This is a genomic window from Neorhizobium sp. 05N33, from assembly GCF_056397445.1.
Map to the genome: position 1 here is coordinate 56,834 of NZ_JBFTNK010000005.1, position 57,671 is coordinate 114,504.

At 62.6% G+C, this 57,671-nt stretch carries 48 protein-coding genes and 1 pseudogene (2 of these 49 running past the window's edge); 39 read left to right on the forward strand and 10 right to left on the reverse strand.

All coding sequences use genetic code 11. From position 1 onward, the window contains the following. A protein-coding gene (locus AC1DLT_RS15165; RefSeq protein ID WP_477487288.1) for an ABC transporter substrate-binding protein crosses the window boundary here: on the reverse strand, positions 1–973 show its 5' portion. 563 nt of this gene lie to the left of the window's left edge; 973 of the gene's 1,536 nt are visible here — the first part of the coding sequence; its start codon is at positions 971–973; its stop codon lies beyond the left edge, outside the window. A gap of 401 nt (positions 974–1,374) precedes the next feature. Here AC1DLT_RS15165 and AC1DLT_RS15170 point away from each other — a divergent pair, with 401 nt between their 5' ends. The 6 genes from AC1DLT_RS15170 to AC1DLT_RS15195 all read left to right on the forward strand — a co-directional run bounded on the left by AC1DLT_RS15170 (position 1,375) and on the right by AC1DLT_RS15195 (position 7,131). Further along, positions 1,375–1,803 (forward strand): hypothetical protein, encoded by a 429-nt coding sequence (locus AC1DLT_RS15170; RefSeq protein WP_477487289.1) that lies wholly within the window; start codon positions 1,375–1,377, stop codon positions 1,801–1,803. A 10-nt stretch (positions 1,804–1,813) separates the two neighbouring features. Further along, positions 1,814–3,427: an AMP-binding protein gene (locus AC1DLT_RS15175; RefSeq protein ID WP_477487290.1), complete on the forward strand. Its 1,614-nt coding sequence runs from the start codon at positions 1,814–1,816 to the stop codon at positions 3,425–3,427. Positions 3,428–3,498: 71 nt separating this feature from the next. After that, on the forward strand, positions 3,499–3,924 hold the full coding sequence (locus tag AC1DLT_RS15180) for an organic hydroperoxide resistance protein (RefSeq protein ID WP_105423096.1): 426 nt from the start codon (positions 3,499–3,501) through the stop codon (positions 3,922–3,924). Beyond that, complete coding sequence (locus AC1DLT_RS15185; RefSeq protein WP_477487291.1) at positions 3,924–5,099, forward strand: thiolase family protein; 1,176 nt, start codon at positions 3,924–3,926, stop codon at positions 5,097–5,099. The genes AC1DLT_RS15180 and AC1DLT_RS15185 overlap by 1 nt, the downstream gene beginning before the upstream one ends. Further along, positions 5,099–6,343 (forward strand): SDR family NAD(P)-dependent oxidoreductase, encoded by a 1,245-nt coding sequence (locus AC1DLT_RS15190; protein ID WP_477487292.1) that lies wholly within the window; start codon positions 5,099–5,101, stop codon positions 6,341–6,343. The genes AC1DLT_RS15185 and AC1DLT_RS15190 overlap by 1 nt, the downstream gene beginning before the upstream one ends. After that, positions 6,340–7,131: a cyclase family protein gene (locus AC1DLT_RS15195; protein WP_477487293.1), complete on the forward strand. Its 792-nt coding sequence runs from the start codon at positions 6,340–6,342 to the stop codon at positions 7,129–7,131. The genes AC1DLT_RS15190 and AC1DLT_RS15195 overlap by 4 nt, the downstream gene beginning before the upstream one ends. On the opposite strand, the gene AC1DLT_RS15200 is transcribed toward AC1DLT_RS15195, so the two are convergent. Beyond that, complete coding sequence (locus tag AC1DLT_RS15200) at positions 7,110–7,652, reverse strand: winged helix DNA-binding protein (RefSeq protein WP_051899885.1); 543 nt, start codon at positions 7,650–7,652, stop codon at positions 7,110–7,112. The genes AC1DLT_RS15195 and AC1DLT_RS15200 overlap by 22 nt on opposite strands. Positions 7,653–7,750: 98 nt before the next feature. On the opposite strand from AC1DLT_RS15200, the gene AC1DLT_RS15205 reads away from it, so the two are divergent. Continuing rightward, positions 7,751–8,557 (forward strand): aspartate/glutamate racemase family protein, encoded by an 807-nt coding sequence (locus tag AC1DLT_RS15205; protein WP_477487294.1) that lies wholly within the window; start codon positions 7,751–7,753, stop codon positions 8,555–8,557. Positions 8,558–8,563: 6 nt separating this feature from the next. Here the strand turns inward: AC1DLT_RS15205 and AC1DLT_RS15210 are convergent, their stop codons facing one another. Together AC1DLT_RS15210 and AC1DLT_RS15215 are read right to left on the reverse strand one after the other, a co-directional pair. Continuing rightward, positions 8,564–9,490, reverse strand: a complete 927-nt coding sequence (locus AC1DLT_RS15210; RefSeq protein ID WP_477487295.1) for an NADP-dependent oxidoreductase — start codon at positions 9,488–9,490, stop codon at positions 8,564–8,566. Between the two features lie 27 nt (positions 9,491–9,517). Continuing rightward, on the reverse strand, positions 9,518–10,273 hold the full coding sequence (locus tag AC1DLT_RS15215; protein ID WP_477487296.1) for an HpcH/HpaI aldolase family protein: 756 nt from the start codon (positions 10,271–10,273) through the stop codon (positions 9,518–9,520). 196 nt (positions 10,274–10,469) lie between these two features. Here AC1DLT_RS15215 and AC1DLT_RS15220 point away from each other — a divergent pair, with 196 nt between their 5' ends. The 3 genes from AC1DLT_RS15220 to AC1DLT_RS15230 are packed head-to-tail and all read left to right on the forward strand — an operon-like array spanning position 10,470 to position 12,774. Continuing rightward, entirely contained in the window at positions 10,470–11,177 is a 708-nt protein-coding gene (locus AC1DLT_RS15220; protein WP_051899878.1) for a GntR family transcriptional regulator, read from the forward strand. Beyond that, positions 11,174–12,268 (forward strand): LLM class flavin-dependent oxidoreductase, encoded by a 1,095-nt coding sequence (locus AC1DLT_RS15225; RefSeq protein WP_477487297.1) that lies wholly within the window; start codon positions 11,174–11,176, stop codon positions 12,266–12,268. Before AC1DLT_RS15220 ends, AC1DLT_RS15225 begins: the two co-directional genes overlap by 4 nt. Next, positions 12,265–12,774, forward strand: a complete 510-nt coding sequence (locus tag AC1DLT_RS15230; RefSeq protein WP_051899875.1) for a flavin reductase — start codon at positions 12,265–12,267, stop codon at positions 12,772–12,774. Before AC1DLT_RS15225 ends, AC1DLT_RS15230 begins: the two co-directional genes overlap by 4 nt. A gap of 43 nt (positions 12,775–12,817) precedes the next feature. On the opposite strand, the gene AC1DLT_RS15235 is transcribed toward AC1DLT_RS15230, so the two are convergent. Beyond that, positions 12,818–14,095, reverse strand: a complete 1,278-nt coding sequence (locus tag AC1DLT_RS15235; protein ID WP_477487298.1) for a cysteine desulfurase-like protein — start codon at positions 14,093–14,095, stop codon at positions 12,818–12,820. Positions 14,096–14,342: 247 nt separating this feature from the next. Here AC1DLT_RS15235 and AC1DLT_RS15240 point away from each other — a divergent pair, with 247 nt between their 5' ends. After that, complete coding sequence (locus AC1DLT_RS15240; RefSeq protein ID WP_038546917.1) at positions 14,343–15,035, forward strand: GntR family transcriptional regulator; 693 nt, start codon at positions 14,343–14,345, stop codon at positions 15,033–15,035. A 41-nt stretch (positions 15,036–15,076) separates the two neighbouring features. On the opposite strand, the gene AC1DLT_RS15245 is transcribed toward AC1DLT_RS15240, so the two are convergent. After that, positions 15,077–15,895, reverse strand: coding sequence for a sugar phosphate isomerase/epimerase family protein (locus tag AC1DLT_RS15245; protein WP_477487299.1), 819 nt, complete (start codon positions 15,893–15,895; stop codon positions 15,077–15,079). A 400-nt stretch (positions 15,896–16,295) separates the two neighbouring features. Between AC1DLT_RS15245 and AC1DLT_RS15250 the strand changes: the two genes are divergently transcribed. From AC1DLT_RS15250 to AC1DLT_RS15330, 17 genes are all read left to right on the forward strand, one after another. Next, on the forward strand, positions 16,296–17,927 hold the full coding sequence (locus AC1DLT_RS15250) for an ABC transporter substrate-binding protein (RefSeq protein ID WP_477487300.1): 1,632 nt from the start codon (positions 16,296–16,298) through the stop codon (positions 17,925–17,927). A gap of 110 nt (positions 17,928–18,037) precedes the next feature. After that, positions 18,038–19,051, forward strand: a complete 1,014-nt coding sequence (locus AC1DLT_RS15255) for an ABC transporter ATP-binding protein (protein ID WP_477487301.1) — start codon at positions 18,038–18,040, stop codon at positions 19,049–19,051. Next, a complete protein-coding gene (locus AC1DLT_RS15260; RefSeq protein WP_477487302.1) occupies positions 19,048–20,031 on the forward strand; it encodes an ABC transporter ATP-binding protein in 984 nt (327 codons plus the stop codon). The genes AC1DLT_RS15255 and AC1DLT_RS15260 overlap by 4 nt, the downstream gene beginning before the upstream one ends. Before the next feature lie 12 nt (positions 20,032–20,043). After that, on the forward strand, positions 20,044–20,970 hold the full coding sequence (locus AC1DLT_RS15265) for an ABC transporter permease (RefSeq protein WP_477487303.1): 927 nt from the start codon (positions 20,044–20,046) through the stop codon (positions 20,968–20,970). Between the two features lie 12 nt (positions 20,971–20,982). Beyond that, positions 20,983–21,864 (forward strand): ABC transporter permease, encoded by an 882-nt coding sequence (locus AC1DLT_RS15270; protein ID WP_477487304.1) that lies wholly within the window; start codon positions 20,983–20,985, stop codon positions 21,862–21,864. Between the two features lie 380 nt (positions 21,865–22,244). Continuing rightward, positions 22,245–22,898 carry a TerC family protein gene (locus tag AC1DLT_RS15275; RefSeq protein WP_038546898.1) on the forward strand — a complete coding sequence of 218 codons (654 nt, stop codon included), beginning with the start codon at positions 22,245–22,247 and terminating at the stop codon, positions 22,896–22,898. Positions 22,899–23,179: 281 nt separating this feature from the next. After that, on the forward strand, positions 23,180–24,136 hold the full coding sequence (locus AC1DLT_RS15280; protein WP_477487305.1) for a VOC family protein: 957 nt from the start codon (positions 23,180–23,182) through the stop codon (positions 24,134–24,136). A 15-nt stretch (positions 24,137–24,151) separates the two neighbouring features. Beyond that, complete coding sequence (locus AC1DLT_RS15285) at positions 24,152–24,880, forward strand: PIG-L deacetylase family protein (protein ID WP_477487306.1); 729 nt, start codon at positions 24,152–24,154, stop codon at positions 24,878–24,880. A gap of 16 nt (positions 24,881–24,896) precedes the next feature. Beyond that, positions 24,897–25,568 carry a 4-carboxy-4-hydroxy-2-oxoadipate aldolase/oxaloacetate decarboxylase gene (locus AC1DLT_RS15290; RefSeq protein ID WP_477487307.1) on the forward strand — a complete coding sequence of 224 codons (672 nt, stop codon included), beginning with the start codon at positions 24,897–24,899 and terminating at the stop codon, positions 25,566–25,568. 53 nt (positions 25,569–25,621) lie between these two features. Beyond that, complete coding sequence (locus AC1DLT_RS15295; protein WP_477487308.1) at positions 25,622–26,677, forward strand: 4-oxalomesaconate tautomerase; 1,056 nt, start codon at positions 25,622–25,624, stop codon at positions 26,675–26,677. Between the two features lie 15 nt (positions 26,678–26,692). Further along, positions 26,693–27,565: an NAD(P)-dependent oxidoreductase gene (locus AC1DLT_RS15300; protein ID WP_477487309.1), complete on the forward strand. Its 873-nt coding sequence runs from the start codon at positions 26,693–26,695 to the stop codon at positions 27,563–27,565. A 183-nt stretch (positions 27,566–27,748) separates the two neighbouring features. Then, the gene (locus AC1DLT_RS15305; RefSeq protein WP_105423027.1) at positions 27,749–28,483 is read left to right on the forward strand and encodes a GntR family transcriptional regulator; all 735 of its coding nucleotides are present in this window, start codon (positions 27,749–27,751) and stop codon (positions 28,481–28,483) included. Positions 28,484–28,645: 162 nt separating this feature from the next. Next, entirely contained in the window at positions 28,646–30,058 is a 1,413-nt protein-coding gene (ligM, locus tag AC1DLT_RS15310; protein WP_477487310.1) for a vanillate/3-O-methylgallate O-demethylase, read from the forward strand. A 92-nt stretch (positions 30,059–30,150) separates the two neighbouring features. Further along, on the forward strand, positions 30,151–31,074 hold the full coding sequence (locus tag AC1DLT_RS15315) for a methylenetetrahydrofolate reductase (RefSeq protein ID WP_477487311.1): 924 nt from the start codon (positions 30,151–30,153) through the stop codon (positions 31,072–31,074). Positions 31,075–31,155: 81 nt separating this feature from the next. Beyond that, the gene (locus tag AC1DLT_RS15320; RefSeq protein ID WP_477485302.1) at positions 31,156–32,406 is read left to right on the forward strand and encodes a LysR substrate-binding domain-containing protein; all 1,251 of its coding nucleotides are present in this window, start codon (positions 31,156–31,158) and stop codon (positions 32,404–32,406) included. Positions 32,407–32,498: 92 nt separating this feature from the next. After that, complete coding sequence (locus AC1DLT_RS15325) at positions 32,499–33,278, forward strand: IclR family transcriptional regulator (protein WP_477487312.1); 780 nt, start codon at positions 32,499–32,501, stop codon at positions 33,276–33,278. 174 nt (positions 33,279–33,452) lie between these two features. After that, on the forward strand, positions 33,453–34,466 hold the full coding sequence (locus AC1DLT_RS15330; protein WP_038546876.1) for an amidohydrolase family protein: 1,014 nt from the start codon (positions 33,453–33,455) through the stop codon (positions 34,464–34,466). A 54-nt stretch (positions 34,467–34,520) separates the two neighbouring features. Here AC1DLT_RS15330 and AC1DLT_RS15335 read toward each other — a convergent pair whose 3' ends face one another. Then, positions 34,521–35,324 carry an MBL fold metallo-hydrolase gene (locus AC1DLT_RS15335; RefSeq protein WP_477487313.1) on the reverse strand — a complete coding sequence of 268 codons (804 nt, stop codon included), beginning with the start codon at positions 35,322–35,324 and terminating at the stop codon, positions 34,521–34,523. A 198-nt stretch (positions 35,325–35,522) separates the two neighbouring features. Here AC1DLT_RS15335 and AC1DLT_RS15340 point away from each other — a divergent pair, with 198 nt between their 5' ends. The 11 genes and pseudogenes from AC1DLT_RS15340 (at position 35,523) to pbpC (ending at position 54,495) form a co-directional block, all read left to right on the forward strand. Further along, on the forward strand, positions 35,523–36,602 hold the full coding sequence (locus tag AC1DLT_RS15340; protein WP_247139040.1) for an acyltransferase family protein: 1,080 nt from the start codon (positions 35,523–35,525) through the stop codon (positions 36,600–36,602). A gap of 60 nt (positions 36,603–36,662) precedes the next feature. Further along, positions 36,663–37,244: a DUF2239 family protein gene (locus AC1DLT_RS15345; RefSeq protein WP_477487314.1), complete on the forward strand. Its 582-nt coding sequence runs from the start codon at positions 36,663–36,665 to the stop codon at positions 37,242–37,244. A 167-nt stretch (positions 37,245–37,411) separates the two neighbouring features. Then, entirely contained in the window at positions 37,412–38,215 is an 804-nt protein-coding gene (locus AC1DLT_RS15350) for an SDR family NAD(P)-dependent oxidoreductase (protein ID WP_247138171.1), read from the forward strand. Positions 38,216–38,539: 324 nt separating this feature from the next. After that, positions 38,540–40,396 carry a TRAP transporter large permease subunit gene (locus AC1DLT_RS15355; protein ID WP_477487446.1) on the forward strand — a complete coding sequence of 619 codons (1,857 nt, stop codon included), beginning with the start codon at positions 38,540–38,542 and terminating at the stop codon, positions 40,394–40,396. 46 nt (positions 40,397–40,442) lie between these two features. Beyond that, positions 40,443–41,462, forward strand: a complete 1,020-nt coding sequence (locus AC1DLT_RS15360; protein WP_477487315.1) for a TRAP transporter substrate-binding protein — start codon at positions 40,443–40,445, stop codon at positions 41,460–41,462. A gap of 35 nt (positions 41,463–41,497) precedes the next feature. Then, complete coding sequence (locus AC1DLT_RS15365; RefSeq protein WP_477487316.1) at positions 41,498–42,373, forward strand: IclR family transcriptional regulator; 876 nt, start codon at positions 41,498–41,500, stop codon at positions 42,371–42,373. Between the two features lie 16 nt (positions 42,374–42,389). After that, positions 42,390–43,559 (forward strand): acetyl-CoA acetyltransferase, encoded by a 1,170-nt coding sequence (locus tag AC1DLT_RS15370; protein WP_477487317.1) that lies wholly within the window; start codon positions 42,390–42,392, stop codon positions 43,557–43,559. Beyond that, positions 43,556–45,184, forward strand: a pseudogene (locus tag AC1DLT_RS15375) (acyl-CoA synthetase); the annotation flags it as partial. The gene AC1DLT_RS15370 and the pseudogene AC1DLT_RS15375, both read left to right, overlap by 4 nt. Positions 45,185–46,062: 878 nt before the next feature. Continuing rightward, entirely contained in the window at positions 46,063–46,812 is a 750-nt protein-coding gene (locus AC1DLT_RS15380; protein ID WP_477487318.1) for an SDR family NAD(P)-dependent oxidoreductase, read from the forward strand. Positions 46,813–46,949: 137 nt separating this feature from the next. Then, positions 46,950–52,397 carry an alpha-2-macroglobulin family protein gene (locus AC1DLT_RS15385; RefSeq protein ID WP_477487319.1) on the forward strand — a complete coding sequence of 1,816 codons (5,448 nt, stop codon included), beginning with the start codon at positions 46,950–46,952 and terminating at the stop codon, positions 52,395–52,397. A 16-nt stretch (positions 52,398–52,413) separates the two neighbouring features. Continuing rightward, entirely contained in the window at positions 52,414–54,495 is a 2,082-nt protein-coding gene (pbpC, locus tag AC1DLT_RS15390; protein WP_477487447.1) for a penicillin-binding protein 1C, read from the forward strand. Between the two features lie 884 nt (positions 54,496–55,379). On the opposite strand, the gene AC1DLT_RS15395 is transcribed toward pbpC, so the two are convergent. The 3 genes in view from AC1DLT_RS15395 to AC1DLT_RS15405 are tightly spaced (at most 2 nt apart) and all read right to left on the reverse strand, a layout consistent with a single transcriptional unit that may run on beyond the window. Then, entirely contained in the window at positions 55,380–56,234 is an 855-nt protein-coding gene (locus AC1DLT_RS15395) for a dipeptide ABC transporter ATP-binding protein (protein WP_477487320.1), read from the reverse strand. After that, a complete protein-coding gene (locus AC1DLT_RS15400) occupies positions 56,231–57,088 on the reverse strand; it encodes an ABC transporter ATP-binding protein (protein ID WP_477487321.1) in 858 nt (285 codons plus the stop codon). Before AC1DLT_RS15400 ends, AC1DLT_RS15395 begins: the two co-directional genes overlap by 4 nt. Before the next feature lie 2 nt (positions 57,089–57,090). Next, on the reverse strand, positions 57,091–57,671 hold the 3' portion of the coding sequence (locus tag AC1DLT_RS15405; RefSeq protein ID WP_477487448.1) for an ABC transporter permease subunit. The gene runs 286 nt beyond the window's last position; 581 of the gene's 867 nt are visible here — the last part of the coding sequence; its start codon lies beyond the right edge, outside the window; the stop codon is at positions 57,091–57,093.

Sequence of the window (57,671 nt, forward strand, 5' to 3'; positions counted from 1 at the left end):
TGCCGGGCGTGGCCGGTACGGAGAGCGGCACGGCCGCGCCGCCGTAAAAGGCCTTGGAGAGCGCTGCCTTGTCGATCGCGTGATGGGCTGCAAGACGGACGGCCATGTCCGTAAATCCCTTGTCATTGCGCATCTGCAAAAGGATCAGGCGGGTGAAGGGGTTGATTTCGGCAGTCAGGCCTTCGGTCTTGCCGAGGCGCTCGGCTTCACGCACCGGAATATTGACGGTCAAGTCCACCTGGCCGGACTGGATGGCTGCGGTACGCGCCGACGGATCCTTGATGATGTCGATCGTGACGCGCTTGATCTTCGGCTTGGTGCCGAAATAGGCGTCGTTGCGCTCCAGCACGATACGGGAATTCATCTGGTAGTCGACGAGCTTGTATGGGCCGGTGCCGACCGGCTTCTTTGCAAATTCTTCCGGGCCGACGGATTCGATATACTTCTTCGGCACCAGATAGCTGCCGAGAAAAGCCAGCCACTGCGGCGCGGTCGGCGTCGGGACCGAGAACTTCATCACGCCGGAGGTCGGCGAGAGGATTTCGATGTCTGTCAGCGTGCGCCAGGAATTGGCGATGTCGAGTTTCAGGCCGGACTTGATGCGATCGACGAAGGTATATTTGAAGTCCTCCATCGTCATCGGATCGCCGTTGTGGAACTTTACGTCGCTGCGGATCTCGAACGGCATCGAAAGGCCATCCGGCTTCAGGTCCCACTTGGTGATGAGGTTGCCGATGAGCTTCAGGTCCGGCGACTGATCGAGCGGTTGGTCGAAGACCATCTTGAAGAGCGGCTGCGCGTCCGGAACGAAGCGAAGGTTCGGGTCCCAGGACGGCACATCGGACGGCCAGCCGATGGTGACGTTATCGGTGTCTGCGGCGAAAGCGATTGTGGCCTGCGAAAGCACAGAGCCGCTGACCGCGGCAAGGCCGAGCATCTGCAGGAGATTTCTGCGGTCGATTTCAAAAGTCATGACGATCCCTCTGGTTCTGCCCGTCGATCGCGACCGACGGACCTGCGGCGGTTGGTGAACGCAAGCCTGCAATCCTGCCAGGGGCTTCTGTTGATTTTCGATGCCGCTTTTTGCGGTCGTCCCCTTAACAATTGAGGGGATCGTAGAACGAGGTATAAATTACTTCAAGCCTAAAATTTCCGTTCGTCAGAAATTGAGAATCCTGTCGACTTCTGCGTGTAGAAGGCCGGAAATGTCGGTTTTTCTCAGCCTATAAGTTGAGAACCCGATGGGCGGCGATCGCCAAAGCGGCCGCCGAAGGCCGGGCCCGCAAAAACCCGTTGACGTCCTTTCCAATTATTTTATGCTTAAAATGTCTTTTAGGAAAATGACGCCTCAACGCGACTGAAAGAGGGATGCTCATGATCGATCCGCATTGTCATTCCAGCAGCATCATGGTGGAGCGCCCGGCGGCGGTCGCGTTCGAACTGATGTCGGACGGGCTCAAACAGGGCCAGTGGGCCTGGGGCAGCCTCAACCGAACAGAGATCGAGCCCGGCCTCTTCGTCGGCACCTCGACCTTCACGGGAAAACAGACATTCGTGCGGCTCGATGTCGACCGCGACCGCTTCCAGGTGGATTACGAGGTCGGTGCGGCCAAGGAAGCCATGCAGTTCCGCAATATGTCTCGCGTCATCCCGGGGGAACTCCTGCGCATGGGGCCGGAGAGGTGCGTGGTGACGCTGCTGACGTGGCGGCTGGAGACGCAGACGGATGCGGAATGGGTCCAGTTCGGCACGATCCACGAGGCCGAGATGTTCCTGATCAAGGGTATCCTGGAACGTGCATAAGGACAGAGCCATGCATTCTCCCTATCTCCTATTCGAGAACCAGGCGCTGAAGAACCCGGATGCGCCGATGCTGATCGCGCCGGCCAGTGCCAAGCTTCCTTATGCGCCCGAGGGTTTTCGCTACAGCTACGGCGACGCTTTCGCCCGTGTCGGCCTTCTGAAGCAGAAGTTTGCGGCGGCAGGATATGGGATCGGGGCTCGCGTCGCGCTCCTCCTCGAAAACCGTCCGGAATTCTTCGACTACTGGCTGGCGCTGAACGCGATCGGCGTCTCGATCGTGCCGATCAATCCCGACCTGCGCCGCGACGAGTTGCTCTTCCAGCTCGACATGGCCGAGGCTCCGCTGATGGTCGTCATCCGCGAGCGGCTGGATGATCTGCGGGATATCTCGCCCGGCAAGGTGACAGTGATCGCTGCCGGCGGCGACATTCCGGCTTCGCCGGAAACATGCGAGGCGCGGCCCGGCGGTCCGGATGCCGAATGCGCGCTGCTGTTCACCTCCGGCAGCACCGGCAAGCCGAAGGGCTGCATCCTTTCGAACATCTATTTCATCGGTATCGCCGAATGGTACACGACACAGGGCGGCATCGCCGAAATGGGCGAGGGAACCGAAGTGGCGCTGACGCCGTTGCCGATGTTCCACATGAATGCGCTCGGCTGCACGGCCGTCGGCATGATCATGAAGGGCGGCGCGATCGTGCCGCTCGACCGGTTCCATTCGAGCAGCTGGTGGGCGTCGATCGCCGATTCCGGCGCGACGATCATCCATTGCCTCGGCGTCATCCCGGCGATCCTGCTGCAGCTCCCGGCCGTCGAAGCGGAGCAGGCACATAAGGTGAAATTCGCGCTGGGACCGGGCGTCGATGCCCGTCACAAGATCGAATTCGAGGCGCGCTACGGCATCCCGATCGTCGAAGCCTGGGCAATGACCGAAACCGGCGGCCGGGCAGTGACCACCACCGCGGCGGACGACTATACGCCAGGCCTGCGCTGCATCGGCCGGCCGCGTGCCGGCATGGATTTTCGGATCGTCGACGATGCCGGGCATGATGCGGAGATTGGCAAGCCTGGCGAACTGCTGGTGCGTGCCCAAGGCGCGAACCCGCGCGACGGTTTCTTCAGCGGCTATTTGAAGGATGAGAAGGCGACCGAGGAGGCCTGGGAGGATGGCTGGTTCCATACCGGCGACGTCGTTTATGCCGACGAAAAGGGACTTCTTTACTTCTTCGACCGCAAGAAGAGCATCGTGCGGCGCAGCGGCGAGAACATCGCGGTGCTGGAAGTGGAAGCGGCCCTTGCCAAGGATCCGGCGGTCAAGGCATCTGCGGTAACGCCAGTGCCGGACGATCTGCGCGGCGAGGAGGTTTTTGCCTTCATCGTCGAAAGCGAGACCGTCGGAGCGGGCGAGCCGGCGGAAAAGGCAAAGCGGATCATCGAGGCTGCCGGCGCCCATATCGCCTATCACAAACTTCCCGGCTACGTCGTCTTCATCGACAGGCTGCCGGTGAGTTCGACCCAGAAGCTGCAGCGCGGCGAGATCAAGACGATGGCGGCAAAGGCGGTCGAGGATGGCTCGGCCATCGACCTCAGGAAGCTGAAGGCGTCGATCCGCAAGGCCGGATGAACTCCCTTACGGTCCCCCATCAGTTCTGATATAGCATAAATCACAGCTTAAATCACGATATGGAGGCACGCATGACCCCGGAAAAGATCCTCTATGAGACGTCCGTTACCGCGCATGGTGGCCGGGAAGGAAAAGCGCAGAGCGCTGATGGCAGTTTCGCGGTCAATCTTTCGGTGCCGAAAGGGCTCGGTGGCCCTGGAGGCGAGGGAACCAATCCGGAGCAGCTTTTCGCCGCCGGTTATGCGGCCTGCTTCCTTGGTGCGGTGAAGCTCGTGGCGCGAACGAGCAAGATCGCGTTGCCGGATGACGTTTCAATCACCGCCAAGGTCGGTATCGGCCCGGTGCCGGTCGGTTACGCGCTGGCGGTGGAACTGGTGGCGTCCCTGCCCGGCATCCAGCGCGCAGTCGCGGAAGAGATCGTCGCCGGTGCGCACGAACGCTGCCCCTATTCCAATGCGACGCGTGGAAATGTCGACGTCAAACTGACGGTGGCCTGATGGTCGTCTCCCGCGCGCGGCAATCTTATGAGGGCGTGGTTCTGGCGGTACCGGTGACGGTGCCCTACCAGCGTTATTCCATCGAGACCGCGCATTGGTGGATGGGCAAGGCGCTCAGGGCATTGGCGGAAGGCGCCAGCATCAGCCATCGGGATTTCGATGGTATTTCGGTCGCGAGCTTCACCATGGGGCCGGATGCGGCGATTGCGCTCACCCAGCATTTCGGGCTGTCGCCGCGCTGGCTTGATCATTTGCCGATGGGCGGCGCCGCCGGCATCGCCTCGATCCGCCGCGCGGCGCGGGCGGTGCAGGCGGGCGACGCGGATATCGTCGCCTGCGTGGCGGCCGACACCAATCAGGTCGATACGTTCCGCAAGACACTCGCCAACTTCTCCCGCTTTGCGCAGGATGCTTCCTATCCCTATGGCGCGGGCGGCCCCAATGCGAGTTTTGCGTTGATCGCACGCCACTACATGGATCGCTACGGTGCAACTCGGGAAGACTTCGGCAAGCTTTGCGTCGCGCAGCGCGACAATGCGCTCAGAAACCCGGATGCGCTGATGAAGAAGCCACTGACGCTCGAGCAATACATGTCGGCCCGGCCGATCGCCGAGCCGTTCCACCTTTTCGATTGCGTGATGCCTTGCGCCGGTGCGGAGGCCTTTCTGGTGATGCGCGAAGAGACGGCGGTGTCGCTCGGGCTTCCCTTCGTCCGACTGCTGTCGGCGATCGAGCGGCACAACGCGTTTGCCGAGGATCCGGTGCAGGTGCGCGGCGGCTGGGTGGTCGATCACGACGAACTTTATGGCATGGCGGGTTCGAAGCCGGACGACATGGATTTTGTCCAGACCTACGACGATTACGCGGTGATCTCGATGATGCAGTTCGAGGACCTGGGTTTCTGCACAAAGGGCGAGGGACCGGATTTCGTGCGCCAACACACGTTCACGATCGACGGATCCTTTCCGCACAACACGTCCGGCGGCCAGCTTTCGGTCGGCCAGGCGGGGGCCGCCGGCGGGCATCTCGGGATTACCGAAGCGATGCGCCAGCTTTTGGGGACAGCACAAGGCAGGCAGGTCGAGGATGCGAAACTCGGGCTGGTTTCAGGTTTCGGCATGATCAACTACGACCGCGGGCTCGCCTCTGCGGCCGCCATTCTGGCGAGCGCGTGATGACCGAACCCTTCCTCAAACCGAAGCGAAAGAACCCGCTCGCCCGCACCACGCAGCCGCTGCTGCCGCCTCAAGCGCGCAGCCGCAAGGCGCACGGGCTGACGCTCGCTGCCGCGACCGGTCGCTTCATGCTGCAATGTTGCGGCGAATGCGGGCGCTACACTTATCCGGCGCGCGAAGCCTGCCCGAATTGCCTTTCGTCAGACCTGCCGTTCCGGGAAGCGCCGACAGGTGGTCTGCTGCTCTCGGAGACCCGCATTGAAGTGACCAGCGATCCTTATTTTCGCGAGCACATGCCTTGGCGCACCGGGCTGGTTCAGCTCGATTGCGGGCCGATTGCCGTCGTGCATCTGCATGGCGATTGCGGCGGGCTTGGTAGTCGGCTCAAGCTTTCCCTGCAGCTGGACCGGGCCGGACAGGCCGTGTTCTTTGCCAAGCCCGTTTCGGAGACGCCGCACATGGAAGACGATCCTCAATGGCGCGAGATGACCGCCGACCCGAAGCACCGTCGGGTCTTGATCACCGATGGGCGCAGCCCACTTGCGCTGCCGTTGGCGCAGGCTCTTGGGAAAGCGGGAGCGTCCAAGATTTTTGTCGGCGTGACAGATCGCTGGAAGCCATTTGACCAGCAGGCGTCGCTGGAGGCGATCGAGGGTGTCGAAGTCGTCGATCTCGACCTGACCAGCGAACGTTCGGTGCAGGAGTTGTCGATGGATATCGGCGCCAAGGTCGAGATCCTGGTCAACACGGCCGATCATGTGCGGCCCGCGCATCTCTTCGATGCGGGCGCGGCCAATGCGGCGCGCGAGGCGATGGATCATACCGTGATGGGACTGATGCGCCTTGCCCAGGCTTTTGGGCCGGTGATGCGCTCGCGCGGCGCCGACGGTGCGGCTGGGGCGGTTGCCTGGGTCAATGTGCTCTCGGTCCACGGGCTCAGCAATGTGCCGCAGTTCGGCGTCCATTCCGCTGCACATGCCGCGTGCCTGTCGTTGTCGCAATGGCTTCGAGCCGAGCTCAGGCCGGGCGGTATCCGGGTCGTCAACGCATTCACCGGGCCGCTCGATAGCGAATGGTTCCAGGCGGTGCCGCCGCCGAAGGTGGCGCCAAAGGCTCTGGCCGATGCCGTTCTCGACGGTTTAAAGCGCGGTCTGGAAGACATTTATGTCGGCGACGTCGCCAAGGATATCGAGGCGCGGCTGTTCGACAATCCCAAGGCCGTCGAGCGGGAGGCTGGTCAATGAGCGGCGATATTCTGGGCAAATTCGCTGGAGCATTGGCGAGCGGTGCGGTTCGCGTCGTCGACCTCACCCATACCCTGTCTCCGGATTTTCCGGTCATCGTCATGCCGCCGGAACTGGGGCAATCCGCGCCGTTCCGGATGGAGCGGATTTCGCGTTACGACGGTGGCGGGCCGGCGTGGTATTGGAACAACCTCTCTTTCGGCGAGCACACCGGCACGCATTTCGATGCGCCGATCCATTGGTATACCGGCCGCGACCTGCCGCTCAATTCCGTCGATACGCTGCCGCCGGCCGATATGATCGCGCCGGCCTGCGTGATCGATTGCTCGCAGCAGGCGGCCGGGGATGCGGATTTCCTGCTGACGGTTGCGGATGTCGTGAAGTGGGAAGAACAGCATGGCCGCATTCCGCCGCGATCCTGGGTCTTCTTGTGCACCGACTGGTCGAAAAAGTCAGGTGCCGCCTATGCCAATCTGCAAGCAGATGGCGCCCATACGCCCGGACCGGATGCGGAAGTCATGCGCTTTCTGGTCGAGGAGCGTGGCATCATCGGCTTCGGCACCGAGACGATCGGCACAGACGCCGGCCAGGCTGGGCATTTCTCGCCGCCCTATCCGGCGCATCATTTCCTGCATGGTGCTGGGCGTTACGGGCTGCAGTGCCTCACCAATCTCGACCAGCTCCCGCCCATGGGTGCGATGATCGTTGCAGCACCGCTCAAAATCCAGAACGGTTCGGGCAGCCCGCTGCGCGTGCTGGCGCTGGTTCAGGAACGCTCGACGGGATGAGAGCCGCTCGCCACCCGCCGGGCGGCAGTGTCGTAGAAGCTCGTGAGCAGTTCCAGCATTTCCGTCGCTTCGCCGAGCCCCTGTTCCGCACGTTCCATCTTCTGGATCAGCGACACGAGAAGCTGCCGCCGCAGAGCCCGGTAATCCTGGGTGAGCTTGGTGCCCTTGCGGGTCGGCGTGTAGAGCGTGTCCTTGCGGGAGCGGCCCTTGACGCGTTCGATGAGCTGCAGGGTCTGGAGCTTCTTGATCGCATACTGAATATTGGCGGTGTCGTCGCGGCCGAGCAGCCGAGAAATCTCACCAAGCCCTTTCGGCTTGTTACGGTAACGGATCGTGTGCAGGATAGCGGTATCGAGACCGCTCAGGCCGGAGCCGGCAAGTTCACTCGAGCATTCCGACTGCCAGCGCAGGAAGGCGGCGGAAATCCGCCACAGCGACCATTCGAATTCGGTGAGGGCGGCTTCCGACATTTCGAGGGCCGTATCGCTCAGCGGGTTTTCGGGCGTGGCAGGCGATATCATCTGGCTCTCCGGGTTGTAATTGCGTCGCGAGTAAAGCCTTAAATTCTAGTTTTGACGAGTGCGAAACCGCATACGAAAGCGGACCAAACGAGGGAAATATGCGCATCTTCTGGCAGAGCTTCATCGATGCCACTGCAAGCGCCGCTTATATGACGCGGCTCTCGGATTATCTGAACGGTATTGCCGAGCCTGGAACGACCGTTGACGTCTTCGGCATCAGTCCGCCGGATCGTCATTTCGGGCGGCTGGCCGAGTTCCGTTGCGCGGCGATCGCCATCGACAACGGGCTGGAGGCGGCGAGCCGCGGATATGACGCGGTCGTCATCGGCCATTTTCAGGATCCCGGCCTCTATGAGCTCAAGTCGGCACTGACCATTCCCGTGATTGGCGCCGGCGAGGTCTGCATGCATTACGCCGCGCGGCTCGGCCGACGCATGGCGCTTGTCACCCTCGACGACGTGTTCCAGGCCTGGCATTACGAGCAGGCCGATCTCTACGGCCTCGGCGGTCGCGTGAAGCACGTCGCCGGCATGAACTGCGCGCCTTCGGATTTCAGCGCTGCCTTTGCGGGCGATGACGATGCGCGGCGGCGGATGCTTGCCAATTTCACCGCCTGCGCCGAGCCGCTGGTGCGCGATGGCGCCGATGTCGTGGTGCCGGCAGGCGTTCTGCCGGGCCTCCTGGTCGGCGGCGAATACGGGTTCAAGGTGCTGCATGCCCCGGTCGTCAACACGGCGGCAGTTGCGCTGAAGAGCGCCGAGATGGACGTGCGGCTGCAGAAGATCAGCGGCATCGAGGTGAGCCGCGGTCCATTTTGCGCGCTCGCCAACGAGCATGCGATCGAGGATTTCCGGACTTTCGTCGCCAACGGCCGTCAGGCACCGCTGTTTCCGACCGGCACTTAAGAAACGTCACATCGTCAGCATCAGGCGCCCGCGCGAGATGGCGCCTTTTTCCATCAGGCGGTGGGCTTCGGCTGCCTCCGACAAGGGCATCGTGCGGGCGACCTGGGGCTTGAGTAGGCCGGCGCCGGCGAGATCCATCATCCCTTGAAGCGCTGACTTGTCGTCGGTGATCATTGCGCGGGTGACTTTGACGCCGAATTCCTCGCCGCGGTCCCGGATCGGATCGGCGACCAGCCAGACCATATGGCCGCCCTTTTTCAGCACCTTGTAGGACTTGTCGTGGACTTCGCCGCCCATCAGTTCGAAGACGATGTCCTGGCCGGTGAGGATCTCGGAAAAATCCTCCTCGTCATAAGCAACGACGCGGTCGGCGCCGAGGCCGAGGACATAATTGCGGTTCGTGGAGCGGCAGGTGGCGGCGACATGGGCGCCGAGATGGTGGCAGAACTGGACCAGCAATCCGCCGACCGCACCGGAGCCTGAATGCACGAGAACCTTGTCGCCGGATTTGACTTCCGCGGTGCGCACCGCAATCCAGGCGCTGAGGCCGGCATTAGTGAGTGCCACGGCGTCGATGGTCGAGAGGCTGTCCGGAATTTTGACAGCATGCTTTTCATCGACGGCGATCATTTCCGCATAACCGCCCTGGGCAAAGACGCCGGCCATGACTGCGACACGGTCTCCGATCTCAAATTCCGTGACGCCGTCGCTGACGGAAACCACCGTGCCGCCGCCGTCGCGGCCGGGCACGCTCGGCATCGGCAGTGTGAAATGGTTTTGCAGATGCCCTGCACGAAGCTTCCAGTCGAAAGGCGTGACGCTGGCGGCCTCGAGTTTCACCAGGATCTGGCCCGGTCCGGCGACCGGATCGGGCAGGTCGACATAGTGCATCACATCGGCCGGGCCGTGTTCGCTGTACTGGATGGCCTTCACGGCGTCACTCCTGGAAGTCGATGGGGCTTATGCGGAGCGCGCGGCGGCGACGTCGGCAGCGATGCCGGCGCCGAGAAACCTCGTATCGCTTGAGAGCAGGTAGAAGCTGATGCCGGCCTCGGTCCATTTACCGATGTCATCGGCGGAGGGGCGGAAGATGCCAACGGCCTTGCCTGCCTTGCGGGCGGCTTTGGTGATCTTGAGAATGGCCGCGTCCAGCTTCTCGGCTCCATCCGGCCCTATCGCGCCGATCGAGACGGAGAGGTCGCCAGGACCGATGAAGACCACGTCGACGCCCTCGACGGCGACGATCTCTTCGACACTGGCGAGTCCTTCGGCGGTCTCGATCTGGATTGCGAGGACGAGGCTTTCATTGGCCGATTTCAGATAATCGGGAATGCGGTAGCCGTAGCCGGCGGCGCGGCCCGGTCCGACGCCGCGTTCGCCAATCGGCGGATAGCGGGTTGCCAGTACGGCGGCCTTGGCCTGGGCGGCGGTCGAGACGCGCGGCACCAACACGCCGGCAGCTCCGGCATCCAGCACGCCGGCTATCGATTCCGGGGCGTGGCCCGGAACGCGCACCATGGCGGGCACGCGATGGACATCCGAGGCGCGGACGAGGTTTTCGATCAGTTCACGGCCGATCTGAGCATGCTCGGCGTCGATGCAGATGAAGTCGAGGCCGGCCGCAGCAGTCACCTCGATTGCGACCGGATGCGGGATCGCCGCGAATGTGCCGATAACGCGCTCGTGACCGATACATTTTCTGCGGAAGTCGCTCATCGGGGATACCTTCTGAAATCTGCTGAAACGGCTTTGAAACCTGCGCCAAAATAAAGTTTAAGCCTAAAATTCTGGACGCTGCAAGTGAATTAAACAGTATACTGCAATTAACGATATCGCGCAGAGAAAATGCAATTATTGCGAAAATTGCTTGAAATCTGCCAAAATCAGTATACGGTTTTCGGAGGGGATTTCTATGTTGAAGCCGAGCGACAATCTGGTGGATGCGATCTATGCCGATCTGCGGCTGAAGCTGCAGCGGAGCGCCGTTTCGCCGACCGACCGCCTGGTGGATACCGAAATCGCTAATGCCCACGGTATTTCCCGCATGCCGGCGCGCGAGGCGCTGCTTCGGCTGGTTTCCGAAGGGTATCTGGTCGGCACGACGCGCGGCTTTGCGGTGCGGGAATTGTCGCTGGAGGACATTTCCGGGCTTTTCGAGGTGCGCCGCCAGCTCGAGCCGCGTGCCGCAGCCTGTGCCGCCCGCGACATGACGCCGGAGATCGAGGCGGAGATCACGGCGGCAATGAACCGGGTGGAACTGGCGCTGGGTGCGAGCGATATTCCAGCCCTGCTGGCGGCCAATGTCGATTTCCGCAATGCTTGGCTCAAGGCGGTCAACAATCCGCATATGGCGGCGACGATTTCCCGCTTCATCGATTATTTCCAGTCGGTGCGGCTTGGCACGTTCGCCGACCCGGCTACGGCCTATCAGTATATCGACGGTCTTTCCCGTATTCATGCGGCCTTCCTCGCGCACGACCCGCTGATGGTTCAGGACCGCATGACGCTTTTCATGTTCGCGGCGGAGGAAGCCTACCTCTCCGTCCGGCGGCGCCAGTTGGAAGAGGCGGAGACCGCGCGTCCCGCTCGCAGAAGAATACAAAAGAGAGGAACAGCATGATCAAGCCGCATCCGCTGAAAGGCCCCAGCAGACTGAAACTCGGCGTCTTTTCGCCGAATGCGGATGGGGGGCTTGCGATTACCGACGTGCCGGAGCGCTGGCAGGCACGCTGGGAGGACAATCTCAACGCCGTGCAGATCGCCGATCGCGGTGGGCTCGACTTTTTCCTGCCGATCGCCCGCTGGAAGGGTTTCGGCGGCAAGAACCGGGTGCGTGAATGGTCCTTCGAGACTTTCACCTGGGCGGCCGGCCTTGCTTCCGTCACCGAGCGGATCGGGCTGTTCATGACCGTGCATGTGCCGCTCGTGCATCCCCTTTATGCGGCGAAGGCGCTGGCGACCGTCGATCATATCAGCGGTGGCCGGGCGGGTCTCAACATCGTCTGCGGCTGGAACCCGAAGGAATTCGGCATGTTCGGGGTGCCGCTGGTCGAGAAGGGTTATGACCAAGCCGACGAATGGCTGGAGATTATGGAGAGGGCCTATACGTCGGACGCGCCATTCGATTACGACGGAACCTATTACAAGCTGAAGGACGTCGTCAGCCGACCAGCCAGCCTGCAGTCGCCGCGGCCGGTCACCATGAATGCCGCCTTCGGCGGGCCGGGCCGGGATTTCGCGGCCAAGAACTGCGAATACCTGTTCACCACCTTCACCGAGATCTCCGAGGCCGGAAAACACGTGGAGGACATCAAAGCCCGCGCAGACAAGCTCGGCCGCGACGTCGGGGCCTATACGGTCTGCCACGTCGTTTGCCGTGAGACCCAGCAGGAGGCCGAGGATTATTACGAGCGTTATGCCGTGACGATGGCCGATCACGCAGCGGTCGACGCGCACATGGCCGGCAAGAAGGAATTCACCCAGTCGCACGACAAAAGTGCTTACGATCTTTATCGAAAGCGGTTTGCAGGCGGTGCTGGCGGCTATCCGTTGATCGGTACGCCGGAAAAGATCGTCGAAGACATGATCGCGATCGCCGAACAGGGGTATTCCGGCATCGCCATGTCCTTCGTAAACTACACCTATGAGCTGCCTTTCTTCTGCGATCGCGTCGTGCCTTTGTTAAGAAAAGCGGGGCTGAGGGTCGAATGACGATAAATATTCAAAGCGACGAGGTGGATGCGACGCGGCTCGCCTTCCGGGAAGGGATGGCGCAGCTGGCGGCGGCGGTGAACATCGTCACGACAGACGGGCCGGGCGGGCTTGCGGGCTTTACGGCGTCAGCTGTCTGCAGCGTGACGGACCGGCCGCCGACGCTGCTCGTCTGCCTCAACCGGTCGAGTTCGGTCGCCGGGATGTTCGAGAAAAACCGGGTGCTCTGCGTCAATACTTTGGGTGCCGGCCACGAGCCGATGTCGAGGCTGTTCGGCGGTTCGACGCCGCAGGATGACCGGTTCGCGGTAGGCGATTGGGTGCTTGCCGCGACGGGATCGCCGCGGCTGACCGATGCGGTCGTGTCTTTCGATTGCGAAGTGGAAAATGCGGTCGAGAGCGGCACGCATCATGTTCTGTTCTGCCGGGTCGTCGGGATTGTCCACGGCCCGGAAGATGAAGAAGCACTCGTCTATTTTCGGCGCCGCTATCATCATCTCAAGTGAGATGGAGACCTCCGCGGGAGTTTGTCCCGCGGAGGTCTTTGCATCACCTGGTCTTGGCGATGATCTCGCCGAGCACCATGTCGAAACGGTCGATCTCTTCCGCCTTGTTGTAGTGGACCATGGAGACGCGCATGCAGCCGCTTTCCATGGTCAGCCCGAGGCGCTTCATCAGGCGCGGCGCGAACATATGGCCGTCGCGGCTGCCGATATTGTTCTTGCCGAGTTCGGCCGACAGATATTGCGGCGTCAGGTCCGGGATGTTGAAGCAGATGGTCGGAACGCGCTTTTCCACCTGCGCTTCGTCGGATACGCCGTAGATCGTCGCCCCGTGCTTCTTCAAGACCGACAGCATCTTCTTCGACAGCGTCTGTTCGTAAGCGCGGATGGCGCCCATGGCGGCGGCAAGCGCATCGCGGCGCGAATGTTCGCCTTCGGGGAGGAACCTGCGGCCGAGCTCTTCGAGATAAAGCACGGCAGCATTCATGCCGGCGACGTTCTCGTAGGTGAAGGTGCCGACCTCGATCTTGTAGGGCGGCACGTCCGGAATGAAGTCTTCCTTGAAGGTAGGCAGCTTGACCAGCGCGTCATAGCGGCCCCAGAGGAAGCCCATATGCGGTGAAAAATTCTTGTAGCCGGAGCAGACGAGATAGTCGCAACCCCAGGCCTGGACGTCGATCAGCGCGTGCGGACCGTAATGCACGCAATCGAGGAAGACCTCGGCGCCGGCCGCATGCGCCAGCTTGCCGACGGTTGCCACGTCGACGATCGTGCCGATCGAATGAGCGGTCACCGTGCAGGCGACCAGGCGGGTCTTGTCGTTCAGGAGCGGCTTCAGGTCGTCGGTATGCAGCATTCCATCTTCGCGCATCTTCCACCAGACGATCCTGGCACCGTCTGCCTCCAGCGCCATCCAGGTGGCGATGTCGGCGTCATGGTCCATGTCGGTGACGATGATCTCGTTGCGCTCCTGGAGCATCTTTGCGATGCCGAGGCTGACGAGGCGGATGAACGACGTGGCGTTGAGGCCGAAGGAGATTTCCTCCGGACGGTAGGCATTGACCAGCAGGCCGACGGAGACGCGGGCTTCGGCAATGGTGCGGTCGACGCCCTGGCTGTGGAGATAGGGCGCCATGCGCTGCACGTTGCAGTCTACGAGATGGGCGGCAACCGCATCGACGACGGCTTGGGGCACCTGGGCACCGCCGGCATTTTCGAAGAAGATGAAGTCCTTGTATTTCTGGAGAGCCGGAAATTTCAGCCTCAGCTCATCGACCGGAAAAGCCTTGGCGAGGTTATCGCCTGCCGTGACATGCGTGTTCATGGATTTCTCCCAGGGTGTCGTATTATCGATGAAGAGGGATACAGGTGATAATAAGCCTCCCCCTATTTATGTTTGCTCGCAGCCTAATGAGCATTTGATCAAACTTTCAAATGTTCTATTGTGCCATTGGCATTTGATCAAGGGGAAACGCGTCGCGAACGGGAGATGGCCGGACGCCGGGAGACTTGAAGAGCGCGGCCTGTTATGCGAGGCCTGGTTGTGATTTGAACGGGATCAGAGGGCAAGGATGGCGGATAGCGGGCTTTTGAAGGTCACGTCGCGCGTGACCGTTCAGGATACGGTCTACGAACAGCTGCGCCGGGCGCTGATGTGGGGTTCCTTTGCCCCGTCGCAGGCGATCACCATTTCGTCGCTGGCAACCGAGTTCGGCACCAGCCACATGCCGGTGCGCGAGGCGCTCCGGAGGCTTGCGGCGGAAAACGGGCTGGAAATCGGCCATAACGGCTCGGCCCGGGTGCCGGCGGTTTCGCGCGAGCGGCTCGACGATCTCTGCCAGGCGCGCATCGCGCTCGAGGGGCTGGCGACGGAACTCGCCGCCAAACATATGACCGACGAGGATATCGACCGTTCGGAAGTGCTTGCGCGCGAGCATGAGGAAACCGGCAAGGCCGGCGACGTCTACGGCATGCTGCGCAAGAACCAGGAGTTCCACTTCGGCATCTACGAGGCTTCGCGTTCGGAGGTGCTGCCCCAGCATATCGAAATGCTCTGGCTGCGGTTCGGCCCCTATATGCGGATGCTGACCAATTACGTGGAAAAGGAATTCGACAAGGGCGTCGTACACCCATTCTCGTCCTATCACTTCCGGATCGTCGCGGCGCTTCGCGAGCGCAACGGCGCGCTCGCGCGGGAGATGATGGTGGGGGATATCCTCGCCACCCAGTCGCACCTGCGGGATATGTCTCCGGAACTGCGATAACCCCGGCGCCGTGCGCCGGGGTTGAGCTTTGAAAGTCAGGCTTACTGGCCGAGGCCGAGCGAAGCGAGGTATTCGACCGAAGCCGGGATCTTCGACTTGTCCTTGATCTCGACGATCAGGCGCGGATTACTGGCGAGATCGGCAAGTGCCTGGAAGACCGACGGCCAGAGGATATTGCCTTCGCCGAGCGCCCAGTGGCGGTCTGCATATCCGTCGGCATCCTGCAGGTGGACGTGCTGCAGGCGGTTGCCGGCTGCCTTCACATAATAATCGACCGGCGGCGCGCCGGTGGAACCATGCGCGTAATGGGCGTGGCCGGTATCGATCGAGACCGCGACGGCCGGCGAATTGAAGCTGTTGGCGAGTGCCACGCGGACGTGCTGGTCGATGTCCTCGATGTTTTCCAGAACGATGACGGCGCCGATATCTTCCGCCTGCTTAACGGCGTCCCTCATCGTCAGATGCACGTGCTCGACGACGCGCTCGGCCTCGCCCCTGTTATTGTCGAGGTTGTTGTAGGACCAGGTCGTATAGGGGCTGTGGGCGACCATCTGCGTCGCGCCGATCGAAGCGCAGACGTCGAGGCCCTGCTTCAGGCGCTTGGCGACGACGGCGCGGATGTCCGGATCCTGGGAAGCGATGGTGAAGCCCCAGAACGGGCCATGGATGCCGAGGCGGCCTTCGAAACCGTCCAGCAGCTTCCTGGCGCGGGCGGCGAGCGGCGTCCAGTCGCCGTTCAGGACGTCGGCGGTGGTGAAATCCTGGAGTTCGAGATCGCGCTGTTTTTCGAAAAGCCAGTTGCGATGAACTTCGAGCTCGCCAAGCGTCATGGCGGCGCCGATCACGGGGAGGGAAGACATGGAAAACTCCGTCAAAAATAAAGGAAATATCGGGGGAGGGACGCGCAGGAAGAAATCCGCGCAGGCTCCCCATCTCAGAATTCTGTGTCGACAGTATTACATTTGTAACACGAGATGATGAAATTTGCATGCGTGTTCAATTTCATCGAATCGCCAAGTTAGCGTCACGGAACTGATACACAGGCTGGCCAAATAGCCCCTGCAAATCAGGGGGTAGTCGTGAGCTGCAGCAAGACGCTTCTCATCGTTGTTCATCGGGGCGGGCGGCTTTCGCATTCGCAGCCCGAACGGATGGCGTGCCGTTGGCGGCCTAAGCTCTGCGAACCCCTTAGCCGTCACCGCTCAAGCTCGCAGGGGCTGATCGAGCTCGTCCATTAACCGAAGCCAAAGGACAATTTCCATGGTCAACTTCACCCGCCGCAGCACGCTCGGACTTGCCGGCGCCGCTGCCGGTTCGCTGATCCTGCCGCGCTTCTCGTTCGCCCAGGGTGCCAAGCGCCCGTCGATCACGATCGCCGTTCAGAAGATCACCAACAACAACACGCTCGACATCTGGAACGAACAGTCGAACGTCGGCGAGCGCGTTTTCTTCCCGAACCTCTGGGAAGGCCTCATCCTGCGTGACTGGATGGGCAATCAGGGGGCGCTTCCGGGTCTTGCAACCGAATGGAAGCGCATCGACGACAAGACGCTCGAACTGAAGCTCCGCAAGGGCGTCAAGTTCCACAACGGCGACGAACTGACCGCGGAAGACGTCGTCTTCAGCTTCTCCGCCCAGCGCCTGTTCGGCACCACTCAGCCTGCCGGCGGCAAGACCATCTTTGCCGACGACAACAAGCCGGTGACCGCCAAGGAATTGCCGGCCGCCATCCCCGGCATCGGCCGCCGCCTGTGGCCGGCACTTGCCGGCGTCGAAGCCGTCGACAAATACACCGTCCGTTTCCACAACGCGACGCCGGACGTCACGCTCGAAGGCCGCCTCTACGCCTTCGGCAGCCAGATCGCCAACCGCCGCGCCTGGGACGAAGCCAAGACCTACGTCGATTGGGCCCGCAAGCCGGTTACGACCGGTGCCTACATGGTGGGCGAATACAAGCCGGACGTCTCGCTGACGCTCGTTGCCTTCGACGAATACTGGGGTGGCCGTCCGCCGCTCGCCCAGATCCGCTTCGTCGAAGTTCCGGAAGTCGCCTCGCGCGTCAACGGCCTGCTCTCCGGCGAATACGACTTCGCCTGCGACCTGCCGCCGGACCAGATCGCCACCGTCAAGGCTGCCAAAGGCTTTGAAGTTCAGGGATCGACGATCAACAACCACCGCATCTCGGTCTTCAACACTCAGAACCCGATCCTTGCCAACCCGCTGATGCGCCGCGCCATGACGCATTCGATCGACCGCCAGGCGATCGTCGAAGCGCTGTGGGCCGGCCAGACAAAGATCCCGGCCGGTCTGCAGTTCCCGTTCTACGGCCCGATGTTCGTCGAGGGCTGGAAGGTTCCGGAATTCAACGCCAAGCTCGCCCAGGACCTGATCAAGCAGGCCGGTTACAAGGGCGACGTAATCCCGTTCCGCCTTCTCAACAACTACTACACCAACCAGACCTCGAACGGTCAGATCATGGTTGAGATGTGGAAGCAGGTCGGCCTCAACGTTCAGATCGAGATGAAGGAAAACTGGGGCCAGATCCACGATCCGGCTGGCGTCAAGGGTGTTCGCGACTGGTCGGCCTCGGCCGCCTTTAGCGATCCGGTCTCCTCGATCGTCGCTCAGTTCGGTCCGAACGGCGAGGTGCAGCAGAAGAAGGACTGGACCAATGCGGAAGCCAACCAGATGGCTTCGATCCTGGAAACCAGCACCGATGCAGCTGCCCGCAAGAAGGCTTTCGCCCGCATGCTGGAAATCTGCGAGCGCGAAGACCCCGTCTACCAGGTCCTGCACCAGAACGCCGTGTTCACGGGCATGAAGTCATCGCTCAAGTGGAAGGCTGCTCCGGCCTTCGCGATGGACTTCCGCTCCTCCAACTGGGCGATCTGATCGGATTGTTCTCCTCTGCTCCGGCGACCATGCGGCCGCCGGAGCGTCTGTTTTCAAAAGCGGCAATGTCTTCGGTCCGGAACCGGCGGGAGGCAGGAGTATGGCGGGATATGGATAGAGCATCGTCCAATCTGGTGGAGCTGCGTGACCTCAAGGTCGCCTTTGACGGCGTCCAGGTTCTGCACGGCATCGATCTCAATGTGGGCCGGGGCGAAGCAGTCGGTCTCGTCGGAGAATCGGGATGCGGAAAATCGGTGACGTGGCTTGCTGCTCTGGGATTGCTTCCCGGCAAGGCGAGTGTCAGCGGCTCCGTTCAGCTTGATGGGCAGGAACTCGCGGGCGGTCCCCGCGAGGCTTTCGAGCGGGTGCGCGGCGGCCGGATCGCGATGATCTTTCAGGACCCGTCGAGCTCGCTCAATCCGGTGCTGAGGATCGGCCGGCAGATCGTCGAGGCTCTGTCGTTGCATCGTGGCCTCCGGGGCGATGCGGCCAAAAGAGAGGCGCTGCGGCTGCTGGACATGGTCGGCATTCCCGATGCCCGCCGCCGTTTCGACCTCTATCCCCACGAATTCTCGGGCGGCCAGTGTCAGCGGCTGATGATTGCCATGGCGCTTGCCGGTGAGCCGGACCTCCTGATCGCCGACGAGCCGACCACCGCGCTCGACGCGACGATCCAGGCGCAGATCCTCGACCTGCTGATCCAGCTCCGGGCTGAGACCGGCATGGCGACCGTGTTCATCAGCCACGATCTCGGCGCCGTTTCCCAGGTTTGCGAGCGCGTCTGCGTCATGTATGCCGGCCGGATCGTCGAGGAAGGCACTGTCGCCCAGCTTTTCTCCGAGCCGCGCCATCCTTATACGCGCGGTCTTTTCGACGCGATCCCGCGGATCGACGGTCCCCGCCACCGGCTCATCCCCATCCCCGGCACGGTTCCGAACCCGAAACATCTGCCCGAAGGCTGTTCCTTCCAGCCGCGCTGTTTTCGCGCGGTCGAGGCCTGTCGCAGCGAGCGCCCTTCGCTCGAAACGTCGGCCGACGGCCGGCAACTCGCCTGCTTCCGGCCGGTTCCGGCCAATGAGCCTGTCGAGACAAGAACCAGAATGACCGAGGACATGCTGCAATGACCGCCCTTATCGAAGCGGACAATCTCGTCCGCGTCTATCAGATCCGTCGCGGCCTGTTTGCACAGCCGCATCCGGTGCGCGCTGTGGACGGCATTTCGCTGGCACTGAAGCCCGGCGAAACGCTGGGCGTTGTCGGCGAGTCCGGCTCGGGCAAGTCGACTCTCGGCCGGATGCTGCTCGGCATCGATGCCGCCCAGGGTGGCGAGGTCCGGTTCGAAGGCAAGCCGATGCCGGACCTGAAGACGCCGGAATGGCGCGCGCTGCGGGCCAAGATGCAGTTCGTCTACCAGGATCCGCTGGCAGCGCTCGACCGGCGCGTGACGATCGCAAAACAGATAGGCGAGCCGCTGGACATTCACAGGCTCATTCCGAAGCAACACCAGGAGGCCCGCGTCGCCGAGCTGATGACGGCCGTTGGCCTGCGTCCGGATCAGGCCGGGCGCTACCCTCACGAACTGTCGGGCGGCCAGCGGCAGCGCGCGGTGATCGCCCGCGCGCTTGCCGCACGTCCCAAGCTTCTGGTTTGCGACGAACCGGTTTCCGCGCTCGACGTCTCCATCCAGGCACAGGTCGTCAACATGCTGCGCGATCTGCAGGAGCAGAACGGCATCGCCATGGTGTTCATCAGCCACGACCTCAAGGTGGTGCGCAACATCGCCGACCGGGTAGCGGTGATGTATCTCGGCCGGATCGTCGAGGAAGGCTCTTCCGACGTGATTTTCCATTCGCCGCAGCATCCCTATACCAAGGCGCTGGTTTCAAGCGTGCCGGTGCCGGGCAAGATCCTCCAGGGACGCGTCATCCTCCAGGGCGAGCCGCCGAATCCGGCCAATCGCCCACTTGGCTGCGCCTTCCACCCTCGTTGCGCGCTGGCGCAGGACGTCTGTCGTTCCGTCGTGCCGCAGCTCCGCCCGATCGGCAACGGACGCACGGCCGCCTGCCATGTCGTGGCCGGCGAATCGGCCTCGATTGCGGCCTGAGAGGAGTTCCTGATGATCCGCTTCATAGCCGTCCGACTCCTTCGGGCAATGATCACCATCTTTGCCGTCGTCACCTTCGCCTTCGTCGTGCTGCGCATGTCGGGCGACCCGGCGCAGGTCATGCTCGGCCCGGACGTGCCGCAGGAAGCCGTCGATGCGTTCCGCCGTTCCTGGGGGCTCGACCAGCCGCTCTGGATCCAATACGTCGCCTATATCAAATCGATCTTCACCGGCGATTTCGGCGTGTCGATGCGTGACAAGGCGTCGGCACTGGATCTGGTGCTGCAGCGCCTGCCTGCGACGCTGCAGCTCACGCTGCCGGCGCTGCTTCTCAAGCTTGTGTTCGGCATCCCGGCGGGCGTCTACGCGGCTCTGCATCGGCAGAGCTTTGCCGATCGTGGCGTGATCCTGCTTGCGGTACTCGGCTTCACGATCCCGTCCTTCGTGATGGGCCTCCTCCTGGTGCTGATCTTCGCGGTCATCCTCGGCGTGCTGCCATCCGGCGGCCAGGATACCTGGATGCACGGCATCCTGCCGACGATGACCATGAGCATCGGCGGTATCGGCATCCTTGCCCGTTTCTCGCGCAGCGCCATGATCGAGGTGATGGGCCAGCCCTATATCCGCACCGCCTCCGCCAAAGGCCTGAAATGGGGCGACGTGGTCTGGAACCATGCGCTGCCGAATGCGGCGGTGCCGATCGTGACGATCGTCGGCTTCATGGTCGGTTCGCTGATTGCCGGGGCCGTGGTGGTCGAATCGATCTTCTCATGGCCGGGCATCGGCCGCCTGCTGATCGTCTCGGTCAGTAACCGAGACCTTGCCGTCGTCCAATGCATCCTGCTGATCATCGCCGCCGCGATGGTGGTTTCGAACCTGGTCGTCGACCTGCTCTACGGCTGGCTCGACCCCCGCCTTCGCTCCAACGCGGCGCATTGAGGATAAAGAGATATGGCTACGATCAATCTGTCGGAAACCGCGCGGACGCCGGGCTGGTATGCGACTTTCGTCACCCGCCTTCGCCGCAACGTGCCGTTCACCGTCGGTCTCGGCATTCTCTGGCTGGCGGCCATGGTGATGGTTGCGATCTTCGCCGACCAGATCCGCCCCTACAACATCACCGCGATGGATCTGTCGAGTCGCCTTTCCCATCCGGGCGCCCTCAAACATCTGCTCGGTACCGACGAGCTCGGCCGCGATGTGCTTTCGCGCCTCCTCCAGTCGGTCCGGGTGTCGCTGATCATCGCCTTCGGCGCAACGATCCTGTCGGCGGTGTTCGGTACGGCGCTCGGCTTCGCGGCAGCCCAGTTCCGGGGTGCGGTCGAGCATCTCGTGCTGGTGCTTGCCGATTTCCAGGCAGCATTGCCATTCCTGATCATGTCGCTCGCCGTGCTTGCCTTCTTCGGCTCGTCCATGGTGCTGCTCGTCTGCCTCATGGGCTTCTATGGCTGGGAACGCTACGCCCGCATCGCCCGCGGCCTGGCGATCTCGGCAAGCTCTCAAGGATACGCTGCCTCCGTCGTCCAGCTCGGTGCGACGCCGGCACGCGTCTATTTCCATCATATCCTGCCGAACGTCGCCTCAACCCTGATCGTCTCGATGACGCTGACTTTCCCGGAAATCATCCTGATGGAAAGCGGGCTGTCTTTCCTCGGTCTCGGTGTGCAGCCGCCGGAGACGAGCCTTGGCAACATGGTGGGCTTCGGTCGCGAATACCTGACCCGCGCGCCGTGGATCATGCTTGCCCCTTCGGTGGTGATCATGCTGACCACCCTGTCGATCAGCATCGTCGGCGACTGGCTACGCGACAAGCTCGACCCGACCCTTTCGTAGTCCCAAACGTGGCGTAATCTCAGGTGGCGGCCGCAAGACCGGCCGCCACCTGCATCTGTATTGCGGGGTGGAATTGCAACGGATCGTCAACAATCCGGCCGGAAACAGCGCTATTGCGGGCTGTTTCATAAACTCGCCACTTGAGTTTCTGCAATCATGCCGCTAAATCTCAGGCCACCAGGACCGGGCCCCTCTGACAGTTCATCTCTGAGCTGTGATGTCGGACTGGATTAGTCCAACTTGGGTGCCTGGTGTTTGTGGAAATCATGTGACGACAACGGCGGTGACCTACACGGCAGGCGGAATGCAGGTCGTGAGCGTCTTAGGTTCGTCTCGGTCCACACGCGGGCACTCCCGCCTTTTAAGAGATTGGGTGCCAAATGATGGAATTCTTTACGCCGGAGGCGTTGTCCGCGCTCCTGCAGGTTATCATGATCGACCTCGTGCTGGCCGGCGACAACGCGATCGTCATCGGTCTCGCGGCTGCCGGCCTGCCGAAGGAACAGCGGTCCAAAGCCATTCTGGTCGGTATCATCGCGGCGACTGTGCTGCGTATCGGTTTCGCGCTTGCCACGACCCAGCTGCTGCAGATCGTCGGCTTGCTGCTGGCCGGGGGCGTCCTGCTTCTCTGGGTCTGCTGGAAGATGTGGCGGGAGCTGCGTACGCCGCATCATCATGAGGATACAGCCAGCGAAGCGCTGCTGGAGGCCGACCTCAACGCCGATGGCACGGTTGCCGGCGGAGCTCCGCGCAAGACTTTCGCCCAGGCCGCCTGGCAGATCGTCATTGCCGACGTCTCCATGTCGCTCGACAACGTGCTCGCTGTTGCCGGTGCTGCCCACGAACATCCGGGCGTGCTGATTTTTGGTCTGGTCCTGTCGATCGCGCTGATGGGTATTGCGGCGAGCTTCATCGCCCGCCTGCTCAACAAACATCGCTGGATTGCCTATGTCGGTCTCGCCGTCATCCTTTACGTCGCGCTCGAAATGATCTGGCGCGGCTTTCACGAAGTTGCGCCCTATATCGGTGGGTAATGTCTTCCGGCGCGGCGGTCCTGCCGTCGCGCCGTTTCCTTCGGGACTTTAAAGCCCCGTCTTCGCTCGCCATTTGCCAAGCCGCTTTTCCCTGATCTCAACCAAAACTTATGCCGCGTCAGCAGAACCTATTCGTCAGGCTGCCGATCTGCTTTTATGTCTTCATGCCAAGCTGCGGTGCCCCATGCGCCGGCCGTGTTGGAGTGGAGGACGCGGGCTCGATTTTTGGAGGAGATGCGCCTATCCGCCGGGCGCGATCGATCGATCATCTAGGAAAAGCCATGACCGAACCCTGTTATGATGTCGCCCATCTCGGCCACGTCGAGCTTTATTCAGACCGTTTCGACGAGTCGCTCGACTTTTTCACCCGTGTCTACGGGTTGACCGAAAGCGGCCGCGAGGGCGACAGCGTCTATCTGCGCGCCTATGACGACTACGAATTCCACACGCTGAAGCTCACCAAGCATCACACCACCGGTGTCGGCCACATCGCCTATCGCACGTCGTCCGCCGAAGCTCTGGAGCGCCGCGTCAAGGTGATCGAAGAAAAGGGCTGGGGCGTCGGCTGGAGCGAAGGCGATCTCGGCCATGGTCGGGCCTACCAGTTCAAGAGCCCCGACGGCCACCTGTTCGAGCTCTATTGGGACACCAGGGAATATGTGGCGCCACCGGAAGAGAAGCCGGCGCTGAAGAACATCGCCCAGCGTTATCATGGCCGCGGCGCGAGCCCGCGCCGCCTCGATCACGTCAATCTGCTTGCTGCCGATGTCAGCCTGATCCGCGAATTCATGACCACGGCTCTGGGCAGCCGGGTTACCGAGATGATCCAGCTCGACAACGGCCGTCTCGGCGGCTGCTGGTTCACCATCAACAACAAGACCTATGATCTTGCCTGCTCCGAGGACCATACCGGTTCTCACGGCCGTTTCCACCATGTCACGTATGCCTGCGACCAGCGCGAGGACATCCTGCGTGCCGCCGACATCTTCCTGGAAAACGGCGTTCATATCGAGTCCGGCCCGCACAAACATGCGATCCAGGGCACGTTCTTCCTCTACGTCTGGGAGCCCGCCGGCAACCGTGTCGAGCTCGCCAATGCAGGCGCGCGCCTCATCCTTCGTCCGGACTGGAAGCCGGTCGTCTGGACCGAAGCCGACCGCAAGAAGGGCCAGGCCTGGGGGATGAAGACGATCGAAACCTTCCACACACACGGCACGCCGCCGGTGGCACACAAGTAAGTCAAGAGGCATCCCATGGCAAAGACAGCATTGGTCATCAGCGCCCATTCGGCGGATTTCGTCTGGCGTTGCGGCGGCGCGATCGCGCTTCATGAGGAAAAGGGCTACGACGTCACCGTCATCTGCCTGTCCTATGGCGAGCGCGGCGAAAGCGCCAAGCTCTGGAAGAACCCAGGCATGACGCTCGAAAAGGTGAAGACCGAGCGCCGCAGGGAAGCGGAAAATGCTGCCAAGGCCCTCGACGTCACCGACATCCAGTTCTTCGATCTCGGCGATTACCCGCTGGTCGTCGATCAGGACGCCAAGTTCAAGCTGGTCGACGTGATCCGCAAGGTTCAGCCGGAATTCATGCTCTCCCATTCCAAGTGGGACCCTTACAATACTGACCACATGTATGCGACGCAGGTTGCGATCGAAGCCCGGATGATCGCCCAGGCCTGGGGCCACAATCCGGGCGAAAAGATCCTCGGCGCACCGCAGCTCTATCTCTTCGAACCGCACCAGACCGAACAGATGGAATGGAAGCCGGACGTCTTCCTCGACATCTCGTCCGTCTGGGAGAAGAAGTGGACGGCCATCCAGTGCATGGAAGGCCAGGAACATCTCTGGCACTTCTACAAGAACGTCGCCGAGAACCGCGGCAACCATTTCATGCGCAATTCCGGCGGCCAGGCCAGCGGACGCAAGTCGACCCATGCGGAGGGCTTCCAGTCGGTCTTCCCGCGCACCGTCGACGAACTTTGAAAGGGGGCGAACTCTGATGGCGGTCGTCGTCCAGAATATCGAACGCGCGGATCAGTCGGTCATCGACCGGCTGGCTGCATGCGGTGTCGCTACGGTGCATGAGGCGCAGGGCCGCAAGGGCCTGCTCGCCAGCTACATGCGGCCGATCTATCCGGGTGCGCGCCTTGCGGCGAGCGCCGTCACCATTTCGGCGCCTCCGGGCGACAACTGGATGCTGCATGTTGCGATCGAGCAGCTGAAGGCAGGTGACATCCTGCTGCTTGCCCCGACCAGCCCTTGCGAAGACGGCTACTTTGGCGATCTGCTCGCCACCTCCGCCCAGGCGCGCGGCTGCAGGGGCTTGATCATCGATGCCGGCGTGCGTGACGTGGTCGATCTGACCCAGATGAAATTCCCGGTCTGGTCGAAGGCGGTCTATGCCCAGGGCACGGTCAAGGAAACCCTTGGCTCCGTCAACGTTCCGGTCGTCTGCGCTGGCGCCTATGTTCGGCCCGGCGACGTGATCGTTGCCGATGACGACGGTGTCTGCGTGGTTGCCCGCGAGGAAGCCGAAGCGGTTGCCAAGAAGGCGGAAGCCCGTGTCGCCGCCGAAGAAGACAAGCGCAAGCGGCTTGCGGCCGGCGAACTCGGCCTCGATATCTATGACATGCGCGGCAAACTCGCCGAAAAAGGCCTGAAGTATATCTGAGCGGTGGAGGCCGCTTTCCCTTCTCCCCGCTGGGGAGAAGAAGGGAGATCGAGATGAGTGACATTGATTCCGGCGTGCGCTGCATGTGGATGCGTGGTGGCACATCCAAAGGCGGATATTTCCTCGCCGAGGACCTGCCCACCGATCGGGACAACTTCCTGCTGCGGGTGATGGGTTCGCCCGATCCCCGCCAGATCGACGGCATGGGCGGCGCCCACCCGCTGACCTCCAAGGTGGCGGTGGTCCGAAAGTCCGAGCGGGAAGGGGTCGATGTCGACTATCTCTTCCTGCAGGTCTTCGTCGATCAGCCGATCGTCACCGACGCGCAGAACTGCGGCAATATCCTTGCCGGCATCGGGCCTTTCGCCATCGAGCGCGGGCTGGTGCCGGTCAAGGGCGAAAAGACCGAAGTCTCGATCTTCATGGAAAATACCGGGCAAATCGCCATCGCGACGATCGAAACGCCCGGCGGCCAGGTGACCTACAAGGGCGAGGCCCGGATCGACGGCGTGCCGGGGACTTCAGCGCCGGTGCCGATCGTGTTTGCGGATACGGCCGGCTCCTCTTGCGGCGCGCTGCTGCCGACCGGAAACGCTGTGGACGTGATCGAAGGCGTCGCCTGCACGCTGATCGACAACGGCATGCCCTGCGTCGTCATGCGTGGCGACGTGCTCGGAATTGCCGGCACCGAGAGCCCGAAGGATCTCGAAGCGAACCAGGAGCTGCGCGCCAAGCTGGAGGCGATCCGGCTGAAAGCCGGGCCGATGATGAACCTCGGCGACGTTGCGAAGAAATCCGTGCCGAAAATGACCATGGTCTCTGCACCGACGGCGGGCGGGGCGATCTCGACCCGCACTTTCATCCCGCATACGTGCCATGATGCGATCGGCGTGCTCGGCGCGGTCAGCGTCGCAACCGCCTGCCTTCTGCCGGAAGGTCCGGCGTCTGAACTCGCGGTCATTCCGGAAGGCGACGAGAAGCTGCTGTCGATCGAGCACCCGACCGGCGAGATGAGCGTCATCGCCACCATGAAGGACGGGGAGGTCTATCGTGCGGCGGTGCTGCGCACAGCGCGCAAGCTTTTCGACGGCGTGGTTTTTGGCGACTGAGGGTAGGACACGGGCATGAGGATCGCATTTCTGGGTTTTGGCGAGGCGGCACGCGCCTTTCACGACAGCCTGGCGCCGAAGCTTGAGGATGGCGAATTCCGGGCCTACGACCTGCTGCTCGACGACGCCGAAAAGGCGGGGGAGATGCAGGCAGCGATGACCAGCCGCGGCGTCCGGCCGGAAGCCTCGCCTGCGGGTCTTGCCGATGCCGAATGGATATTCAGCGCGGTCACCGCCGATCAGAGCCTCATTGCCGCCCAGTCAATCGCGCCGCATCTCGGCCAAGGCGCGCTGCTGATCGACATCAATTCAGTGTCCCCCGGCCGCAAGCGCGAGACCGCCGCGCTGGTCAACCAGACCGGTGCCGACTACCTCGACATGGCCGTGATGGCCCCTGTCCATCCGAAGGGCCATGCGACGCCGGTTCTGATTGCCGGCAGAAGCGCGGCCGAGCTTCTGGAACGTTTTCGCGGTCTCGGCTTCAGCGCCGATGTTGCCGGAGAGGCGGTCGGCTCTGCGACGGCCATCAAGATGGTGCGCTCCGTGTTCGTGAAAGGTCTTGAAGCAATCACTGTCGAGGCCCTTCTTGCCGCGGAGGCCTCGGGCTGTTTCGAGGAGATCCTGACCTCGCTCTCCCAGAGCTTTCCAGGCCTCGACTGGTCGAAATTCCCGGATTACCAGCTCGAGCGCACAACCCGCCACGGCCGCCGCCGGGCCGCCGAGATGCGCGAAAGCGGCGTCACGCTTGATGCGCTGGGGCTGAACGGCGGTCTTGCCCGCGAGATTGCCGCGGTCCAGGACGAGATGGCAGCAAGCGGCGTGAAGCCGACCGGCGATCTCAGGGATACAATTGCGCGGGTCCTTTCGGCTCGGCGTCAAGGCAAATAAGATCGCGTCTTCAGGGCGTTGCCTTGTATACGCGGCATGCTTTTCCGCTCCAAATCCCGCACCATCATCCACAGCCTGAACCCCCTGTATACATGAGGCTTGGCCAATCCATCAGATGTGGCTAAGATTTGCCGATCGACAGGCGGAGGTTGCGCCGGCTTGTCTCCAGGCAAAGGTGCGGATTTGGAAGAGACCTCAAGAACGACCCACACGATGCGTGCGCTGATGGAGCTGCGCAAGAAGATCCTCAGCGGCGACTATCCCGGCGGCACCCGGCTGTTCGAAGTTTCGCTGGCCGAGACGCTGCAGATTTCCCGAACGCCGGTGCGCGAAGTGATGTCGCGTCTTGCGGAGGAGGGGTTGCTCGACCGGTTGGCGAATGGTGGTTTCGTGGTCCGCAGCTTCACCTATGCCGATGCCGTCGATGCGATCGAGCTGCGCGGCGTGCTGGAAGGGACGGCGGCGCGGCTTGCCGCCGAACGCGGCGTCTCGCAGGCAGGGTTGGACCAGCTTCGGGAAATCCAGGCTCGGCTTGACGATTGTTTCGGGGAAGCCGCCGACGAGGTGGATCTGGAAGCCTATTCGGAGGCGAACGCAAAGTTTCATGTGGTGCTGGTCGAGCTTTCCGGCAGCACGGTAATCCAGCGGGAGGTCGAGCGCGCGACACGGCTGCCGTTCGCGTCGCCATCGGCTTTCCTGTCAGGCCGGGCCCACGTGGCGGCCTTCCGTCAGTCGCTGCATATCGCCCAGGAACAACATCGCACTTTGGTGCAGGCGATCGCCGGCCGTGAAGGTGCAAGAGCAGAATTTATCGCCCGCGAACATGCCCGCATCGCCCGAAAGAACCTCGAATATGCGGTCTTCGAGGATCCGGAACTGATGCTGACCGTTCCCGGCCTGGTGCTCCTCAACTCTTGAGAGCCCGGGTGTTCGCTGAAGGTTTTTGATGGCCGGAAGCCTTCGGTTTACTATCCGAAGGCGATCATCAGCCTGCCGAATATTTCCCCTTGAATTTGTCTGCCGATGCCGTCATGTATACACGACATCTCAAGCCACAGACAAACCACAGGGAGGAATTCCGTGACTCAGGCCAATCTCACTCAAGTTTTGAAGGATGCGGGCAACACCGTCGAGCATCTGCGCAACTCCAAGACCGGCATCTATGTATACCCGGTCGTGGCTCCGGAATTTTCCAACTGGCGTTCCGAACAGGCTGCATGGCGTGAGGGCGCCGTTCTTTTCGACCAGTCGCATCACATGGACGAACTGGTCGTCGAAGGTCCGGACGCTGCCAAGTTCCTTGAAAGCCTGTCGATCAACAGCTTCGCCAATTTCGGCGTCGACCGCGCCAAGCACTACGTTCCGGTCACGCCTGCCGGCCATGTTATCGGCGACATGATCATCTTCCGCGAAACGGAAGAAAAGTTCGTCCTCGTCGGCCGCGCGCCGACCGCCAACTGGCTGCTCTACAACGCGTCGCTCGGCAAGCATAACGTCAAGCTGACCCACGACCCGCGTTCGCCCTCGCGTCCGGACGGCAAGCTTGTCACCCGCATCCATTACCGCTTCCAGATCCAGGGTCCGGATGCGCCGAAGGTCTTCGAAAAGATGAACGGCGGCCCTATCCCGGAAATCAAATTCTTCCACGTCGACTGGATCAATGTCGGCGGCCGCAAGGTCCAGGCTCTGCGCCACGGCATGGCCGGCGCTCCGGGTCTCGAAATCTGGGGTCCGTATGCGGAGAAGGACGAAGTCCGCGCCGCCATCATCAAGGCTGCTGAAGAAGCCGGCGTCGATCTGCGCCCCGTCGGCAGCCGCGCCTATGCTACCAACACGCTGGAATCCGGCTGGATTCCGTCGCCGCTTCCGGCGATCTACACCGGCGACGAACTGCAGGCCTATCGCGACTGGCTTTCTGCCCAGAGCTACGAAGCTTCGGGCTCGATCGGCGGCAGCTACGTCTCCGACAAGATCGAAGACTACTATCTCAACCCCTACGAGCTGGGTTACGGCGTCTACGTCAAGTTCGACCACGACTTCGTCGGTCGCGCCGCCGTCGAAAAGCAGAAGGCAACCCCGCAGCGCCGCAAGGTCACCTTCGAGTGGAATTCCGACGACGTCGTCAAGGTCATCGCTTCGGCTTTCCAGCCCGGCGAACAGGCCGCCAAGTGGATCGACTTCCCGCTCTCCAACTACGCTTCGTCGAGCTTCGACAAGGTTCTGAAGGATGGCAAGGTCGTCGGCCTGTCGATGTTCAATGGCTATAGCTACAACGAGCGTTCCATGCTGTCGCTCGGCGTCGTCGATGCCGACATCAAGGAAAACGACATCCTGACGCTCATCTGGGGCGAGCCGGATGGCGGCACCTCCAAGACCTCGGTCGAGCAGGGCCACCGCCAAGCTGAGATCCGCGTTCGCGTCGCAGCGGTGCCCTACGCTCAGGAAGCGCGTGAAAATTACGCCGAAAGCTGGCGCACAAAGAAGGCCCTCTAAGCGATGGGCGTGCGAGAACGGGTTGTTCTCGCACGCCGCTCCGTCCGTCTGACCGGACGTTTTTCATTGGCTAAACGGGGGGAGGATCAACAATGGCACTTTTAAATTTGTTCAGGAGCAAGCAGGAAGAGAGGTCCGTGGAGCCGGCCAGCTTCAGGGACCTTATCGACGGCTATTCCATCGAAGTCATGCCGCGCACGGCGGCGAAGATCGAAGATTTCAAGACACTGCTGCCGAAGGGCACGCGGGTCTATATCGCCCATATCGACGGGACGCCGATCGAGGACATGGTGCAGACCGCAAGGCGCCTGCACGAAGACGGTTTCCCCGTCATGCCGCATTTTCCCTCCCGCATCATTGCAAGCCATGCGATCCTGGAAGACTGGATCAAGCGCTATAGAAACGAGGCGGGCGTGGAACAGGCACTGCTGCTCGGCGGCGGCGTATCGACGCCCGCGGGCGATTTCGACAGTTCCATCCAGCTGATCGAGACCGGCCTGTTCGACCGCTACGGCTTCAAGCGGCTGCACGTCGCCGGCCACCCGGAAGGCAACAAGGATATCGACAAGGATGGCGGTCACAGGATCGTCGACGAGGCGTTGAAGTTCAAGCAGGCCTATTCCGAGCGCACCGATGCGGAGATGGCGATCGCCACCCAGTTCGCCTTCGACGCCAAGCCGGTGATCGCCTGGGCCGAGCGTATCGCTGCCGCCGGCATCAAGCTGCCGATCCATCTCGGCATTGCAGGCCCCACCAAGCTCCAGACGCTCATCAAGTTTGCGATCGCCTGCGGCGTCGGCCCCTCGCTCGGCGTGCTGCAGAAGCGCGCAATGGATCTCAGCAAGCTCCTGGTTCCCTACGAGCCGACCGAAGTGCTGGCTGACATCGCCAACTACAAGACCGCCCATCCGGAAAGTCTGCTTCAGCAGATCCATGTCTTTCCGCTCGGCGGCATCCGTGCCAGTGCCGAATGGATGAACGAACAGCTGACCGGCGAGCGCAACATCGCATTGTGACTTAACCGAAACGGGGCAAGTGCTGGGCTTGCACCGTTTCGACCCGCTGCCGGGAGGAGATTGGCAGGGGAGGACAGATACGTGGACTATCCCAATCTGCGCCACATCCGTCTTTTCTGCGCCTGCCTGCGCACCGGCTCGCTGACGCAGGCGGCCGATATCGTGGGGGTGACCCAGCCGGCGGCATCGCAGGCGATTTCCCGGCTTGAAGAACTTTTCGGCACCAAGCTTCTCGAACGCGGTCCCGGGCATGCGATGGCGACGCCCGAGGGGCGCGTCGTCCAGGCCCGATCGCTGAGGGCGCTCGATCTTATCCGGACCGGCTGCCAGAAACTCCAGGCGGATTCCGGCTCGCGCGGCTCCGGCGCGGATGGGCGGCTGACGATCTCCCACCTGCGCGCCCTGCAGGCCTTTGCCCAGACCGGCGGCTTTCCGGGTGCCGCGCGCATCCTCGAACAATCGGGTGCTGCGGTTCAGCGCACCGCTCGCAATGCAGAAGCGATCCTCGGCACAAGCCTTTTCGAGGCCGACGGCCGGGCGACGCGGTTCACCAGTGCCGGCCGTGCCGTTGCCCGCTGGGCCGGCCTTTCGCTAAAGGAACTCGGCAACGCCACCGAGGAAGTGCAGGAGCTGCGCGGCAAGTTCGATGGCCTTGTATCGATCGGCGCGCTGCCGATGGCGCGTACCACCATCGTGCCCGATGCTATTGCTTCGCTGGCCCTCACCCATCCGCTGGCGCGGTTCGAGATCCTCGAAGGCAGCTACGAACAGCTCCTCAGCGATCTGGAGATGGGACATATCGATTTTCTGATCGGCGCGTTGCGCAGCCGCCTGACGCCGTCGCTGGTTCAGGAGCCGCTTTTCGATTTCCGCCTCGCGGTTGTCGCCGGTGCCGGTCATCCGCTGTCCGGCAAGGCGGATGTCTCGGCAACCGAACTTGCTTCCTACCCATGGGTCGTGGCCCGCAAGGGCACCCCCAACCGCAGAACGTTCGATGCCCTGGCGGCGACGTTTCCGGATGGACCGCAGACGCAGGGAACAGTCGAGACCGGCTCACTGACGGCGTTGCGCGGCATCCTGATGCAGACGGACCGGCTGGCGCTGCTGTCCCGTCATCAACTCCGGCACGAATTGAAGGCCGGGTTCCTGACGCTTCTGAATTACGAAGTGCCGGGAAGGCCGTTGTCGATCGGCATCACCACTCGCCGCAATTGGCAGTCGACCGCTCTCCAGGCGGAATATCTGGCAGCGATCCGACGGGTGGTCGCGACGGAAGACACGGTCAGCGCTGCCGACGGCAGTTGCTTGCCTTCGCTGAACGCCGCCGAGTAGCGCCACTTGCCATTGCAGTTTTCGTGGTTATCGTTATCCGCATATGCCGGCCCGCTCGATGTTGCGCGCCGTCAGCAGAGAGCGGGAGCATCTTGAGAAAAAAGGCCGTCAACAGTCTCGAACGCCTTCAGGCAGTCCTTGAGGTTTTTACCGAGGACCGTCTGGAATGGACGCCGGAAGAGCTGATGGAGGAGCTGGGCTATAGCCGGCCGACGCTCTATCGCTACCTGAAGATCCTGAAAGACAGCGGTTTCCTCACCTCCATGCCGAATACCGGCTTCACCCTGGGACCAAGGGTGGTGGAGATGGATTATCTGCTGCGGAAGTCGGACAATCTCATCCTGTCCGGCGCGCCGTACCTCCAGAAACTCACGGGGCGATACGAATGCACGGCGCTTCTGGTGCGCTGGTACGGCGAAAAGATCCTCTGCGTCGATTCGATCAGTTCCAGCCGCGAGGCGATCAGCAGCTATCCGCGCGGACGGCCGATGCCGCTCAGCCGCGGCGCGATCGGCCGCTCCATCGTCGCCTTTCTGCCGCGCCGCAATCTGCTGCCGCTGATCAATCGCACGCTCGACGACTGGCAGGCGGCAGGGGCCGGCGATACGGTGGAAGCTGTCCTGGACGGGCTGAAGTCGGTGCGCAAGAAGGGCTACGCCGTGGCCCATGGCGAAGTGACGCCGGGCGTTGTCGGTTTCGCAGCGCCTATCTTCGATGCGGGCCAGAGCCCCATCGCCAGCTTTTCCGTAACGATCGCGCAAGATCAGGTCGGTGGCTCCGCTGTGGAGGAGATCGGCCGGGAAGTCTTGTTCGCAGCCGGTGAGATCACCGCCGCGCTCGCCTCGCATCGACATAGAATTTCAAGCCGATAATCTCATATTGCAAGAAAATGTGTTGACTTTCGGCGACCGTCTTCGCATTTTGCCGCGACGGAGCATGGCCGAGATCTCGACATCGCTCGGCTCGCGGATTTTTTGAACCCCTCGGGCACCGGACTTCCCTTAAGTTCGCGGTGCCGTAGCAGGGATAGACAGGAGGAGCATTCCATGAAGAAGATCGACGCTTTCAACCATATCTGGCCAAAGCCCTTTTTCGACAAGCTGATCGGCTATATCGGCACGATGACCGACGTCACCATGCGCTCGGGCGCGGTGCCGATGATGACCGATCTCGACCGTCGTTTCCAGGTGATGGACATGTTCGGCGGCGACTATCAGCAGGTCCTGTCGCTCGCTTCTCCGCCGCTTGAAAAGCTGGCCGGCCCCGAGCGCGCCTATGACCTCGGCCGGATCGGCAACGATTCCCAAAAGGAACTGTGCGACAAATATCCGGAACGCTTCCCGGCCTTCATCGCCACCGTGCCGATGGAAAACCAGGAATGGATGATGGCGGAAACCAAGCGGGTCGTCGAAGATCTCGGCGCCTGTGCGGTCCAGATCTTCACCAACTACAGCGGCAAGCCGCTCGACCTGCCGCAGTTCGAGCCCTTCTTCGAATATATGGCAAAGTCCGGCAAGCCGGTCTTCCTGCATCCGTCGCGCGGTGCCAACTTCCCGGACTACCTGACCGAAGACCGTTCGGAATACGAGATCTTCTGGACCTTCGGCTGGCCGTATGAAACTTCGGCGGCAATGGCGCGCCTCGTGTTCTCGCGCATCTTCGACAAATACAAGGGTCTCAAGGTCGTCACCCACCACGCCGGCGGCATGGTGCCCTTCTTCGAAGGCCGCGTCGGTGCCGGCTGGGACCAGATGGGCAAGCGCACGTCCGACCGCGACCTCTCGACCGTGCTGAAGGCGCTGGAGCGCCCGCATCTCGAATATTTCAAGGAATTTTATGCCGACACGGCGAGCTTCGGTTCGACCAAGGCAATCGAACACGCCATCGAATTTTTCGGTGAAGACCGGGTGCTTTTCGCGTCCGACGCGCCGTTCGATCCGGAAGGCGGCCCGATGTACATCCGCGAGACCATCAAGGTGCTCGACAACATGGACATCTCCGATGCCACCCGCCAGAAGATCTATGAGGGCAATGCCAAGAAGCTTCTCGGGCTGAAGTAAACGATCCGGTTTTCGGAATTATCGAACGCGCGGGTGGCAACACCCGCGCGTTTTTCATTTGGAAAGCCGGTCGATGTAACGCCTGGCGGAGCGGGCGACGATCGCCCGTCCGTCCTGGCGGACATTCTGGTGCGAAAAGGCGCCGTAGATGCGCTCGAACGGCCAGGGCGCCAGCCGCTCGGCGACATCGGCAACTTCAGCGGCGCTGAGCGGCAGCATGTTCGGATAACTCCACATGAAGGAGACATGGTCGGTGCCCGGCGTGACCTGGACGATATCGCCGGCGAGCAGCACGCCCTTGGCGTCCTCGCCCGTCCAATGCAGCACGGTGCCGCCGGCAAAATGTCCGCCGCCATGGACCAGCGTGACGGAAGAGGAGAGCACCAACGCGTCCTCGTCCCAGAGCCGGACGTAATCCGATGGGCGGCAGATCCATTCCTTGTCGGCGGCATGCAGATAGATCGGCGCGTCGAAGGCCGCGGCCCAGTCCTGCATGGTCGTGTAGTAGTGTGGATGGGAGATCGCGATGGCGCTGAGGCCGCCCAGAGCCTGAATGATCTCCCTCGTCGCCTCGTCCAGCAGCGCGATGCAATCCCACAGGATATTTCCCGCCTGTGTACGCAGCAGCAGGGCGCGCTGGTTGATGGCGAAGGCCGGAACGGTCTGGATCGCCATCAGATCCTGTTCGAGCTGAACCCAAGCATTTCGGTGCGTTCGAGCAAGCTTTTCCGTCGTCGTCCAGGCCTGGCCGGAAGGCGGTACATACTGCCGCTCGTCTGTGCAGATGGGGCAGGTTTCCGGCGCCTCTTCCGCGTCGCCGAAAGACGTGCCGCAGGCGCCACAGAGAAAAATCGACATCGAACCCTCCCTCAGGGACCTTCGGCAGGCCCTGTCATGAATTTGATAAGAAACGATATTCGGCGGGGAAAGTGAAGCCTTTGCTTCACTCGAGCGCCACCCATTCGGAACCGCTCATATTCTTCGGGAAGGATTCACCTTTTCCAAAGGCAGGCGCGATAGGGTTCGGCTTCAAGTTATTTCACGCCCGAGGATCGGATGACGGCCCCGAAGACGCCACGGCTGCTGAACCTGGATATCCTGCGCCTCGTCTCGGCGCTGATGGTGCTGACGTTCCATTATGGCTTTCGCATGCGGATTTCCGGCGAGGGTGGCGGTATCGGCTTTCCGGAACTCGCACCCTTTGCCATGTGGTTCGATGTTGGGCTGCTGATCTTCTTTGCCATTTCCGGCTATGTCATCACCATGTCGGCGGAAGGCCGCACGGCCTATGATTTTGCCGCCGGTCGTTTTGCCAGGCTCTGGCCGACCTTCATCGTCTGCGCGACGATTACCGCCGTCGTGCTCACCGTCTGGCATGTGCCGACCCTCGATCCGCCAACGGTCAGGCAATGGCTGGCGCATGCCGTCATCATCTCGCGCGGCCTCGGCCAACCGTTCCTTGATGGCGCCTACTGGACGATCGCCTACGAGATCATCTTCTACTTCTGGGTTTTCCTGCTCATCGCCACCGGCCTTTTCGAGCGCGGCTGGCGCGTTGTCGTACTGGCGTGGCTGGCGATTTCGATCGTCAACGAGGCCTTCATTGGCAGCGGCGCGATCCAGAAATTGCTGATCACCGAATATTCCGGCTATTTCGCATTCGGCCTGGCGCTCTACAAGGTGAGGCAGCAGGCGTCCCTTTCGAGCCTCTGCGTGTTCGCAGCCGCCGTCTGCTGGGCGATCGCCACACCCTTCCTGACCGAACCGGATTTCGTCGCAACATACGGGCTGAGCCGCAGCGTCGTCGGGCTTGCGCTCATCGGGCCGCTGGCGCTTGCAGCGGTTGCGGCCTGTGCCACGGCGCCGTCGCTGCGCATTTCTCCGGCATTGGCGATCGGGCTCGGCGGTCTCACCTACCCGCTTTACCTGCTGCACCAGAATATCGGTTACGCGGTGTTTGCCCGTTTCGGCACGGATCAGAACCGCTGGCTCGTAGCCCTCGTGCTGGTTGCTGCCCTGCTCTTCGTCGCCTGGGTGATCGCAAGGACCATCGAACCGGCGGCGCGGCGGGCGATCATCCGCGCTGCTGGTCATCTTCGCGACGGTCTCGGCCGCCTGAGACAGCGGACCGCCTGATCCCGGATTGACGATCCTATTTTACCCGGATAAATCTGCATCTCAATACAGAGGAAGCAGATGGCGGATTTTCATTGGACAGCATTTCTGGGTGAAAAACGCATTGCGGGCGGATCACCAGCGGAAGTCGTAACGGCGATCAAGGCCGGTGGCCATGAAAGCGTTCTGGTCTTCGACGATGCGACCGGAAAGCCGGTCGATCTCGATCTGCGTGGTACTCTCGAAGATTGTCTCGGTCGCCTTCCCAAGGATCATGCGGAGCCTGTCGAGCCGGTGGAGCGGCGGCCCGGCCGGCCGAAGCTTGGCGTGGTGCCACGCGAGGTGACACTGCTGCCGCGGCATTGGGAGTGGCTTGGCCAGCAGCCGGGCGGCGCCTCGGTGGCTCTGCGCAAGCTTGTCGATGCGGCGCGCGCAGCCAGCAGTTCGGGAGACGACAGGCGCCGGGCTCAGGAGGTCGCCGATCGTTTCATGCGGGCGCTCGGCGGGGATCAGCCGGGATATGAGGACGCGGCGCGGGCGCTTTATGCGGGGCAGGAGGATCGCTTCAGGGAGCTGACGGAGAGCTGGCCGAGGGATGTCCGGGACCATGCTCGATATCTCGCCCGAGGTGCATTCCGGACTGGCCCCGCGGAAGAAAAGTAAATCCTGCTATGTCGGGGTAGTCGGCGGGAAATGCCGCCGACTCAGGTCATGCCGAGCGGTTGGGTCCTTTTTGAACATGTTCTGTCCGCGATTGAACATGGACCGGATGACAACCGCACCCTAAGTTGTTTCGAGCCGCCGGGGAGGGCGGTTCGGAGGAGCAATTTATGGATCGCATGAAGAACAAGGTCGTTCTCGTTTTCGGCGCCGGCTCGGTCGGCCCGGGTTTCGGGAACGGCAAGGCTGCCGCCGTCGCCTATGCCCGCGAGGGCGGCAGCGTCGTCTGCGTCGACGTTGATCTCGATGCGGCGAGGAACACGGTCGACGTCATCGAATCCGAGGGCGGTTCAGGCCTGGCGCTCGCCGCGGACGTCACCAGATCCAGTGATATTTCTGCCGTTGTCGAAGCGACCATGGAACGCTTCGGCCGTATCGACGTGCTGCACAACAATGTCGGCATCAACCTGCCGGGCGGTGCGGCGGAGGCAACCGAAGAGAGTTGGCGCAAGGTGATGGACGTCAACCTGACCAGCGCCTTCCTCACCTGCAAGGCCGTTCTGCCGATCATGGAGAAACAGGGCGGCGGGGCGATCATCAACATCTCGTCGCTCGCCTCCATCAGGTGGACCGGCTACCCCTACGTTTCATATTATGCATCGAAGGCGGCGCTCAATCACTTCACGCGGGCGATTGCGATCGAATATGCGGCCAAGGGCATCCGCGCCAACGCGATTCTTCCGGGCGTGATGGATACGCCACATATCCAGAAGCAGATCAGCGGCTATTATGGTTCTGCCGAGGAGATGAAGGCCAAAAGGGACGCGCTTTCGCCGATGAAACGGCAGGGGGATGGCTGGGATATCGCCTGGGCCGCGGTTTTCCTCGCTTCCGACGAGGCAAAATACATTACCGGCGTCGAGCTTCCGATCGACGGCGGGCTGCATGTGACGGTGTCCGGCAGCTTGAACTGAGGCAATTGCAGGTGCGCTGGAGCGAGATCCATGATGTGGATCGGTTTTAAAGTTTCTACTCCGGCGGCAAATCTAGGCTTGCCTAATCTGTCGGACTTCAGCAAACTCCGGCAACTTGAAGAAGAATAAGATCCAGATAATGGACCACTGCGGATGGCTGGAGGAGCTGGACGTCGAGAGGAGAAGCGGTCGCGCCGGAGAGGGGCGTGGTCCGCGCGGATTTGCGGCTTGGTCCGCGAATATCCGGAGCGTTTCTTCCGTTTGTCCGCTTCGCAGCACAGAGGAGGATGATGTGTGACGGCAGCTCATAATACGGTCGAGCCCATGGACGAGGCTTCGCTGCTCGCCGGCCTCGAAGGCGTGGCGCCGCAGCAGAGCGGTTCCGTCTGGATGCGGCCGGCGGAGGCGATTGCTGCTGCGCTTCTCGTCGGAATTATCGCGCTTCTGTTGGCCGGGGTTATTTCCCGCTACGTTTTTTCGCTGCCGATCGTCTGGATCGACGAGGTGGCATCGATCTCTTTCCTCTGGCTTGCCATGCTCGGCTCGGCCATGGCCGTCGACCGCAGCGAGCACCTGCGGCTGACGCTCTTCGTCGGCATGCTGCCGGAAAGGGTGCAGGGATTGGCCAACACGCTGGCCCTGCTGCTGATGGCGCTTTTCCTCGGCGTGATGCTGCGGCCGGCCTATGAATATGCAATCGAGGAATCCTACATCACTTCTGCGGCGCTCAACATTCCGATGAGTTTTCGCGCCGCCGCCCTGCCCGTTGGTGTCGGGCTGATGTTGATCCTCGCGGTTATCAACGCGCTGAAGGGATCGACCTTGAGGCAGGTCGCGATATCGGTGGTGGTCATCGCCGCCGCGACCCTGCTGCTCTGGCTCGTCGGGCCGGGCCTCAAGGAGATCGGCAACTGGAACATCCCGATCTTCCTCGTCGGTTTCGTGGCGTTGTTTCTCGTGCTCGGCGTGCCGATCGCCTTCTGTTTCGGCCTTGGGACGCTGGCATTCCTGACATTTACGACGTTAGTCCCGGTGTTCGTAATGATCGGCCGCATGGACGAGGGCATGTCGAGCATCATCCTGCTGTCGGTGCCGATCTTCGTGCTGCTCGGCTGCGTGCTCGATGCGACCGGCATGGGCAAGGCGATCGTCGAGGTGCTGGCCTCGCTGCTCGGCCACGTGCGGGCCGGCATGTCCTATGTCCTGCTCGGTTCGATGTTCCTGGTGTCCGGTATTTCCGGCTCCAAGGTCTCCGATATGGCGACCGTCGCGCCTGCCCTGTTTCCGGAAATGAAACGCCGCGGCCACAGGCCGCCGGAGATGATCGCGTTGCTGGCGACCGGGGCGGCAATGGCGGAAACCGTGCCGCCTTCGATTGTGCTGATCGTGCTCGGCTCCGCCGCCGGCGTCTCGATCGCCGGGCTGTTCACGTCGGGTTTCGCGATCGCCATGGTTTTGCTTCTGGTTCTCGCGATCCTGGCGCGCTGGAAGGCGCGGCACGAATCCATGGCCGGTGTGCGCCGTGCACCGCTTTCGGTGATCAAGAAGGCGTTGCTGGTCGCCGCTCCGGCACTGGTTTTGCCCTTCCTGATCCGCACCGCCGTCGGCGAGGGGATCGCCACCGCGACGGAAGTTTCGACGATCGCCGTCCTCTACGCGATGATCATCGGGGCGACGCTCTACGGCGGCATCAGCCTGAAGAAGCTCTATGCGATGCTGGTGGAGACGGCAGCACTTTCCGGCGCGATCCTGATGATCCTGGGTGCCGCGTCCGCAATGGCCTGGGCACTGACCCAGACGGGATTTGCAGCCCAGCTTGTGCAGGCGGTGCAAGGCCTGCCAGGTGGTTGGCTGACCTTCATGGGCGTCACCATCCTGATCTTCATGGTGCTCGGCTGCGTGCTCGAGGGTCTGCCGGCGATCGTGCTGATGGCGCCGATCATGTTTCCGGTCGCTCGTTCGCTCGGCATCAACGACATCCACTATTCCATGGTGGTGGTGACGGCGATGAATATCGGCCTGATGACGCCGCCGATCGGCATCGGTTTCTACATCGCCTGCAAGATCGGCAATGTTTCGCCCGACGAAGCGATGAAGGCCATCTGGCCCTATATCGGCGCGCTGATGATCGGCCTTCTGGTGATCGCGGCCGTGCCCTATTTCTCGACCGCCTTTCTCTAGAGGCTGTGAGGCAAAAAACTGGGAACTGAATTCGGAGGAGGATTTCATGAACGTCAATCGCAGAACGCTTCTTTTGGGCGCGGCCACGACCGGCATCGCCACGACCTTTTCGATCCGCACGCGGCCGGCCAATGCCGCCGAGTTCACCTATAAGTTCGCCAACAACCAGACGCTGACGCATCCGATGAATACCCGCGCCAAGGAGGCTGTCGCCAAGATTCTGGAGGAGAGCGGTGGTCGCATGGCGATCAATATCTTCCCGTCGAGCCAGCTCGGCGCCGATACGGACATGCTGAACCAGGTGCGTTCCGGCGGCGTCGAAATGTTCAGCCTGTCGCCGATCATCCTGTCGACCCTGGTGCCGAATGCCTCGCTCAACGGCGTCGGTTTCGCGTTCCCGAGCTACGACAAGGTCTGGCCAGCCATGGACGGCGAACTCGGCAAGTATGTTCGCGGCGAGATCGAGAAGAAGGGGCTGCTGACGCTCGAAAAGATATGGGACAACGGTTTCCGGCAGATTACCTCGTCCAAGGGGCCGATCGAAAAACCGAAGGACCTTGAAGGTTTCAAGATCCGCGTGCCGGTCAGCCCGCTCTGGACCTCGATGTTTACCGCCTTCGGGTCGGCGCCAGCCAGCATCAACTTTGCCGAAACCTATACCGCGTTGCAGACGGGCATCGTCGACGGACAGGAAAATCCACTCGCCATCCTGACGACGGCAAAGCTGTTCGAGGTGCAGAAATATGTCTCGATGACGAACCACATGTGGGACGGTTTCTGGATCCTGCTCAACCGCCGCTCCTGGCAGGCGCTGCCGGCAGATCTGCAGGGCATCATCTCGAAGCACTTCAACGCTGCCGCCGAGCTACAGCGCAAGGACGTCATGGGTCTCAACGCCACCGTCCAGGCCGAACTCGAAGGCAAGGGCATGAAGTTCAACAAGCCGGACGGCGCCCTTTTCCAGGAAAAGCTGCGCGCCGCCAATTTCTACAAGGACTGGAAGTCGAAATACGGCGACGAGGCCTGGGCGATCCTCGAAAAGGCTATCGGCAAGTCATTGAGCTGATCGGTAGCGGCCATGCATCTGATGGGAAACGGCATATGCAACAGGTGATCGAGATCCCTTCGGGTCTTCGGGAAGGTGCCGTTTCCGGCTCGCAGGCGGTGGAGCGGGCGCTGCAGCTTCTCTCCATCGTCGGCCGCGGGGCGGAAAAGGGCGTGGCGCTCGCCGATGTGGTCGCCGATAGCGGCCTCAACAAACCCACGGCCCGGCGGCTGCTGATGGCGCTGATGCGCTCCCGCCTCGTCGAACAGGACGAACTTACCCGCCGATATTATCTCGGCGGAGAGCTTTACGTGCTCGGCATGCTGGCCTCTCGCCGGCACGGCCTTCTGGAAATGGCGGGCGAAAGCCTGAAGCGGCTTTCCGGCAAATCGGCCGACACCAGCTTCGTCTCGATGCGGCGTGACGACTACGCCGTCTGTCTGCATCGCGAGGAGGGCACGCATCCGGTGCGCACCCACGCGCTGCTGACCGGCGACCAGAACCCGCTCGGTGTCGGCGCCGGATCACTTGCGATGCTGGCTGCATTGCCGGACGCGGAAGTCGAGGGGGTCCTCGGCCGTATTGAAGGCGTCATTGCCGCGCAATATCCGGGCTATTCGCCGGACATCATTCGCGAGGATGTCGGCCGCACACGCGAGCTTGGCTACGCGCTCAATCCAGGGCGAGTCATCGCCAATTCCTGGGGGATCGGCATGGCGATCCTGCTGCCCGACGGACGGCTTGCAGGAGCGTTGTCGATTGCCGCGATCGACAGTCGCATGGGTGAGGCGCGTCAGAAAGAGCTTGCCGGGCTGCTGGCTCACGAGGTCGAGCGGGTGCAGGGCAGGCTGAAATCGCTGTTCAGTTCGGAGAAACCGGCGCTTCGAAAGGCGCCGCAAGTGGCACGGTCGAGAACACCGGAACGGGTTTGAAACGAAGGAGAAGGTCATGGCAGGAGCGCAGATCGTCGGTTGGGCGCATTCGAAGTTCGGCAAGTCCGAAGCGGCCTCGACGCGGGAATTGATGGCCGAGGTGATCAATCCGGCCCTGGAACATGCCGGCATCACGGCCAAGGATGTCGACGGCATTTTTGTCGGCGTGTTCAACAACGGCTTTTCCAAGCAAGATTTTCAAGGCGCCTTGGTGGCGATGGCGGCCGACGGGTTCGACCATGTGCCGGCGGTGCGGATGGAGAATGCCTGCGCCACCGGTTCGGCGGCGCTCTATACCGCGCTCGACTTCATCGCTGCCGGTCGCGGCAAGATCGCGCTGGTCGTCGGTGCCGAAAAGATGACCGCCCTGCCCACCAAGGAAACGGGCGATATCCTGCTGTCGGCCTCCTACCGCGAGGAGGAAGCGGACGTGGAGGGCGGTTTCGCCGGTCTCTTCGGCCGCATCGCCAGCCATTATTTCCAGCGTTATGGCGACCGTTCGGAAGAGCTCGCAATGATCGCGGCGAAAAACCACGCGAACGGCATGAAAAACCCCTATGCCCATATGCAGAAGGATTTCGGCTTCGATTTCTGCAATACGGTGTCCGACAAGAATCCCTATGTGGCAGCGCCGCTGAGGCGCACCGACTGCTCGCTGGTTTCGGATGGTGCGGCCGCCCTGGTGATCGCGGCGCCCGAAGTCGCGGCCGGCATGAAGCGCGCGGTCGCCTTCAAGGCGCATAACCATGTCAACGATATCCTTGCCATGTCGCGCCGCGATCCGATCGCCTTCGAGGGCGCGCGCATGGCTTGGCAGAAATCGCTGGCGGAGGCGGGCGTTTCGCTCGACGATCTCAACTTCGTCGAAACCCATGACTGCTTTACGATAGCCGAACTCATTGAATACGAGGCGATGGGGCTCGCCAAGCCCGGCGAGGGCTATCGCGTCATCCGCGAAGGGATCACCCGCAAGGATGGTCGTCTGCCGGTTAATCCGTCCGGGGGCCTGAAATCCAAGGGCCATCCGATCGGCGCAACCGGCGTTTCCATGCATGTCATGGCGGCGATGCAGCTCTGCGGCGAGGCGGGCGACATGCAGCTGCCGAAGGCGACAATGGCCGGTGTGTTCAACATGGGCGGCGCTGCCGTCGCCAATTACGTGTCGATCCTGGAGCGGACGAAATGAATGCGACGACCTCGGTTGGCGTCGGCGGTCGGACTGAGCCGAAGGGCGGGCTCAGCCCCCGCTCGACGCGGGTGATGAACCTTGCCCGCTTCGTGACGCAGGCGACGCGCCGCGAACCGCAGGGCATCGCGCTGGTCTGGGCCGAGAAGACCTGGACCTGGGAAGAGTTCGAGACCCGCATCGACGCGATGGCTGCGGCGCTGCAGCAGCGTTTCGGGGTGAGCAAGGGCGATCGCATCCTCGTCCAGTCGCAGAACTGCAACCAGATGTTCGAGAGCATGTTCGCCTGTTTCCGGATCGGCGCCGTCTGGGTGCCGACCAATTTCCGGCAGACGCCGGAAGAGGTCGCCTATCTCGCCAAGGCGAGCGGCGCGACCGGCCTGATCTGCAATGCTTCGTTTCCGGATCACGCCCGGGTGGTGCGCGAAAGCAATCCCGAAATCGGTTTCGTTGCTGCGATCGGCGAAGCGGATTTCGGACCCTCCTACGACGCTCTCGTGGAGGAATTCCGGGGCAGAAAGCCGGTCGAGGCGCGGGTCGAGCGCGACGATCCCTGCTGGTTCTTCTTCACGTCGGGCACGACCGGGCGGCCGAAGGCGGCGGTGCTGACCCATGGCCAGATGGCTTTCGTGATCAACAACCATCTCTGCGACCTGATGCCCGGCGTCACCTCCGCCGACGCGGCGCTGGTCGTCGCCCCGCTTTCGCATGGCGCTGGCGTGCATCAACTCACTCAGGTGGCGCATGGGGTGAAAACCATCCTGTTGCCGACCGAAAAGTTCGATATCGATGCCGCCTGGGCACTGATCGAAAAGTGGCGCGTCTCGACCATGTTCACAGTGCCGACTATCCTGAAGCTGCTGGTCGAGCATCCGGCGGCCGAGACATACGACCACTCCTCGCTGCGCTACGTCATCTATGCGGGCGCGCCGATGTATCGCGAGGACCAGAAGCGGGCGCTGAAAAGCCTCGGGCCTGTGATCGTGCAATATTTCGGGCTCGGCGAGGTGACGGGGGCAATCACCGTCCTGCCGCCAGCCTTGCATTCGGCCGAGGACGGCGAAGCCGCCAGGATCGGGACCTGCGGCATGGAACGCACCGGCATGCAGGTGTCGATCCAGAACGATGCGGGCGAGGAGGTCGCGCCATACGAGACCGGCGAGATCTGCTGCATCGGCCCGGCGGTCTTCGCGGGTTATTATGACAATCCGGAGGCCAACGAGAAGGCGTTCCGCAACGGCTGGTTCCGCACCGGCGACCTTGGCCATATGGATGCGGAGGGTTTCCTCTACATTACCGGCCGTGCCTCGGACATGTATATTTCCGGCGGCTCGAACGTCTATCCGCGCGAGATCGAGGAGAAGCTCCTTACCCATCCGGCGATCAGCGAAGTGGCTGTGCTCGGCGTGCCCGATCCGCTCTGGGGGGAAGTCGGCATCGCCGTCTGCGTCGCCAAGCCGGGTTCGGCGGTGACCGACAAGGACCTGTTCGCCTTCATCGACGGCAGGATGTCCCGCTACAAGATGCCGAAGCGCTTCATCTTCTGGGACGCTCTGCCGAAATCCGCCTACGGCAAGATCACCAAGAAGATGATCCGCGAAGAACTGCAGGCGCGCGGCGAGCTCGATAATAAGCCGGCTAACGACCTGCCGGCGCTGCGCCGGCTCAAGCATCCAGGCCCTGCCGCTCCGATCAGGCGCGAGGCGGTGCGGACCGCTTTAAAGCCGGTCGAGGGCATGCTGCGGCCGGGCGAGGTTTTCATGGCCGAGGTAGCGCGCGTTTTTGCGGAGGCCGGCTGCAAGGGTGGTTTCCTCAATATCGAGGGTGGAGCCTGCGATCCGTTCCGTTATGTCCTGCCGGCCTTCTCGCCAGACAAGGACCATGCTGCCTGGTACAGTGCGACCTTCGCGCCGGAAGCGGGTGGTAGGTTCCAGGCGGCGACTGCGATGGTCGGCGAACGGGACGGGGCGCCGTTCCTGCATTGCCACGGCATCTGGGATACCGGCGAAGGGGTTTTGCGGATGGGGCATGTGCTGCCCTTCGACAGCATCGTCAGCTGGCCGATCGCTGTCAAAGGGTATGGCAGCGCCACCGCGACGTTCTCGTCCGTCCCCGATCCGGAAACGAATTTCACGCTGTTTTCCGCAAAGGGTGAGAGCGGTGAGGGCAACGGCATTCTGTTGCGGATCCGGCCGAACGAGGATGTCGGTTTGGCAATCGAGGAAGTCTGCCGCGAGCATGGCATCGAGAGCGCCCGCATCTACGGCATCGGCAGCATCAACGAGCCAGTGTTCGAGGATGGGCGCCGCGTGGTCTGCCTCGCGACCGAGATCGCCATCGAGAACGGCGTGCTCGAAATGACGCCGGATGGGCTTCAGGCCTCGATCGATGCCGCGGTCGTCGATACGGATGGCGTGATTTATCACGGCCGGCTGGCGCGGGGCGACAATCCCGTCGGCGTCACCTTCGAACTGGTCATCATCGACAATCGGGAGAGCTGAACATGCGCAGCGTCGTCGTCACGGGTGCGGGATCGGGTATCGGCCTTTCGACGACGGAGCTTCTGATCGAAGCCGGCTGGCATGTGCTGGCCACCGACCGCGATGCCGAAGCGCTCGATCGGCTGATGGAAAGGCTCGGCAATCGGGCCGGTCTCCTCACCACCGTTCTTCTCGATATCACCGACGAGAAGGCGATCGCCGAACTCGCTGATCGCTGCCAGGCGCTTCAAAACCCGCTGCAGGCACTGGTCAACAGCGCCGGTGTCGGTTCGAACGTTCGGTTCGCCGATACCACGACCGATCAGCTCCGGCGGATGTACGAGGTCAACGTCGTCGGCGCGTTCGCGCTGTCGCAGGCACTGGCGCCGATCATGCGGGAAAACGGCGGCGGGTCGATCGTCCACATCGCCTCGGTCTCCGGCATCAAGGGCAATCTCGGCCGTTCCGCCTATGGCGCGTCGAAGGGCGCGCTGGTGACGCTCACCAAGATCATGGCGGTCGAACTTGCCGACGACCTGATCCGCGTCAACGCCATTGCGCCGGGTCCGATCGAGACGCCGATGGTCAAGGAGAACCACACGGCAGCGACGCGTGAAGAGTGGAAGCGCACCGTGCCGATGCGCCGTTACGGTCGGCCGGAGGAGATTGCCACGGCAATCGCCTTTCTCGTCGACGAACGCCAATCCTCCTATGTGACCGGCCAGATTCTGGCCGTCGACGGCGGATTCACGGCTGCCGGACTGATGGCCTGAACCGTTCCGGCACGACATTCGTCATATGACAATCTCTTCACGAAAATAGGCGGCCCGACGCGTCGACGCTCGTTGACAAGTCACGGGATAGATTAGAAAACTGCCGACTTCCGACGGCAGCCACGGGGGGACTTTCAATGTCTAGGCGCGCGTTATTCGGCTTTCTCGCTCTCATCGTTTCCGCTTTCGCTCTCGTCTCGCCGCTGACTGCGGCCGACCGGCGGATCGAAAGCACTCCGAACAGCGATTATCTCGGTTTCGATCTTCGAACCGTGAAGAATGTCAGCCAGCCCCAGTGCGAGGCGGCCTGCATCGGCGACAATGCCTGCAAGGCTTTCACCTATAACGAGAAAGCCAAATGGTGCTTCCTCAAGTCGGATTACAGCCAGCTCAACCCGTTTCCGGGTGCGACCGCCGGCAAGATTGTCGTAACCGCCGTTGAACCCGATATCGGCGCCCCGCCAAAACTGTCTTTCCTCTCGGAAGAAGTCCTCCAGCAGGCGCGCGATCAGAAGGATGGGCTGACGCTTGGCGACAACCAGCAGGGTTACGGCGTCGAAAATTTGAAGACGATCGCCCAGGGCCAGGTTCTGGCCGGCAATATCGATACGGCCGTCTACAATTTCAAAGGCGCGCTCTCGGTCATCCCCGACGACGGTGCGCTGTGGATCGAGCTTGCCCGTGCTGCCAGCACCGCGAAGAACAACACCACGGTCGACGGCGAAGGCACGCTTGCCGCCGTCAACGGCTACCAGCTTTCACGCACGACGCAGACCCGCGCCGATGCGCTGGCGGTTCTCGGGGCCGCGCTTGCCAAGCAGCAGAATTATCGCGCCGCGCTCAATGCCTACAAGGCGAGCCTTGCGCTGGTGAATGCCCGCACCGTTCAGGCCGCCTATAACGACCTGCGCGAACGCCAGGGTTTCCGCGTGACCGGCAACACGGTCGATGCCGACAGCGCCAATCCGCGCGTCTGCGTTCAATTCTCCGAACCGCTGGTGAAGATCGGCGTCGATTACGCGCCCTTTGTCGTGCTCAACGGCCAGGCGCCGAAGGCGATGGAGGCCAAGGACAGCCAGATCTGCGTCGAAGGCCTGACCCATGGCCAGCGCTACAAGCTGTCGCTGCGCCGTGGCTTGCCCTCTTCTGTCGACGAGCCGCTCGCGGCACAGGTCGATATCGATGTCTACGTCAAGGATCGTTCGGCGACCGTGCGGTTCACCGGCGACAGTTTCGTGCTGCCGTCGACCGCGCGCCGCGGCATTCCGATCGTTTCGGTCAATACCGAGAAGGCCAATCTGAAGCTCTACAGGGTAGGGGACCGCAGCATCGCCCCGCTGCTCGCCAACTCGCAGTTCCTGACCCAGATGGACGGCTATAACGCCACCCAGATCCAGGAGCAGAGCGGCGAACTGGTCTGGCAGGGTACGATCGATATCGCCCAGGATCTCAACAAGGACGTGGTGACCAGCTTCCCCGTCGACGAGGCTCTGCCGACCCGCAAGCCCGGCGTCTACATGCTGACGGCGGCGGCCGCCAATGCGCCGAGCCAGGAATACGATACCAAGGCGACGCAATGGTTCGTGGTATCCGATATCGGGCTCACCACCTACGCCGGCACGGACGGCCTCAACGTCTTTGCCCGCTCGCTCGGCAGCGCCAAGCCAATGGCCGGCGTCGACCTGCAGCTTCTCGCCAAGAACAACGAAATCCTCGGCACGGCGAAGACCGATGCGGATGGCCGCGCGGTGTTTACCGCAGGCCTGATGCGCGGCACGGCGGCGATGGTGCCGGCCGTGCTGGCGGCCCAGAACAACGGCCAGGACTATGTCTTCCTCGACATGGCCCGTGCCGGCTTCGACCTGTCCGACCGTGGGGTCACCGGCCGTCCGGCGCCTGGCGCGATCGATATCCTGCCCTGGACCGAACGGGGCATCTACCGCCCCGGCGAAACCGTGCATGCCTCGGCGCTTGCCCGCAATATCGATGCGACGGCGATCGAGAACCTGCCGCTGACGTTCGTCTTCCTGCGGCCTGACGGCGTCGAGGATCGGCGCATCGTCAACAACGGCTCGCTCGGCGGTTATGCGCTCGACCTGCCGCTGCTTGCGACCTCGATGCGCGGCACCTGGACGATCCAAATCTTCACCGATCCCAAGGGGTCGGCAATCGGCGAAAAGACCTTCCTCGTTGACGACTTCGTGCCGGACCGCATCGAATTCGACATGACCAGCGACGCCAGGGAAATCGCGGTCGGGGAGCCGGCGCCAGTCAATATCGACGGCCGTTATCTCTATGGAGCGCCGGCGGCCGGCCTCAATCTCGAAGGCGAGATTGCGCTGAAGACGTCGCGCGAAAATCCGGCCTTCCCGGGCTACCAGTTCGGCCTCGTCGATGAAGAGGCGAGCGAAGCGGTTCGCATTCCGCTGGAGGCGCTCGAACCGCTCGACGACGACGGCAAGGTTACCTTCGACGCGACCGTTTCCGAAGCGCCGTCGACGACGCAGCTCGTCAACGCCGATATCGTGGTGCGCATGCAGGAGGCAGGCGGGCGGGCGATCGAGCGTTCGATCACCCTGCCGGTCAAGGCGGAAGGTGCCCGGATCGGCATCAAGCCGGAGTTTTCCGGCGATCTCGGCGAAAATTCGGTCGGCAATTTCACCGTGATCATGGTGGACGAGGCCGGCAAGAAGCAGGCGGTGCAGAACCTGCCCTGGAAACTGGTCAAGATCGACCGCGACTATCAATGGTATCGCGACGGCTCGTCCTGGCGGTATGAGCCGGTGACCCGCACCAGCCAGGCTGCCAACGGCACGGTGAATGTCACGGCGGATGGTGGCAAGGTTTCGGTGCCGGTCAAGTGGGGCCGCTACCGGCTCGAGGTCGAGACCGCCGATATCGGCGGACCCACGTCCAGCGTCGAATTCGACGCCGGCTGGTTCGTGACCGCGACCTCGACCGAAACCCCGGATGCGCTGGAAATCGCACTGGACAAGCAGAGCTACAAGGTCGGCGAGACGGCCAAGCTCAAGGTGTCGTCGCGTTACGCCGGCGAGCTGATGATCACCTCCGGTTCGGAGAGCCTGATCGCGGTCAAGACCGCGAGCATCGGCGCGAATGGCGGTGAGGTGGAAATCCCCGTCACTACTGCCTGGGGTGCCGGTTCCTATGTCACGGCGACGCTCTATCGTCCGGGCCAGGCGCAGGAAAGCCGCATGCCGATGCGCGCCATCGGCGTTACCTGGCTGAAGGTCGATCCGGAAAGCCGCGATCTGCAGGTGTCGATCACGGCGCCGGAAAAGACGCTGCCGCGCCAGCCGCTCAACATCTCGCTGCAGGTCGCCGGAGCAGGCGCAAACCAGGACGCCTATGTCACCGTCGCGGCGGTTGATGTCGGTATCCTCAATCTGACGCGTTACCAGCCTCCGGCGCCGGACGACTGGTATTTCGGCCAGCGCCGCCTCGGCCTCGAAATCCGCGACCTCTACGGCCGCCTGATCGACGGCTCGCTCGGCGCAACCGGGCGGCTGCGCACCGGCGGCGACGGCGGCAGCGCGGCGCTGCAGTCGAGCCCGCCGAAGGAAAAGCTGATTGCCTTCTTCTCCGGCCCGGTGAAACTCGATGCGCAGGGCAAGGCGAATGTCTCCTTCGACATTCCGCAGTTCAACGGCACGGCGCGCGTCATGGCGGTCGCCTGGTCGAAGACCGGCGTCGGGCATGGCGTCAAGGACGTGGTGATCCGCGATCCGGTCGTGGTGACAGCCAGCCTGCCGCGCTTCCTGGCACCTGGCGACCAGACCAATCTCAGGCTCGACATCGCCAATACCGATGCGCCGGCCGGCGATTACCAGCTCGCCATCACCACCAACAAGCCGGTTTCCGTCGATCAGAAGGGGACCGGAAAGATAACGCTGGCCGCCGGCGGCAAGTCGGATGTCACGCTGGCACTTCGCGGCGTCGAGCCGGGCGACGGGTCGATCTCGATCCGCCTTTCGAATGCGTCGGGCATGTCGCTCGACCAGGTGCTCGATATTCCGGTGCGGCCGGCTGCCATGCCGATCACCCAGCAGCGGCTTGTCGAGCTGAAGCCGGGCTCCAGCGTCACGGTCGATGCCAACCTGCTTGCCGACAGCATCCTGCCGGGTGCCTCGATCAGCGTGAATGTCAGCCGCTCCACCGCCTTCGACATTCCGGCGCTGCTGATGAGCCTCAGCCGTTATCCCTATGGCTGCGCCGAACAGACGACCAGCCGCGCCCTGCCGCTTCTCTATCTCAGCCAGATGGCGGTGCAGAACGGCCTTGCCGACGATACGGAAGTCAAGAAGCGGGTCCAGGACGCGATCTATCGCGTGCTGTCCTACCAGTCCTCTGCCGGAAGTTTCGGCCTCTGGGGTCCGGGCGGCGGCGATCTGTGGCTCGATTCCTACGTGAGCGACTTCCTCAGCCGGGCCCGCGAACAGGGTTACGATGTGCCTGAACAGGCGCTCGTCCAGGCTCTCGACAGCCTGCAGAACTCGCTCGGCTTCACCAACAATATCAAGGATCAGGGCAACGAGATCGCCTACGCGCTCTATGTGCTCGCCCGCAACCGCAAGGCCGCGATCAGCGACCTTCGCTACTACGCCGACACGATGTTGAACGACTTCCCGACGCCGCTCGCCAAGGCCCATATTGCCGCGGCGCTGGCACTTTATGGCGATGCGCAGCGGTCAAAGAATATCTTCGCGGCCTCGCTGCAGATGTCGCAGGACGCGCAGATCCACCGGGTCAGCCTGTCGCGTTCGGACTATGGCTCGTCCTTGCGAGATGGTGCCGCGGTTCTGGCGCTCGCCGCCGAAAGCCGGCCGGTGCCGCCGATCGTTCCGGCGCTCGCCACCATCGTTGCCAAGGAATGGGGGCAGAAGAAATACACCAGCACCCAGGAACAGACCTGGATGCTGCTCGCCGCCCGCGCGCTGCAGAATGGTGACGACGGCCTGCGCCTGCAGGTCAACGGTGCCGACCATCGCGGCACGCTGATGTCGCAGATGACCGGCGATGCGCTGATCGGCCATCCGCTGACGGTCAAGAACAACAGTGCCGATCCGCTGTCTGCTTCGATCACCACGGTTGCGGCCCCGGCTCAGCCGCTGCCCGCCGGCGGCGATGGTTTCCAGATCACCCGGACCTACTATTCGATGGACGGCGAGGAGGCCAATGTCAGCGAAGCGGAGCAGAACCAGCGTTATGTCGCGGTGATCAAGATCACCGAGAGCAACAGCTGGCCCTCGCGCATCGTCGTCACCGACCTTCTGCCGGCCGGCTTCGAGATCGACAATCCGAGCATCGTCAACAGCGCCAGCCTTGCCAATTTCGACTGGATCGAGGAAGTGCAGGCGGCCCATACCGAATTCCGCAACGACCGTTTCGTTGCGGCCTTCGACCGGAGTTCCGGCGACAACCGCGAGATCACGCTTGCCTATGTGGTCCGCGCCGTAACCCCTGGCGTCTACGATCATCCGGCTGCCCAGGTCGAGGACATGTACCGTCCGCAGTTCTCGGCCCGTACCGCAACCGGCAAGATGGAGGTGCTTGCCGCCCAGTAAGCGGCAGCTCGTTCCGATGAAGCTCAGGTGGAAACTTTCGATCGGTCTGGGTATCGGCCTCGGCGTAGCGGCGGGGCTGATCGTCGGCCTCGATGCGGCCGACAGGGCCTATCCGCCGCCGCTTGAAAAGGCGCGGGTGGTGTCCGCCGAAGTGCTCGACGCGGATGGCGAGCTGCTGCGCGCCTTCGCGACGCCGGAAGGCCGCTGGCGGCTTCGCACGAGCACCGAAAACGTCGACCCGCGTTTCCTGAAAATGCTGGTCGCCTATGAGGACCAGCGTTTCTACGAGCATGGCGGCGTCGATCCGTGGGCGCTTGGGCGAGCGATGCTGCAGCTTGTCACCAACGGTCGCGTCGTGTCTGGCGCTTCGACGCTGTCGATGCAGGTGGCCCGGCTGATCGAACCGCGCGAGAACCGCTCCGTTGCGGCCAAGCTCCGCCAGGTGGTCCGAGCCATCCAGATAGAGCGGCGGCTGTCCAAGAGAGAAATCCTCGAACTCTACCTCACCCACGCGCCCTATGGCGGCAATCTCGAGGGCGTGCGGGCAGCAAGCCTTGCCTATTTCGGCAAGGAGCCGCGGCGGCTGACGGTGGCGGAAGCAGCACTTCTTGTTGCTCTGCCGCAATCACCGGAAGGCCGGCGGCCGGACCGGCATTTCAAGATTGCTCAGGCGGCTCGCGAGAGGGTGCTGATGCGTTCGGCCGTGGCGGCGATCACTGGCGACGGCGAAGCGCAGCGGGCGGCACGCGACGGCATCCCGGCACGCCGGCTGCAATTGCCGGCCTATGCTGCGCATCTCGCCGAAGCGGCGATCCGCAAGCAGCCGAAGATCGACCAGCACAAGACGACTTTGAAGCGTAGCATCCAGCAGGGGCTTGAGCAGGTCGCCCGGGAAGCTTCGGTCAAGCTCAGCCCGAAGGTGTCCGTTGCCATGGTGATGGCGGATATCACCACCGGCGCGATCGTCGGCGAAGTCGGTTCGGCCGATTATTTCGATGCGAGCCGCTCCGGTTGGGTGGATATGACGCGGGTCAACCGCTCGCCGGGCTCGACGCTGAAGCCGTTCATCTATGGCCTCGCCTTCGAGCAGGGGCTGGTTTCCCAGGAAACGATCATCGAGGACCGGCCGGCGGATTTCTTCGGTTATCGGCCGAAGAATTTCGACATGACCTACCAAGGCGATGTCAGCGTCCGCCAAGCGCTGCAGCTGTCGCTCAACGTGCCGGCCGTGCGGCTGCTGGATGCCGTCGGCCCGTCGCGGCTGATGATCCGTTTCCGCCGTGCCGACGTGCGGCCGGTGCTGCCGGCCAACGAGGCGCCGGGCCTGGCGATCGGTCTCGGCGGCGTCGGCATCACGCTCAAGGATCTGGTGCAGGCCTATGCGGCGCTTGCCAATCGCGGCAATCCGATGCGGATCGGCAATGGCATTGAGGACCAGCCGGGCATGATTGACGGCGAGCCGCTTCTCGATCCGCAGGCGGTGTGGAACGTTGCGGACATTCTGTCCGATGTTCTCCCGCCGCAGGGCAGCCGAAGGCTCGGCATCGCCTACAAGACCGGCACGAGCTACGGCTATCGCGATGCCTGGTCGGTCGGTTTCGACGGGCGTCATGTGCTCGGCGTCTGGGTCGGGCGGCCGGATAATGGCGCGGTGCCGGGCATCGCCGGTTATCAGACGGCAGCGCCGATCCTGTTCGAGGCGTTTTTAAAGTCCGGCGTGCCGATCACGCCGCTGCCCTCGGCACCGTCGGGGGCCGTGCGCATTGCGCAGACCGAGCTGCCGATCAGCCAGCGGCGTTTCTCGATGACGGCGAGCGGGCTGTTTTCCGCCTCGACGCGGGAGCCCGCACCGCAGATCGTCTATCCGCCGGAGGGTGCGCGCGTCGATCTCGGGGCGCAATCGGGCGATATCTCGCCGCTGGTCCTGAAGCTGCAGGGCGGCCGCGCGCCGTTCCGCTGGCTCGCCAATGGCAAGCCGCTCAGCGAGCTATCCCGTCGCCGGACCAGCGAATGGACGCCGGATGGCGCCGGTTATTCGACGCTGACGGTGATCGACGCCGCCGGCCGGGCCGCGAGTGTCCGGGTTTTCGTGGAATAGAAATGTCGGAGCTTCCGCGAGAGAAGGCGTTCAAGCGTTCGCTCGCTTTCGGCCAACACTCTGGAGCCCCGCGCAGTTTCCTGCCGTGGTTTTCAAAGATCGGAGAGCCCACACGAATGCGGAACCTCATAGTAAAATAATAGTATGGCTCCGCATTCGCGTGGCCTTCGGCGTCTTTTCGAGGCTTCCGGCCTCTACAGGTGATCATCTCGCCTCGCTGCGTGGCTTTATTCGCGCCCATCCTTTCGGGATAAGCTTGCCACTTGCACGGCTCAACCGAACCTGGCCCGGCGGCCAGGGGGAGGCTTGATAGGCGGCTTGATCCGAAGACCTTGCCGCCATGGCTTTCACCTCCCTCACCTTCCCCGCACGTTACGGATCCAATGAGGGCGCCGGCTCCCGCCTGCCCGCGAACGTCTCGCGAAACACTCCGGCGACGGAAGCGAGCGGATTGTAGGCATTGTTTGGGAGGGCGGGGATGATGATGCGGTTAAGTCATTGGAGATGCTGGAAGGCGGCGATGAATAATCCACGGGTAAAACGTAAAGACCGCATTGGACGGCGCTCCCTGCCATACCCCCCTCTGTCCTGCCGGACATCTCCCCCTCAAGGGGGGAGATCGAAGGAGGCGTGTTCAGCGGTCCCTCTCTGATTTGTGCGGCGACAGGAAGCTGGCAGGGAGTGGAGTTCGGCAAGCTCAAAGCTTTTGGCTGGGTAAGACCTTGCTTCTGGCCGATCTCCCCCCTTGAGGGGGAGATGCCCGGCAGGGCAGAGGGGGGTATGATGGGGCACGACCTCTCTCAAATCGCCCAACAATTGAACCTCTTCAACACTCCGCGAAAATCGGCTTTCGGAAGTATGATGCAATCGCTTCGAAGGGCGTCCTAAGCTGCGGCCGCCGCCTTCTTCTTCGCCACACGGGCGCGGATCGACTCGATATCCGCCCGCGGCGTCGCCTTGAAAAGCGTGCGGGTATAGTCGTGCTTCGGATCCGAGAAGACTTCTTCGCGGGTGCCGTATTCCACGGCCTCGCCGAAATACATCACCATCACCTCGTCGGCGATATAACGCACCACCGAGAGGTCGTGGCTGATGAAGACGTAGGTGAGGTTGAACTCGTCCTGCAGGTCGGCGAGCAGGTTCAGCACCTGGGCCTGCACCGAAAGGTCGAGGGCCGAAACCGGTTCGTCGAGCACGAGAAGCTTCGGGTTCATCATCAGCGCGCGGGCAATCGCGATGCGCTGGCGCTGGCCGCCCGAGAACATGTGCGGGTAGCGGTTATAGTGTTCCGGGCCAAGGCCGACCTTCTTGAGCATTTCGCTGGCGCGGTCGCGGCGTTCGCCGGCGGACATGTCGGTATTGATCGCCAAGGGTTCGCCGAGCACGTCGCCGATCTTCTGGCGCGGGTTCAGCGAACCATAGGGGTTCTGGAAGACGATCTGCACCTTCTGGCGCATTTCCGGGGTCAGGTGACCGGGGCGGGTGTCGACCTTCTTGTTGTCGATCAGCAGATCACCGCCGGTCGGTTCGTCGATGAAGGTCAGCATGCGGGCAAGGGTGGATTTGCCGCAGCCGCTCTCGCCGACGATCGCCAGCGTCTTGCCGCGTTCGAGCTTGAAGGAAACGCCTTTCACCGCATGGATGATCTTCTTCGGCTTGAAGAGGCCGCCGGGCAGTTCGTAATCGCGCTTGATGTCGCGCACTTCGAGCATGGTGTTGTTGGTCATATTATCGCTCATGCGCGTGCCTCCGGCGCCGGTTCCGGATTGCCGTCGAAGAAGGCGGAAACGGTGGTGAGGCGGTCGCCGGTGGCGTTTTCCGGCAGCGCCGCCAGCAGCGCCTTGGTATAGTTGCTCTTCGGGTTTTCGAAGAGGGAAAGCACGTCGGCTTCCTCCATCTTGCGGCCCTTGTACTGCACGACGACACGGTCGGCGGTCTCGGCGACCACGCCCATGTCATGGGTGATCATGATCAGGCCCATGCCGTTTTTCGCCTGCAGCGCCATGATCAGGTCGAGGATCTGCTTCTGGATCGTCACGTCGAGCGCCGTGGTCGGCTCGTCGGCGATCAGCAGTTTCGGATTGCAGGCGATCGCAATGGCGATCATCACGCGCTGGCACTGGCCGCCCGACATCTGGTGCGGAAAGTGGTTCAGCCGCTCTTCAGGGTTGGGCAGGCCGACCTGGCTGAACAGCTCGATGGCGCGGGCGCGGCGGGCCTTGCTGTCCAGGCCGAGATGGATGCGCAGCACTTCCTCGATCTGGAAGCCGACCGTGAAGCACGGGTTGAGGCTGGCGACCGGCTCCTGGAAGATCATCGCGATGTCCTTGCCGATCAGCTTGCGGCGCTCAGTCGGGCTGATGTTCTGGATGTCGCGGCCTTCGAAGAGCATGCGGTCGGCGGTGATCTTGGCGGTCCACGGGAGCAGCCCCATGACGGCCAGCATGGCGACGGACTTGCCGGAGCCGGATTCGCCGACGATCGCCAGGACCTCGCCCTTTTCGACCGAGACGGAGACGCCGTCGACGGCACGGAACCAGCCGGTTGCGGTTTCGAATTCGACGATGAGGTTATCGATTTGCAAGAGCGCCATGATCAGGACCTCTTCAGTTTCGGGTCGAGCGCATCGCGCAGGCCGTCGCCCATCAGGTTGATGGCGAGAACGGTGACGAGAATGGCAACGCCGGGGAAGGTGACGACCCACCAGGCGCGCAGGATGAACTCACGCGCTTCGGCAAGCATCGTGCCCCATTCCGGTGCCGGCGGCTGGGCGCCCATGCCGAGGAAGCCGAGGGCGGCGGCATCGAGGATGGCGTTCGAGAAGGAGAGCGTCGCCTGGACGATCAGCGGCGCGGTGCAGTTCGGCAGGATGGTGCGGAACATCAGGCGCAGCGGCCCGGCGCCGGCAAGCCTTGCGGCGGTCACATAGTCGCGGGTCTTCTCGGCCATCACGGCGGCGCGGGTGAGGCGCACGAAATGCGGCTGCAGGGTGAGCGCGATGGCGATCATGCCGTTGGTGAGGCTAGGCCCGAGGATCGCGACGAGCACGAGGGCGAGCAGCAGCGACGGGAAGGCGAGGATGATATCCATCAGGCGCATGATGACGGTATCGACCCAGCCGCGATAATAACCGGCGATCAGGCCGACGATGATGCCGCCGGTGAGCGACAGCGTCG

Bases quoted from the DNA above. Each gene is read 5' to 3' on its own strand.
- AC1DLT_RS15205 (WP_477487294.1), top strand. From the start codon at position 7,751: ATGCGCATCTTCTGGCAGAGCTTCATCGATGCCACTGCAAGCGCCGCT.
- AC1DLT_RS15380 (WP_477487318.1), top strand. From the start codon at position 46,063: ATGCGCAGCGTCGTCGTCACGGGTGCGGGATCGGGTATCGGCCTTTCG.
- AC1DLT_RS15220 (WP_051899878.1), top strand. From the start codon at position 10,470: ATGTTGAAGCCGAGCGACAATCTGGTGGATGCGATCTATGCCGATCTG.
- AC1DLT_RS15300 (WP_477487309.1), top strand. From the start codon at position 26,693: ATGAGGATCGCATTTCTGGGTTTTGGCGAGGCGGCACGCGCCTTTCAC.
- AC1DLT_RS15190 (WP_477487292.1), top strand. From the start codon at position 5,099: ATGACCGAACCCTTCCTCAAACCGAAGCGAAAGAACCCGCTCGCCCGC.
- AC1DLT_RS15175 (WP_477487290.1), top strand. From the start codon at position 1,814: ATGCATTCTCCCTATCTCCTATTCGAGAACCAGGCGCTGAAGAACCCG.
- pbpC (WP_477487447.1), top strand. From the start codon at position 52,414: ATGAAGCTCAGGTGGAAACTTTCGATCGGTCTGGGTATCGGCCTCGGC.
- AC1DLT_RS15355 (WP_477487446.1), top strand. From the start codon at position 38,540: ATGGACGAGGCTTCGCTGCTCGCCGGCCTCGAAGGCGTGGCGCCGCAG.
- AC1DLT_RS15180 (WP_105423096.1), top strand. From the start codon at position 3,499: ATGACCCCGGAAAAGATCCTCTATGAGACGTCCGTTACCGCGCATGGT.
- AC1DLT_RS15360 (WP_477487315.1), top strand. From the start codon at position 40,443: ATGAACGTCAATCGCAGAACGCTTCTTTTGGGCGCGGCCACGACCGGC.
- AC1DLT_RS15330 (WP_038546876.1), top strand. From the start codon at position 33,453: ATGAAGAAGATCGACGCTTTCAACCATATCTGGCCAAAGCCCTTTTTC.
- AC1DLT_RS15350 (WP_247138171.1), top strand. From the start codon at position 37,412: ATGGATCGCATGAAGAACAAGGTCGTTCTCGTTTTCGGCGCCGGCTCG.
- AC1DLT_RS15385 (WP_477487319.1), top strand. From the start codon at position 46,950: ATGTCTAGGCGCGCGTTATTCGGCTTTCTCGCTCTCATCGTTTCCGCT.
- AC1DLT_RS15270 (WP_477487304.1), top strand. From the start codon at position 20,983: ATGGCTACGATCAATCTGTCGGAAACCGCGCGGACGCCGGGCTGGTAT.
- AC1DLT_RS15275 (WP_038546898.1), top strand. From the start codon at position 22,245: ATGATGGAATTCTTTACGCCGGAGGCGTTGTCCGCGCTCCTGCAGGTT.
- AC1DLT_RS15290 (WP_477487307.1), top strand. From the start codon at position 24,897: ATGGCGGTCGTCGTCCAGAATATCGAACGCGCGGATCAGTCGGTCATC.
- AC1DLT_RS15400 (WP_477487321.1), bottom strand. From the start codon at position 57,088: ATGGCGCTCTTGCAAATCGATAACCTCATCGTCGAATTCGAAACCGCA.
- AC1DLT_RS15345 (WP_477487314.1), top strand. From the start codon at position 36,663: ATGGCGGATTTTCATTGGACAGCATTTCTGGGTGAAAAACGCATTGCG.
- AC1DLT_RS15185 (WP_477487291.1), top strand. From the start codon at position 3,924: ATGGTCGTCTCCCGCGCGCGGCAATCTTATGAGGGCGTGGTTCTGGCG.
- AC1DLT_RS15215 (WP_477487296.1), bottom strand. From the start codon at position 10,273: ATGAGCGACTTCCGCAGAAAATGTATCGGTCACGAGCGCGTTATCGGC.
- AC1DLT_RS15370 (WP_477487317.1), top strand. From the start codon at position 42,390: ATGGCAGGAGCGCAGATCGTCGGTTGGGCGCATTCGAAGTTCGGCAAG.
- AC1DLT_RS15265 (WP_477487303.1), top strand. From the start codon at position 20,044: ATGATCCGCTTCATAGCCGTCCGACTCCTTCGGGCAATGATCACCATC.
- AC1DLT_RS15250 (WP_477487300.1), top strand. From the start codon at position 16,296: ATGGTCAACTTCACCCGCCGCAGCACGCTCGGACTTGCCGGCGCCGCT.
- AC1DLT_RS15280 (WP_477487305.1), top strand. From the start codon at position 23,180: ATGACCGAACCCTGTTATGATGTCGCCCATCTCGGCCACGTCGAGCTT.
- AC1DLT_RS15225 (WP_477487297.1), top strand. From the start codon at position 11,174: ATGATCAAGCCGCATCCGCTGAAAGGCCCCAGCAGACTGAAACTCGGC.
- AC1DLT_RS15200 (WP_051899885.1), bottom strand. From the start codon at position 7,652: ATGATATCGCCTGCCACGCCCGAAAACCCGCTGAGCGATACGGCCCTC.
- AC1DLT_RS15195 (WP_477487293.1), top strand. From the start codon at position 6,340: ATGAGCGGCGATATTCTGGGCAAATTCGCTGGAGCATTGGCGAGCGGT.
- AC1DLT_RS15365 (WP_477487316.1), top strand. From the start codon at position 41,498: ATGCAACAGGTGATCGAGATCCCTTCGGGTCTTCGGGAAGGTGCCGTT.
- AC1DLT_RS15395 (WP_477487320.1), bottom strand. From the start codon at position 56,234: ATGAGCGATAATATGACCAACAACACCATGCTCGAAGTGCGCGACATC.
- AC1DLT_RS15230 (WP_051899875.1), top strand. From the start codon at position 12,265: ATGACGATAAATATTCAAAGCGACGAGGTGGATGCGACGCGGCTCGCC.
- AC1DLT_RS15260 (WP_477487302.1), top strand. From the start codon at position 19,048: ATGACCGCCCTTATCGAAGCGGACAATCTCGTCCGCGTCTATCAGATC.
- AC1DLT_RS15335 (WP_477487313.1), bottom strand. From the start codon at position 35,324: ATGTCGATTTTTCTCTGTGGCGCCTGCGGCACGTCTTTCGGCGACGCG.
- AC1DLT_RS15245 (WP_477487299.1), bottom strand. From the start codon at position 15,895: ATGTCTTCCCTCCCCGTGATCGGCGCCGCCATGACGCTTGGCGAGCTC.
- AC1DLT_RS15295 (WP_477487308.1), top strand. From the start codon at position 25,622: ATGAGTGACATTGATTCCGGCGTGCGCTGCATGTGGATGCGTGGTGGC.
- AC1DLT_RS15340 (WP_247139040.1), top strand. From the start codon at position 35,523: ATGACGGCCCCGAAGACGCCACGGCTGCTGAACCTGGATATCCTGCGC.
- AC1DLT_RS15315 (WP_477487311.1), top strand. From the start codon at position 30,151: ATGGCACTTTTAAATTTGTTCAGGAGCAAGCAGGAAGAGAGGTCCGTG.
- AC1DLT_RS15240 (WP_038546917.1), top strand. From the start codon at position 14,343: ATGGCGGATAGCGGGCTTTTGAAGGTCACGTCGCGCGTGACCGTTCAG.
- AC1DLT_RS15235 (WP_477487298.1), bottom strand. From the start codon at position 14,095: ATGAACACGCATGTCACGGCAGGCGATAACCTCGCCAAGGCTTTTCCG.
- AC1DLT_RS15255 (WP_477487301.1), top strand. From the start codon at position 18,038: ATGGATAGAGCATCGTCCAATCTGGTGGAGCTGCGTGACCTCAAGGTC.
- AC1DLT_RS15170 (WP_477487289.1), top strand. From the start codon at position 1,375: ATGATCGATCCGCATTGTCATTCCAGCAGCATCATGGTGGAGCGCCCG.
- AC1DLT_RS15285 (WP_477487306.1), top strand. From the start codon at position 24,152: ATGGCAAAGACAGCATTGGTCATCAGCGCCCATTCGGCGGATTTCGTC.